Origin of the sequence: Sphingomonas sp. Xoc002, from assembly GCF_050408055.1 — a bacterium.
Classification (GTDB): Bacteria; Pseudomonadota; Alphaproteobacteria; order Sphingomonadales; family Sphingomonadaceae; genus Sphingomonas; species Sphingomonas yabuuchiae.
On sequence record NZ_CP191175.1, the window covers coordinates 820,175 to 877,845 of the forward strand.

The 57,671-nt window shown below is 65.6% G+C and carries 38 protein-coding genes (2 of these 38 running past the window's edge); 17 read left to right on the forward strand and 21 right to left on the reverse strand.

The genetic code is table 11. The annotated features are described in order from the left end of the window. The 5 genes from ACQR50_RS04020 to ACQR50_RS04040 form a co-directional block, all read right to left on the reverse strand. Window positions 1–1,048: the 5' portion of a TolC family protein gene (locus ACQR50_RS04020; RefSeq protein ID WP_428969873.1), read on the reverse strand. It extends 206 nt beyond the left edge of the window; 1,048 of the gene's 1,254 nt are visible here — the first part of the coding sequence; it begins with the start codon at window positions 1,046–1,048; its stop codon lies off the left edge, out of view. Between the two features lie 196 nt (window positions 1,049–1,244). After that, entirely contained in the window at window positions 1,245–13,214 is an 11,970-nt protein-coding gene (locus tag ACQR50_RS04025) for a BapA/Bap/LapF family large adhesin (RefSeq protein WP_428969874.1), read from the reverse strand. Window positions 13,215–13,397: 183 nt separating this feature from the next. Then, the gene (locus ACQR50_RS04030; RefSeq protein ID WP_428969875.1) at window positions 13,398–14,378 is read right to left on the reverse strand and encodes a family 43 glycosylhydrolase; all 981 of its coding nucleotides are present in this window, start codon (window positions 14,376–14,378) and stop codon (window positions 13,398–13,400) included. 49 nt (window positions 14,379–14,427) lie between these two features. Continuing rightward, a complete protein-coding gene (locus ACQR50_RS04035; protein ID WP_428969876.1) occupies window positions 14,428–15,810 on the reverse strand; it encodes a glycoside hydrolase family 27 protein in 1,383 nt (460 codons plus the stop codon). A 95-nt stretch (window positions 15,811–15,905) separates the two neighbouring features. After that, on the reverse strand, window positions 15,906–18,197 hold the full coding sequence (locus tag ACQR50_RS04040) for a TonB-dependent receptor (RefSeq protein WP_428969877.1): 2,292 nt from the start codon (window positions 18,195–18,197) through the stop codon (window positions 15,906–15,908). Between the two features lie 124 nt (window positions 18,198–18,321). Here ACQR50_RS04040 and ACQR50_RS04045 point away from each other — a divergent pair, with 124 nt between their 5' ends. Beyond that, window positions 18,322–19,875 carry a sensor histidine kinase gene (locus ACQR50_RS04045; protein ID WP_428969878.1) on the forward strand — a complete coding sequence of 518 codons (1,554 nt, stop codon included), beginning with the start codon at window positions 18,322–18,324 and terminating at the stop codon, window positions 19,873–19,875. A 1-nt stretch (window position 19,876) separates the two neighbouring features. Here ACQR50_RS04045 and ACQR50_RS04050 read toward each other — a convergent pair whose 3' ends face one another. The 3 genes from ACQR50_RS04050 to ACQR50_RS04060 are packed head-to-tail and all read right to left on the reverse strand — an operon-like array spanning window position 19,877 to window position 22,750. Next, the gene (locus ACQR50_RS04050; RefSeq protein WP_428969879.1) at window positions 19,877–20,665 is read right to left on the reverse strand and encodes a kinase; all 789 of its coding nucleotides are present in this window, start codon (window positions 20,663–20,665) and stop codon (window positions 19,877–19,879) included. After that, complete coding sequence (locus tag ACQR50_RS04055; RefSeq protein ID WP_428969880.1) at window positions 20,655–21,626, reverse strand: 2-hydroxyacid dehydrogenase; 972 nt, start codon at window positions 21,624–21,626, stop codon at window positions 20,655–20,657. The genes ACQR50_RS04050 and ACQR50_RS04055 overlap by 11 nt, the downstream gene beginning before the upstream one ends. Window positions 21,627–21,670: 44 nt before the next feature. Further along, window positions 21,671–22,750, reverse strand: a complete 1,080-nt coding sequence (locus ACQR50_RS04060; RefSeq protein WP_428969881.1) for a PLP-dependent cysteine synthase family protein — start codon at window positions 22,748–22,750, stop codon at window positions 21,671–21,673. A 115-nt stretch (window positions 22,751–22,865) separates the two neighbouring features. Here ACQR50_RS04060 and ACQR50_RS04065 point away from each other — a divergent pair, with 115 nt between their 5' ends. Both ACQR50_RS04065 and ACQR50_RS04070 read left to right on the forward strand, forming a co-directional pair. Beyond that, the gene (locus ACQR50_RS04065; RefSeq protein WP_428969882.1) at window positions 22,866–23,879 is read left to right on the forward strand and encodes an SMP-30/gluconolactonase/LRE family protein; all 1,014 of its coding nucleotides are present in this window, start codon (window positions 22,866–22,868) and stop codon (window positions 23,877–23,879) included. A gap of 180 nt (window positions 23,880–24,059) precedes the next feature. Next, window positions 24,060–24,905: a fumarylacetoacetate hydrolase family protein gene (locus tag ACQR50_RS04070; RefSeq protein ID WP_428969883.1), complete on the forward strand. Its 846-nt coding sequence runs from the start codon at window positions 24,060–24,062 to the stop codon at window positions 24,903–24,905. A 119-nt stretch (window positions 24,906–25,024) separates the two neighbouring features. Here ACQR50_RS04070 and ACQR50_RS04075 read toward each other — a convergent pair whose 3' ends face one another. From ACQR50_RS04075 to ACQR50_RS04085, 3 genes are read right to left on the reverse strand one after another with little or no spacing between them, the layout of a single operon-like run. Continuing rightward, on the reverse strand, window positions 25,025–25,291 hold the full coding sequence (locus tag ACQR50_RS04075; RefSeq protein WP_219019285.1) for a hypothetical protein: 267 nt from the start codon (window positions 25,289–25,291) through the stop codon (window positions 25,025–25,027). A 37-nt stretch (window positions 25,292–25,328) separates the two neighbouring features. After that, window positions 25,329–26,117 carry an SDR family oxidoreductase gene (locus ACQR50_RS04080; protein WP_428969884.1) on the reverse strand — a complete coding sequence of 263 codons (789 nt, stop codon included), beginning with the start codon at window positions 26,115–26,117 and terminating at the stop codon, window positions 25,329–25,331. Between the two features lie 60 nt (window positions 26,118–26,177). Beyond that, window positions 26,178–26,735, reverse strand: coding sequence for a TetR/AcrR family transcriptional regulator (locus ACQR50_RS04085; protein ID WP_428969885.1), 558 nt, complete (start codon window positions 26,733–26,735; stop codon window positions 26,178–26,180). Window positions 26,736–26,833: 98 nt separating this feature from the next. On the opposite strand from ACQR50_RS04085, the gene ACQR50_RS04090 reads away from it, so the two are divergent. The 5 genes from ACQR50_RS04090 (at window position 26,834) to ACQR50_RS04110 (ending at window position 33,055) form a co-directional block, all read left to right on the forward strand. Beyond that, window positions 26,834–27,520 carry a DUF1349 domain-containing protein gene (locus ACQR50_RS04090; RefSeq protein WP_428969886.1) on the forward strand — a complete coding sequence of 229 codons (687 nt, stop codon included), beginning with the start codon at window positions 26,834–26,836 and terminating at the stop codon, window positions 27,518–27,520. Between the two features lie 2 nt (window positions 27,521–27,522). After that, window positions 27,523–28,074, forward strand: a complete 552-nt coding sequence (locus ACQR50_RS04095; RefSeq protein ID WP_428969887.1) for a sugar O-acetyltransferase — start codon at window positions 27,523–27,525, stop codon at window positions 28,072–28,074. Then, entirely contained in the window at window positions 28,071–29,189 is a 1,119-nt protein-coding gene (locus tag ACQR50_RS04100) for an acyltransferase family protein (protein WP_428969888.1), read from the forward strand. Before ACQR50_RS04095 ends, ACQR50_RS04100 begins: the two co-directional genes overlap by 4 nt. A gap of 217 nt (window positions 29,190–29,406) precedes the next feature. Next, entirely contained in the window at window positions 29,407–31,488 is a 2,082-nt protein-coding gene (locus tag ACQR50_RS04105; protein ID WP_428969889.1) for a TonB-dependent receptor domain-containing protein, read from the forward strand. Window positions 31,489–31,834: 346 nt separating this feature from the next. Beyond that, window positions 31,835–33,055: a tyrosine-type recombinase/integrase gene (locus ACQR50_RS04110; RefSeq protein ID WP_428969890.1), complete on the forward strand. Its 1,221-nt coding sequence runs from the start codon at window positions 31,835–31,837 to the stop codon at window positions 33,053–33,055. 335 nt (window positions 33,056–33,390) lie between these two features. Here ACQR50_RS04110 and ACQR50_RS04115 read toward each other — a convergent pair whose 3' ends face one another. The 4 genes from ACQR50_RS04115 to ACQR50_RS04130 all read right to left on the reverse strand — a co-directional run bounded on the left by ACQR50_RS04115 (window position 33,391) and on the right by ACQR50_RS04130 (window position 36,899). Next, window positions 33,391–34,143, reverse strand: coding sequence for a hypothetical protein (locus ACQR50_RS04115; protein ID WP_428969891.1), 753 nt, complete (start codon window positions 34,141–34,143; stop codon window positions 33,391–33,393). Further along, window positions 34,140–34,706, reverse strand: a complete 567-nt coding sequence (locus ACQR50_RS04120) for a hypothetical protein (RefSeq protein ID WP_428969892.1) — start codon at window positions 34,704–34,706, stop codon at window positions 34,140–34,142. The genes ACQR50_RS04115 and ACQR50_RS04120 overlap by 4 nt, the downstream gene beginning before the upstream one ends. Before the next feature lie 604 nt (window positions 34,707–35,310). Beyond that, window positions 35,311–36,618 carry a hypothetical protein gene (locus ACQR50_RS04125; RefSeq protein ID WP_428969893.1) on the reverse strand — a complete coding sequence of 436 codons (1,308 nt, stop codon included), beginning with the start codon at window positions 36,616–36,618 and terminating at the stop codon, window positions 35,311–35,313. Between the two features lie 62 nt (window positions 36,619–36,680). Then, window positions 36,681–36,899 (reverse strand): helix-turn-helix transcriptional regulator, encoded by a 219-nt coding sequence (locus ACQR50_RS04130; protein WP_428969894.1) that lies wholly within the window; start codon window positions 36,897–36,899, stop codon window positions 36,681–36,683. Between the two features lie 477 nt (window positions 36,900–37,376). On the opposite strand from ACQR50_RS04130, the gene ACQR50_RS04135 reads away from it, so the two are divergent. The 3 genes from ACQR50_RS04135 to ACQR50_RS04145 all read left to right on the forward strand — a co-directional run bounded on the left by ACQR50_RS04135 (window position 37,377) and on the right by ACQR50_RS04145 (window position 39,450). Beyond that, complete coding sequence (locus ACQR50_RS04135; RefSeq protein WP_428969895.1) at window positions 37,377–38,279, forward strand: ArdC family protein; 903 nt, start codon at window positions 37,377–37,379, stop codon at window positions 38,277–38,279. Continuing rightward, on the forward strand, window positions 38,276–38,482 hold the full coding sequence (locus tag ACQR50_RS04140; RefSeq protein WP_428969896.1) for a sigma factor-like helix-turn-helix DNA-binding protein: 207 nt from the start codon (window positions 38,276–38,278) through the stop codon (window positions 38,480–38,482). Before ACQR50_RS04135 ends, ACQR50_RS04140 begins: the two co-directional genes overlap by 4 nt. Before the next feature lie 68 nt (window positions 38,483–38,550). After that, window positions 38,551–39,450, forward strand: a complete 900-nt coding sequence (locus tag ACQR50_RS04145; RefSeq protein ID WP_428969897.1) for a HEPN domain-containing protein — start codon at window positions 38,551–38,553, stop codon at window positions 39,448–39,450. A 6-nt stretch (window positions 39,451–39,456) separates the two neighbouring features. On the opposite strand, the gene ACQR50_RS04150 is transcribed toward ACQR50_RS04145, so the two are convergent. Continuing rightward, a complete protein-coding gene (locus ACQR50_RS04150; RefSeq protein ID WP_428969898.1) occupies window positions 39,457–39,672 on the reverse strand; it encodes a conjugal transfer protein TraD in 216 nt (71 codons plus the stop codon). Between the two features lie 16 nt (window positions 39,673–39,688). Further along, the gene (locus tag ACQR50_RS04155; protein ID WP_428969899.1) at window positions 39,689–40,075 is read right to left on the reverse strand and encodes a conjugal transfer protein TraD; all 387 of its coding nucleotides are present in this window, start codon (window positions 40,073–40,075) and stop codon (window positions 39,689–39,691) included. A 109-nt stretch (window positions 40,076–40,184) separates the two neighbouring features. Here ACQR50_RS04155 and traA point away from each other — a divergent pair, with 109 nt between their 5' ends. Both traA and ACQR50_RS04165 read left to right on the forward strand, forming a co-directional pair. After that, window positions 40,185–43,049: a Ti-type conjugative transfer relaxase TraA gene (gene traA / locus ACQR50_RS04160; protein ID WP_428969900.1), complete on the forward strand. Its 2,865-nt coding sequence runs from the start codon at window positions 40,185–40,187 to the stop codon at window positions 43,047–43,049. Window positions 43,050–43,058: 9 nt separating this feature from the next. After that, entirely contained in the window at window positions 43,059–43,637 is a 579-nt protein-coding gene (locus ACQR50_RS04165) for a hypothetical protein (RefSeq protein WP_428969901.1), read from the forward strand. A gap of 697 nt (window positions 43,638–44,334) precedes the next feature. On the opposite strand, the gene ACQR50_RS04170 is transcribed toward ACQR50_RS04165, so the two are convergent. Both ACQR50_RS04170 and ACQR50_RS04175 read right to left on the reverse strand, forming a co-directional pair. Next, window positions 44,335–45,522 (reverse strand): hypothetical protein, encoded by a 1,188-nt coding sequence (locus tag ACQR50_RS04170; protein ID WP_428969902.1) that lies wholly within the window; start codon window positions 45,520–45,522, stop codon window positions 44,335–44,337. Then, a complete protein-coding gene (locus ACQR50_RS04175; protein WP_428969903.1) occupies window positions 45,515–46,519 on the reverse strand; it encodes a nucleoid-associated protein in 1,005 nt (334 codons plus the stop codon). Before ACQR50_RS04175 ends, ACQR50_RS04170 begins: the two co-directional genes overlap by 8 nt. A 754-nt stretch (window positions 46,520–47,273) precedes the next feature. On the opposite strand from ACQR50_RS04175, the gene ACQR50_RS04180 reads away from it, so the two are divergent. From ACQR50_RS04180 to ACQR50_RS04190, 3 genes are all read left to right on the forward strand, one after another. After that, on the forward strand, window positions 47,274–48,497 hold the full coding sequence (locus ACQR50_RS04180) for an AAA family ATPase (protein WP_428969904.1): 1,224 nt from the start codon (window positions 47,274–47,276) through the stop codon (window positions 48,495–48,497). Beyond that, entirely contained in the window at window positions 48,494–49,129 is a 636-nt protein-coding gene (locus ACQR50_RS04185; RefSeq protein WP_428969905.1) for an HNH endonuclease, read from the forward strand. Before ACQR50_RS04180 ends, ACQR50_RS04185 begins: the two co-directional genes overlap by 4 nt. Window positions 49,130–49,577: 448 nt before the next feature. Next, a complete protein-coding gene (locus tag ACQR50_RS04190; protein ID WP_428969906.1) occupies window positions 49,578–52,061 on the forward strand; it encodes an AAA family ATPase in 2,484 nt (827 codons plus the stop codon). 277 nt (window positions 52,062–52,338) lie between these two features. Here ACQR50_RS04190 and ACQR50_RS04195 read toward each other — a convergent pair whose 3' ends face one another. Next, window positions 52,339–56,250 (reverse strand): AAA family ATPase, encoded by a 3,912-nt coding sequence (locus ACQR50_RS04195; RefSeq protein WP_428969907.1) that lies wholly within the window; start codon window positions 56,248–56,250, stop codon window positions 52,339–52,341. Between the two features lie 289 nt (window positions 56,251–56,539). Then, window positions 56,540–57,454 carry an AraC family transcriptional regulator gene (locus ACQR50_RS04200; RefSeq protein WP_428969908.1) on the reverse strand — a complete coding sequence of 305 codons (915 nt, stop codon included), beginning with the start codon at window positions 57,452–57,454 and terminating at the stop codon, window positions 56,540–56,542. Between the two features lie 176 nt (window positions 57,455–57,630). On the opposite strand from ACQR50_RS04200, the gene ACQR50_RS04205 reads away from it, so the two are divergent. Then, window positions 57,631–57,671, forward strand: the 5' portion of a protein-coding gene (locus tag ACQR50_RS04205) for a DUF2306 domain-containing protein (RefSeq protein ID WP_428969909.1). The gene runs 598 nt beyond the window's last position; the window shows 41 of its 639 coding nt (coding positions 1–41); its start codon is at window positions 57,631–57,633; the stop codon falls past the right edge of the window.

Below are 57,671 nucleotides of genomic sequence, written 5' to 3' on the forward strand. Positions count from 1 at the left end.
GCTTGCCGGTTTCGACCATATTGTCCTGTCGTTCGGCCAGCGTGCCGAGTAACTGTGACAGTCCGGCGATCTGCTGCTGCGTGGCGGCCAGCGCCTGGCCCACCTCGTTGCGAGCGGCCTGTTCGGCGGCCTGGGCGGCGCGGACGCCGTAATCGGCGCTGCGCGCGCGGGCGCGCACGGCATTGCCGCCGAACACGTCGCTGCTGACGTTCAACCCGAAATTGTAAAGGCTGCGGTCGGAAAAGGGGGAGGCGACATCGGTCGCCGCATCGCCCGCCAGTGCGATGGTGGGCAGGCGGGCGGCATGGACGCGGCGGCTCTCCGCGCTGGCCTGTTCATATTGCGCCCGCGCGCGCATGATCGCGGGGATATCGGCCCATTCGACCGTGGCGGCGCGGGTGCAGCTGGCCATCAGCCAGTCGGGCACCGCCGGGTCGACCGCGGGCGATGTTTCGCGGCCGAGCAGAAAGGCCAGGCTGGTGGTCCAGCGCCGTTGCTCCGCCTCGATCCGGGTCAGCGTGGCCTCGGCGGCGGCGACGCGCGACTGGGCTTGAAGCGCGTCGGAGCGGGTCGTGGCGCCCTTGCCGAACCGCCTGTCGACCAGCGCGCTGATCTCGCGGATGCGGCCTAGCTGTTCCATCGCGATCCCGCGCAGCGCGGCGTTGCGCTGTACCTCGACCAGCGCGAACCCGGTGTCGCGGATCAGCCCGTCGACCGCCAGCAACAGGTCCGCCCGGCCGATCCGGGTGCCCGCGCGCGCGGATTCGACCGCGCCTGCGACCTTGCCGAAGTCATAGATCATCTGCGAGGCGGAGACCTGCGGACGGGGGCGCCACGCGCTGCCCAGCCGGTTGTCGTAACCGCTGCCGACGCCCGCGCTGATCCGGGGCAGATAGCCCGCTCGGGCAACCTCGATATCCTCAGCCCGCGCCTCGATAGTCGCCGTCGCCTGATCGACCGAAGGGTGCCAGGCCAGGACCTCGTGCATCGCACTTTCCATCGTCACGACGGCGGGTTCTGCCGCTGCCGTTGCCGTGATGGCGCTCATGGCGATCATCACCCTCCCGAACCGTACCGATCGCTTCTGGTAGCGTTCTCGCCACTCTCGCTTCATCGACCGCATTTTGGACCTCTCCTGACAAAGAGGCTGACTAAACTATTTAAAGAAAAGGGGATTGGACGCCGAAGAGAAACCCCTTCGGCGTCCGAAATCAACTCCGCTTTCGGATGTATGCGCAAGATGGTCAGACCAGATGCAGGGTGGCCAGCCTTTCCTGTTCGGGATCGACCGAAACGGTCAGATAGCCCAGCGGATCATGCATCACCGGGTCCTGCGCGCTGATGTCCGAAGCGCTTGGCATCACGGACGAATCACCCGTGTCGGCAAGAGATTCGCTCGGTAACGGTTCGCCTGCCGGGCTCTGCGCGTCGAGATAGTGGGACAGCACATCCTCGACGCTGCCCTGATCCTCCATCAGCGACAGCGCGATCTTGGCATCCGCCTGGTCCAGGGAGAGCGGCACCGCGTCATGACTGACCGCCAGCGTCATCGGCACCACGTCGCTGTGCACCTGCACCGGGTCCTCCAGCGCGAAGGCGGTGAGCGTCGTCGGGAAGACGGGGGCGACGCCGTTGTTGATGTCGATCGCCACGTCCAGCCGCGCGGTCGAGACCTGGCCGTCGGGCTGCACGATCTGATAGGTGAAGCGATCGATCGGATCGGTCGCGGCATAGGTCAGGTTGGCGAAGGGCTGATAGCGATACTGCCCGACCTCGTTGACGGTCAGCGTGCCATAGGTGCCGGTCAGGGTTCGGCCCGCATCGCCGATGTCCACGAACGTGCCGCCGACCAGCATCTTGATGCCCAGGAAATCGCTGCCCAGCGTATCGTTGGCCAGCAGGTCGCCGCTGACTGGCGTGGTGCCGGACAGGGCGAACCGGTCGAGATGGGTGACCGTCTCCGCGACATAGACATTGGTGGTATAGCCCAGCCCCAGGGTGTTGGTGCTGGTGACGGTGTAGTTGTACGTGCCCGAGGGCAGGTTGTTCATCGTCACGCTGATGCCCGAGCCGATCAACCCGCCAGCCCCGATCAAGGCCGTGCCGGATGCGGTACCGACGACCGCCCCCGCCGCATTGGTGACGGTGATGGTATAGCTGGGCACGACCGACAGGCCCGGTGCGATCGCCGCCGTCAGGGTGACGTTGGCCACGCTGTTCGCATCGACCGTGAAATTGTCGGTGATCTGACCCGTTCGCGCGCCGGTCAGCGCGATGGCCGTCGGGGTGGCGAACGACGTGTCGACCGTTGCCGGGACGGTTTCCACGACATTGACGAAGGTCGCAGCGGCGGTCGCCACGTCGTTGACCGCGATCGGAGAGCCGGTGATGTCCGGGCTGCCGATCGAGATGGTCAGCGTCGCGCTTTCCCGCTCGCCGTCGCTGGCGTCGAACAGGGTATAGGTGAAGCGGTCGGTCTTGCCGAGCACGGCGGCATCGGCATTGGGGGTATAGCTGTACCGGCCATCGCTGCCCATGATCAGCGTGCCCCATTGCCCGACCACCTGCGTATTGCCGGTGACGGCGGTCGTCACCCCGTTCAGCGTGACGCTTTCGACGCGGGTCTGCGGGCTGACCACATCGACCTGACCCAAGGGGCCGGGATCGGTGATGACATTGCCGTTCGTCACCGCCGGAACGATCTGCCCGACATCGGTGAAGTCCGAGTCCACGCCGGTGACGCTGAGCCCGCCGAGCAGGCCGACGCCCGCCGTATTGTCGAAGGTGACGAAGGCCCGGTACTGGCCCGGCACCAGATCATCGGCGGTGGCGACGAGATTGCCGCCGAGCAGGCTGACCTCCAGCAGCGAGGAACTGCCGCCGCCGTTCACCGCGACCCAGCTGGTGCCGTTGAACCGTTGGAGCACCACCGAATAACTGCTGGCGACGCCCAGCGACAGGGTGGCGTCATAGGTGAAGGTCGCATCCAGCGTATGGCCCTGTTGCACCGTGAACTGGACATTGGGGATGGCCAGAACCTGGGCATTCAGATTGACCAGTCCGAGCGAGACGAGCGCCGTGTAATTGGCGTTGCCCAGGGTTTCGTTGGTCTGCACGGGCACCAGGTCGACCTGTGCGGAGGCGACATTGTCGAAGGCGCTGATGTCGAAGGGCGCGATGACCGTGACCGTGCCCGACACATTGCCCGTCCCGTCACGGAGACCGATGTTCAGCGTCTCGCCCGCGAGTTGCGGCGTGGCGAGCGTGACGGCATAGGTGCCGCCGCCCGCCACCGTGCCGGTGCCGATGACGGTGCCGCCCGCGTTGCGCACCTCCACCGTGGTACCGGCTTCGCCCGTGCCGGTGACGATCGTCCCCGTGGCGTTGATCGCGGCGGTGGGGGTCGCTGGGGGCGTGATGTCCGGTGCGGCCAGCGGTGCCTGGGGCGAGACATTGCCCGCGGCGTCCGCCTGCGTGACGGTCAGCGCCTGGCCATTGGCCTGCGGGAGGAGCAGCGTGGCGGTGTAGGCACCGTTCGCATCGACGATCGCAGTGCCGACCAGCTGTCCCTGTGCGCCGAGGATGCGCACCGTCGCGCCGGGCTCGCCAGAGCCGGTGACGATCGTGCCCGTGCCGTTGATCGCAGCCACGGGCAAGGCCGGTGGCGTGATGTCCGGCGCGATCAGCGGGCTGGGCACGGAGGCGTTGCCTGCCGCATCCGCCTGGGTCACGGTCAGCGCCTGGCCATTGGCCTGCGCCGTGGTGAGCGTGACCGTGTAGCTGCCGTTCGCCGCGACGATGGCGGTGCCGATCGGGTTGCCGCCCGTGTCGCGCACGGTGACGGTCGCGCCCGCCTCGCCCTGACCCGTGACCAGCGTGCCGACGCCGTTGATCGCAGCGGTCAGCCCAACAGGCGCGGTGATGTCGGGCGTGCTGGCCTGGGCGATGGGCGAGACATTGCCCGCCGCATCGACCTGGGTCAGCGTCACGATCTGGCCATTGGCCTGGGCGGGGTTCAGCGTTGCGGTGAAGTTGCCGTTGGCATCGACCAGCGCGGTGCCGATGACCACGCCGCCCAGCCCCCGGATGGTGACGGTCGCACCCGCCTCGCCGGTGCCGGTCAGGGTGGTGCCGTTGCCCGACACGGTGCCGATGGGCGCGAGCGGGGCGGTCAGGTCCGGTGCGATGACGGTGGCGGGCGTCGAGACATTGCCTGCCGCATCCGCCTGGCTCACCTGCAGCAACTGGGCATTGAGCTGCGCCGGGGTCAGGGTCGCCGCATAGCTGCCGTTCGACGCCACGATGGTTGTGCCCACTACCGTGCCGCCGGGATCGCGGATGGTGACGGTCGCGCCCGCCTCGCCGGTGCCGGTCACGACGCTGCCCGTCCCGTTGATGACGGCGGTCAGGCCGACGGGCGCGGTAATGTCGGGCGCGGCGGCCTGACCAAGGGGCGAGACATTGCCTGCCGCATCCGCCTGGGTCAGCGTCACGATCTGGCCATTGGCCTGGGCCGGGGTCAGCGGAGCGGTGAAATTGCCGTTCGCATCGACGATGGCGGTGCCGATGACCGCGCCTCCGACACCCCGGATGGTGACGGTCGCGCCGACCTCACCGGTGCCGGTCAGGCTGGTGCCGTCGCCCGACACCGTGCCGATGGGTGCGAGCGGAGCGGTCAGGTCCGGTGCGATGACGGTGGCGGGTGTCGAGGCGTTGCCCGCCGCGTCCGCTTGGGTCACCTGCAAGACCTGCGCATTCAACTGCGCCGGGGTCAGGATCGCGGCATAGGTGCCGTTGGCGGCGACGACCGCCGTACCCAGCACCGCACCGCCCGCGTCACGAATGGTGACGGTCGCCCCCGCCTCGCCCAAGCCGGTGACGAGATTGCCCGCGCCGTTGATCGCGGCGGTCAGGCCGATGGGCGCGGTGATGTCTGGCGCTATGGCCTGCGCGAGGGGTGAGACATTGCCCGCCGCATCCGCCTGGGTCAGCGTCACGAGCTGGCCGTTGGCCTGGACCGGGGTCAGCGGGACGGCGAAATTGCCGTTCGCATCGACCACGGCGGTGCCTAGTACCGCACCGCTCAGGCTGCGGATGGTGACGGTCGCGCCGACCTCGCCGGTGCCGGTCAGGGTGGTGCCGTCCCCGGATACGGTGCCGATCGGGGCGAGCGGGGCGGTCAGGTCCGGCGCGATGACGGTGGCGGGCGTCGAGACGTTGCCCGCCGCATCGGCTTCCGTGACCTGCAAGACCTGCGCATTGAGCTGCGCCGGGGTCAGGATCGCGGCATAGGTACCGTTGACGGCGACGACCGCCGTGCCCAGCACCGTGCCGCCCGCGTCGCGGATGGTGACGGTGCCGCCAGCCTCGCCGGTGCCGGTGACCAGGTTCCCTGCGCCGTTGATCGCGGCGGTCAGGCCGATGGGCGCGGTGATGTCGGGCGCGGTGGCCTGCGCGATCGGCGAGACATTGCCCGCCGCATCCGCCTGGGTCAGCGTCACGAACTGGCCGTTCGCCTGCGCCGGGGTCAGCGGTGCGGTGAAATTGCCGTTCGCATCGACGATGGCGGTGCCGAGAATCGCACCCCCTGCGCCCCGGATGGTGACGGTCGCGCCGACCTCGCCGGTGCCGGTCAGACTGGTGCCGTCACCCGACACGATCCCTATGGGCGCGAGCGGCGCGGTCAGGTCGGGCGCGATGACGGGGAATGCGGGCGAGCCATTGCCCGCCGCATCGTTCTGCACGACGGTCAGCGGCTGGCCGTCGACCTGCGGCGTGGCGAGTGCGACCGCATAGGCGCCGTTCGCGCCGACAATGGCGGTGCCGAGCGTCGCGCCGTTGGCATCGAGCACCCGCACCGTCGCACCGACCTCGCCGGTCCCCATGACCAGCGAGCCGGTCGGATCGATCATGGCGGTGGGCGCATCGGGGGCGGTCAAATCGGGGGCGATGACGGTCGCGGGGGGCGAGACATCGCCCTCGGCATCGGTCTGGGTCACGCGCACCGTCTCGCCGTCACGCTGCGGCGTGGTCAGCGTCGCGGTATAGGTGCCGTCCCCGGCGACCTGCGCATTGCCGATCACCGCGCCATTCGCATCACGCACGATGATCGCGGCGCCGACCTGTCCGGTGCCCGAGACGCTCGCACCGTCGACGGCGATGATCGCGGTCGGGGCGCCGGGCGTGTCGTTGGGGATCAGGTCGGGTGCGATCGCATTACCGGCGGCGGAGACATTGCCCGCCGCATCCGCCTGGGTCAGGGTCAGCAATTGTCCGTTGGTCAGCGCGGTGGTCAGCGTCACGCTGAAGCTGCCGTCCGGGTTTACCGGCACGGTGGCGAGGACCAGCCCGACCGGATCGGTGATCGTCACCGTCGCACCGATCTCGCCCGAGCCGCTGATCACCGTGCCGTCGGCCGACACGGTCGCCACCGGTGCATCCGGGGCCGTGCGGTCGAGCGCCGTGACGGTGGTCGCGAGCGATCCGTTGCCCGTGGCGTCCGCCTGGGTAACGCGCAGTATCTGGCTGTCGAGCTGGGGTGCGGACAGGATGACGGTGTAGGCGCCTTGCGGCCCGACGATCCCGGTGCCGAGCACGGCACCGCCCGAGTCGCGCACCGTGACGGTCGCGCCGACCTCTCCCTGGCCGGTGACGATGGAACCCGTCGCATCCAGCGCGGCCACGGGGGCCGCGGGCGGGGTGATGTCGGGAGCGGCGACAATGGCCGGGATAGAGACATTGCCCGCCGCATCGGTCAGCGTCGCGCTGACCGTGCCGCCATCGGCCTGGGCGGGGTTGAGCGGTACGCTGAAGTTGCCGTCCGCGCCGACCTGGCCGGTGCCGATCACCGTGCCGCTGGCGTCACGCAGGGTAACGGTCGCGCCGACCTCGCCGCTGCCGGTGGCATTGGCGCCGGTGCCGTCGAGCGCGAAGACGGGGGCGAGCGGTGCGGTCAGATCGGGCGCGGTGGCGGGGCTGGGCGGCGAGGTGTTGCCCGCCGCATCGGCTTGCGTCACCTGCAGCACCTGGCCGTTCAGCTGCGGGGTGGTCAGGGTCAGGGCATAGTCGCCGGTGGCCGCCGCCGTGCCTGTACCGATGATCGTGCCATCGGGCGCGCGCACGGTGATGGTCGCGCCCGCCTCGGCCTGGCCGCTGACGATGATGCCGGTGGCGTCGACGCTGGCGGTCAACCCGATCGGTGCGGTGGTGTCGAGCGCGGTCAGCGCCAGCGGCGGCGACACATTGCCCGCCGCATCGGCCTGGACGACCGACAGGATCTGGCCGTTCAGTTGTGCGCTCGCCAGCGGGACGGAGAAGCTGCCATCGGCGGCGACCTGTGCCGTGCCCAGCACCTGACCGGCGGCGTCACGCACCGTGACGGTCGCGCCTGCTTCACCCGTGCCCGTCACCAGCGTGCCGTCGGCCGCGACGGTGCCCAGCGGTGCGAGCGGCGCGGTCAAGTCGGGCGCGGTGGCGGGGCTGGGCGGCGAGGTGTTACCCGCCGCATCGGCTTGCGTCACCTGAAGCACCTGGCCGTTCAGCTGCGGGGTGGTCAGGGTCAGGGCATAGGCACCACCGGCACCCGCCGTTCCGGTGCCGATGATCGTGCCATCGGGCGCGCGCACGGTGATGGTCGCGCCCGCCTCCGCCTGGCCGCTGACGATGGTGCCGGTGGCGTCGACGCTCGCGGTCAGCCCGATCGGTGCGGTGGTGTCGAGCGCGGTCAGCGCCAGCGGCGGCGAGACATTGCCTGCCGCATCGGCCTGGACGACCGAAAGGATCTGACCGTTGAGCTGTGCGCTCGCCAGCGGGACCGAGAAGCTGCCGTCGGCGGCGACCGTGGCCGTACCGAGCGGCTGTCCGGCGGCGTCACGCACCGTGACGGTCGCGCCTGCTTCACCCGTGCCGGTCACCAGCGTGCCGTCCGCCGAGATGGTGCCGACGGGCGCAAGCGGTGCGGTCAGGTCCGGTGCGACGGGCGCGAGCGGCAGGGAGACATTGCCCGCCGCATCGGCTTGCGTCACCTGCAGCGTTTCACCGTCGATCTGCGCAGGGGTCAACGGCACGGCATAGCTGCCGTTCGTGCCGACCACGGCGGTGCCGATGATGGTGCCATCGGGATCGCGGACGGTGACGGTGGCGCCGACCTCGCCCACGCCGGTTACGAAACTGCCGTCGCCGCTGATCGTGGCGGTCAGCCCGGTCGGGGCGGTAATGTCGGGGGCGGTCACCGCGACGATGGGCGAGGCGTTGCCCGCCGCATCGGTCTGGACCAGCTGAAGCGGCTGGCCATTGGCCTGGGCGGGGTTCAGCGTCACCGCGAAACTGCCGTCCGGGGCCACCAGACCGCTACCCAGCAGCGTGCCGTCGGCGGCGCGGATGGTGACGGTCGCGCCCGGCTCGCCGGTGCCGGACAGGGTTGCGCCCGCATCGACGACCGATCCGGTCGGGGCCAGCGGCGGGGTGGTGTCCGGCGCGACGACGCTGGCGGGGGCGGAGACATTGCCTGCCGCGTCGGCCTGGGTCACCTGAAGCGTTTCGCCATTTGTCTGCGGCGTGGTCAGCGTCGCATTGTAGATGCCGTTGGCGGCGATCGTGGCGGTGCCCAGCACCGCGCCGTTCGCATCGCGGATCGTCACGGTCGCGCCCGCTTCGCCCGAACCGGTGACGATCGCGCCGTCACCGCTGATCGTGGCGGTCAGGCCGGTGGGGGCCGTGATGTCGGGCGCGGTCAGCGGCGTGACGGGGGACAGATTGCCGCCGCGATCCGTCTGGTCGAGCAACAGTGCCTCGCCATTGGCCTGGGGCGGCGACAGCGGGGTGGTGAAGCTGCCATCCGCGCCGACCGTCACCGTCGCGATCACCGTGCCATCGGCGGCGCGCACGCGGACGGTGGCGAAGGGCTCGCCGGTGCCGGTCACGCTGGTGCCATCGGCGGCGATGGTCGCGAGGGGGGCCGGGGGCGCGGTCAGGTCGGGCGCCGCGACGGTGGCGGGCTGCGACGGGTTGCCCGCCGGATCGGTCTGCACCGCCGACAGGGTCTGGCCGCTGGTCTGCGGCGGGGTCAGGGTGAGGGTATAGCTGCTGTCCGCCGCCACGACCGCACTGCCGAGCAGCGTGCCGTTGCCGTCGACGATCCGCACCGTCGCACCCGGCTCGCCATTGCCATAGACCGCCGTGCCGTCCGCCGAGAGCGTGGCGACCGGCGGAGCGGGGGGCGTGATGTCGGGCGCGGTGACGGTGGCGACGGGCGAGACATTGCCCGCCGCATCGGCCTGCGTGACGGTCAGTGTTTCGCCATTGGCCTGCGGCGTGGCGAGCGGCGCGCTGAAGCTGCCATCGGCGGCGACGGTGACGGTGGCGAGCACGCTGTTGTCGGGCGCGCGTACGATCAGGGTCGCGCCCGGTTCACCCGTGCCGCTGATGCTGGTGCCGTCCGCGCTGACCGTCGCGACGGGGGTGGCGGGGGCGACGAGATCGGGCGTGACCGTCGCAGTTGCGGGCGAGGCATTGCCCGCCGCGTCGGTCTGGATCGCCGAAAGCGTCTGGCCGTTGGCGACGCCGATGGGCAGGGGCAGGCTGAAGCTGCCGTCGCTGCCGACCGTCACGGTGCCGACCGGCTGGCCGCCCGCATCGACGACCTGCACCGTGGCGCCCGGCTCACCCGTGCCGGTCAGCTGCGTGCCGTCCGCGCTTACGGTGACGACCGGCGCGGCAGGCGCAGTGATGTCGGGTGCGCTGACGCTAGTGGCGGGCGAGGTGTTACCTGCGGGATCGCTCTGCGTGACGGTCAGGGTTTCGCCATTGGCCTGCGGCGTGGTGAGCGGCAGGGTGTAGTTGCCCTGCGCGTCGACCGTGGCCGTGCCGAGCGGCTGCCCGGCCGCGTCGCTGACGGTGACGGTCGCGCCGGGTTCGCCGGTGCCGGTGATGCTGGTGCCGTCGCCCGCGATGGTCGCGGTCGGGGCGGTCGGCGCGGTGATGTCGGGCGCGCTGATGGTCGTGGCGGGCGAGGTGTTACCCGCCGGATCGCTCTGCGTGACAGTCAGCGTTTCGCCATTCGCCTGCGGCGTGGTCAGCGGCAGCGTGTAGTTGCCCTGCGCATCGACCGTGGCGGTGCCGAGTGGCTGGCCAGCGGCGTCATTGACGGCAACGGTCGCGCCGGGTTCGCCGGTGCCGGAGATGCTGGCGCCGTCACCAGCGACGGTGGCGGTGGGGGCAGCGGGTACGGTGATATCCGGTGCACTGACCGATGTAGCGGGGGAGGTGTTGCCCGCCGCGTCGCTCTGCGTGACAGTCAAGGTTTCGCCATTGGCCTGCGGCGTGGTGAGCGGCAAGGTGTAGTTGCCCTGCGCGTCGACCGTGGCGGTGCCGAGTGGCTGGCCAACTGCGTCGCTGACGGTGACGGTCGCGCCGGGTTCGCCGGTGCCGGTGATGCTGGTGCCGTCGCCCGCGATGGTCGCGGTCGGGGCGGTCGGCGCGGTGATGTCGGGCGCGCTGATGGTCGTGGCGGGCGAGGTGTTACCCGCCGGATCGCTCTGCGTGACGGTCAGGGTCCCGCCATTGGCCTGCGGCGTGGTGAGCGGCAGCGTGTAGTTGCCCTGCGCATCGACCGTGGCAGTGCCAAGCGGCTGGCCAGCGGCGTCACTGACGGCAACGGTCGCGCCGGGTTCGCCGGTGCCGGAGATGCTGGCGCCGTCACCAGCGACGGTGGCGGTGGGGGCAGCGGGTACGGTGATATCCGGTGCACTGACCGATGTAGCGGGGGAGGTGTTGCCCGCCGCGTCGCTCTGCGTGACGGTCAGGGTTTCGCCATTGGCCTGCGGCGTGGTGAGCGGCAGGGTGTAGTTGCCCTGTGCATCGATCGTGACAGTGCCGAGCGGCTGGCCAGCGGCGTCACTGACGGTGACGGTCGCGCCGGGTTCACCGGTGCCGGTGATGCTGGTGCCGTCGCCCGCGATGGTCGCGGTCGGGGCGGCGGGTGCCGTGATGTCAGGCGCGGTGACCGTCGTGGCGGGCGAGATGTTCCCCGCCGGATCGCTCTGCGTGACGGTCAGCGTCTCGCCATTCGCCTGCGGCGTGCCCAGCGGCAAGGTGTAGTTGCCCTGCGCGTCGACCGTGGCGGTGCCGAGCGGCTGTCCGGCAGCGTCACTGACGGTGACGGTCGCGCCGGGTTCGCCGGTGCCGGTGATGGCGCTGCCGTCGCCCGCGACAGTCACGCTGGGGGCGGCGGGAGCGGTGGTATCGGGGGCGCTGACCGAGGCGGCGGGAGAGGTGTTGCCCGCCGGATCGCTCTGCGTGACGGTCAGCGTCCCGCCATTGGTCTGGGGCGTGCCCAGCGTTAGGGTATAGTTGCCCTGCGCATCGACCGTGGCGGTACCGAGCGGCTGGCCAGCGGGATCGCGCACGGTAACGGTTGCGCCGGGCTCACCGGTGCCGGTGATGGCGCTGCCGTCCTCGGAAATGGTCGCAGTGGGCGCGGTCGGGGCGGTGAAGTCGGGGGCGGTGAGGGTGATGGTGGGCGAGACATTGCCCAGCGTGTCGCTTTGCACGACGGTCAGGGTCTCGCCATTCCCCTGCGGCGCGGCCAGCGTCAGGCTGTAGGTGCCGTTTGCGTCGACCGTCCCCTGGCCGATCGTCTGGCCATTGGCATCGCGTACGACCACCGTCGCACCGGGCTCGCCGGTGCCGCTGACCGTCGTCCCCTGCGTATCGATCTGGGCGGTGGGCAGCGGCATGGTGCCGGTATCGACGGCGTCGATCTGCGTGGTGGGCGAGACATTGCCCGCCGTGTCCGTCTGGGTCACGACCAGCACGCCGCCGCCCGTCTGCGCGGTGGTCAGCGTCACCGTATAGCTGCCATCGGCGGCGACGATGGCGGTGCCGATCTGCTGGCCGTCCGGGCCGATGACGCGCACGGTCGCGCCGGGCTCGCCCGATCCGGTCACGGTGGTGCCGTCTGCCGACAGGGTCGCGGCGGGCGCAGCGGGCGGCGTGATGTCGGGTGCGGCAAGGGTGACGGCGGGCGAGACATTGCCCGCCGGGTCGCTCTGCGTGACGGTCAGGGTGCCGCCATTGGCCTGCGGTGTGGTCAGCGGCAGCGTATAGCCGCCCTGCGCATCGACGATCGCGGTGCCCAGCACCTGCCCGGCGGCGTTGCGCACGGTGACGGTCGCGCCCGCCTCGCCGGTGCCGGAAACGCTGGTGCCGTCACCGTTGATGCTTGCGGTGGGCACGGCGGGCGGGGTGGTGTCAGGTGCCGTCAGGGTGGCGGCGGGGGAGACGTTGCCCGCCGGATCGGCCTGGCTGACGGTCAGCGTGCCGCCATTCGCCTGGGGCGTGGTCAGGGTCAGCGTATAGGCGCCCTGCGCACCGACGACGGCGGTGCCCAGCACCTGTCCGGCGGCATTGCGCACCGTCACGGTCGCGCCGGGCTCGCCGGTGCCGCTGACCGTGCGGCCGTCGCCCGTGATCGTCGCGGTCGGGGTGGCGGGCGGCGTGATATCGGGCGCCGCCGTCGTGGCGGGGGGCGAGACATTGCCCGCCGCATCGCTCTGCACGACGGTGACGGGCTGGCCGTTGGTCTGGGGCGGGTTGACCGGGATGGTGAAGGTGCCGTCGGCGCCGACCGTGCCGGTGCCGATCACATTGCCTGCGCCGTCGGTCACGCGGACGGTCGCGCCCGCCTCGCCGGTGCCGCGGATGCTCGAGCCGTTGGCCGTGAAGCTGGCGGTGGGCGTCGCGGGCGGCTGGGTGTCGGCGGTGGGGCCGCCGGGCTGGTTGCCGCCATTGCCGCCGCCGCCAGACACCGCCGCGACCAGACCGCCGACCCCGGCCACGCCCAATATGGCGGGCAGGACGAAGGACGAGCCGCCGCCCTCGCCGGTCGCCGCCGCGCCCATCAGGTCGTCGAGATCGGTGATCGCCCGGAACCGCCCCGTACCGCTGGCGGAAGGATTGGCGAGCCACTGGCTGCCCTGATCGTCGCGCAGCACGAGGTCGCTGATCTTGCCCTGCTGCTGGTCATAGAAATGGTCGATGCGAATGGTCTGGCCATCGGTCAGGCGGATGATCAGGTCGTTGCCCTCACGCTCCATCGTCGCGACCTGCGACCGGTCGATATTGAGCCGAACGACGCTGGGCGCGCTCAATTCGATAACGTTGGCGCTGGTCGTGGTGGTGGTGCCGGTCGCCTTTGCGATGATCTCGGTCTGCATGGCCTGTTCCTCCCATTGCATGTCGTCATGCCCCGGCACAGGGTGCCGGGCAGGGGGGCGCGGTCATGGCTGTCCTTGCGCAGACACGCGGCCTCCCCTTGCGCAAATCCTAACCGCGAAGAGAAGGCAGTGATGCGAGCAGACCGTTTTCGGAATTAATTCAAATGGTTAACGATTGTTAACTTATTTTGTGCGGAGAGGGCGTGCGGGCAGGACCGGCGCGTCGTCATCGGTCATCCGCACGGGTCGGATACGGCCATCGAAGGCATAGGTGATGCGGTCGATCGCCACGACCCGCTCGCCCTGGAAGGGACCGGGGCCGGGTGCGCGGTCCCAGCGGTGATAGACGATCAGCGAGCGCCCGTCGGGCAGCGTGACGAAGCTGTGATGCCCAGGCCCCTGATGCCGCGCATCGCCGGTCAGGATCGCACCGCGATAGCGCCACGGCCCGGTGGGCGAGGGAGCGGTGGCGTAGTGGACCGAATAATCGGGGCCGTTGAACCGGCCATGGCTGTAGGACAGGTAATAGGTACCGCCGCGCTCGTGCAGGAAGGCGCCTTCGGTGAAGTTCGGCGGGGTCGCGACCTTCACCTCGCGGGCGATGGTGACCATGTCGGGTTTCAGTTCCCAGACGCGCAAGGTTCCCCCTGCGCTGCCGCCTGCATAGAGATAGGTCTTGCCCGACCTGCGATCGGTGAAGACCATCGGATCGATCGCCTCGAACCTTTTGTCGCCGGTGATCAGCGGGCGGCCGCTGTCGCGATAGGGGCCTTCGGGCCGGTCGGCGACCGCGACGCCGATGCGGCTGGGCGTCGGGTTCTGCGGCCCGACCGAGTAATAGAGGTAATAGCGTCCATTCCGTGTCGCGACGCCGGGGGCCCAGAGGAAATGCTCGGGCGCGCCGTCATCCTTGATCCAACCGATCTGGTCGCGCCGGATCAACTCGCCACGTGGCCGCCAGGTCTTCAGGTCCCGGCTGGAAAAGGCGCCGAAACGGTCGGCCGCCCAGCTTCCGCCCGGCCCTCCGGTCGGGAAGATCCAGAGTTCGTCGCCGATCATCATCGCATGGGGATCGGCCCCCTCGAACTGCGGATTGCGGGCGATCCCCGCCGCCGCGATGGTCAGTGCGAGCCCGGCGGCGGCGAAGGCGGTCAGTGTCTTCATGGTCGTCGTCCTCCATGTTCGGGTCAGCCCACACGATAGCGGGAAGGGCTCAGCGCGCCCGAAGGCGGTACAAGCCCGCGCCATGCGGCGGCAGCGTCCGCGCGAAGCGGTCTTTCGCCCGGCCGAGCGAAGTACCACTCCACAAGTCGGTCACGTCGACCTCCCCCGACAGCCCCAGATAGTGGAGCGCCAGCCCCACCTCCTTGGGCTTATCGCCGGTGTTGAACAGCGCCAGATAACGGTCCTGGGCCGCACCCTCGGGCTTGGCGGACCAGATTCGCGCGCCATCCTCGACGAAATGCGGCTGGTTGTCGGTCGAGGCCTGGTTGACCGCGATGACCGCCCGGTTGGTCAGCAGCGCCAGCGTGGGGGCGTCCAGATAGCGCAGGTCGCCGCCCATGATCAGCGGCGAGCGCGCGATCGACCATAGGGTCATCAGCGTGCGCTGTTCGTCCGGCGTGAACTTGGTGTCGCGCTTGCCCAGCGCCAGCCGACCGAGCGGCAGCATGTCGGCATCGGGCCAGGACCCCGGCCCGCGATAGGGCGTCCAGTTTTCCAGCCGGGTGAACTGCGCCTCCAGCATCGACCATTCGTCCCAGAAATCGTCCGAGATGCGCCACATCTGTGCAAAACGCCGGACATGCGGGCCGCGGACCACCGGCGTTTCGCCCGGCGACAGGCTGAGGATGATCGGGCGGCCGCTGTTCCGGATCGCCTTGTGCGCGGCCTCGATCTCGGGCGCGTGCGCGTCATAGGGGCGGCTCATATCGTCCATCTTGACGAAATCGACGCCCCAGGAAGCATAGAGCGCGAACACGCTGTCATAATAGGCCTGCGCGCCGGGCCTGGTCATGTCCACGCCGTACATGTCCGGGTTCCAGGTGCAGATGCTGGACGTGTCGGCGATGTCGGCGGCGCGGTAGCGGGTGCCGAGGATCGGCAGGTTCTTCTTCACTGCCAGCCGGGGGATGCCGCGCATCAGGTGGATGCCGAACTTCATGCCCATCGCATGGACGTCCGCCGCCAATTGGGTGAAGCCCGATCCGTCCGCGCTGGACGGAAAGCGGTTGGGCGCGGGGATCAGCCGGCCATGGCCGTCCATCGCAGGCACCGGCGCGGCGTTATAGGTATAGCTGGACGCCTCGGGCTCATACCATTGGATGTCGACGGTGAAGACGTCATAGCCGAAGGGCAGCAGCTTGGCCCGCATGATCGCGGCGGTCTCGCGCGCCTGCGCCTCGGTGATCGTGGTCGCAAAGCTGTTCCAGCTGTTCCAGCCCATGGGTGGGCGCGGCGCCAGCGGCGCAGTGGGTTCGGCGGCCGATGCACTCTGCACCCCGCCCAAGGCCAGTCCGCCGGTGATCGCCGCGCCGCCGGCCCCCATGCTGGCCAGCGCCTGTCGACGGCTGATCCCGCCCCCGGTCTTGCTCATCCATCCACTCCCATTTTCTTGTCGAACAGGTCTAGGGGGTGCCACACGGATGGCAAGGCGGCGGCGATATTATATGTCTGACAATCGAATGCGGCTCAGAAACAACCCTCGAAGCTCAGGCCCAGGATGCGCGGCGGCGACATGGTGCCGCGAACCCGCCCGTCGAAATCGGTGAAGAAGGAGGTCGGCTGCTGCCGGTCGAAGATATTGCTGGCGAGCAGATAGGCCCCGAAATGCCGCCCCTGCCAGCCCAGCTTGGCATTGACCAGCGTGATCGGGCGGATGTCGCGCACGATCTGGTCGATGGTGCTCTGGAACACCGCATCGCGATAGGTGGCGTTGAGATTGGCGAACAGCCCGCCCGCGCCGCGCCAGGTGCCGCCCCATGATGCGGTCCAGCGCGGGGCGTTGGCGAACTCGTTGCCGGTGGCCGACCATTTCGCGGTGCCGATCGGCACGGTGAAGTCGAGGAACTCGGTCCGGCTGTGCCCGATGCCCGCATAGAGATCGAGGTGGCGCGTGGGCCGCCCGCGCAGCTCCGCCTCGAAGCCATAGAGGCGCGACTTGCCCGCATTGACGACCTGTGTGTCGAACACCGCGCCGGGGGTCAGCTGCACCGACACCTGCTGGTCGCGCCAGTCGATATAATAGGCATTGGCGTTGAAACTCAGTCGGCGGTCGAACCAGTCGGAGCGCAATGCGATTTCGTAATTCCAGGTATATTCGGGCGCATAGGTGAAGCTTTGGCCGCGCTGCTGGTTGATCCCGGCGCCCCCGGCGCGATAGCCGCGCTGCGCCGTCGCGCTCAGCGAGGCATCGGAGGTCACGTCCCAGGTCAGGCCCAGCTTGGGCAGCCAGGCGTCATAGGTGATGGCGCGTGTCGGATCGACACTGGTCGCCCCCGCCGCCGTGGCCACCAGCAGCGTGTTCAGCCGGGTGACGATGGGGGCGAGGGCGAGGGCGGGCACGGGCAACCGGGCCGGATCGGGCAGCGTGCCGTTCAGCACGACCGACTGGCTCGCCCCGCGCATTTGCCGCTCATTGTCGTAGCGCAGCCCTGCGCGCAGTTTCAGGCGGGTGGTCAGCGGGAAGGTCAGGTCGGTGAAGCCCGCCAGATTGCGCGTCAGGCGCGGCTGGGTCAGCAGGTTCCTGATCGGAACCACGCCGCCATAAAGGCCCAGCACCGTGTCCACCAGCGGCTGCGACAGGCCCAGTGCCAGCAGCTGGCGATCGATGCCCAGCCGGGTCAAATTCAGATTCTGCGTCGCCTCGAACCGATAGTCGCGATTGTCCTCGCGCAGATAATAGGCGCCGATCAGGCCCTGCACCCAAGGCAGGTCGATGCCCAGCCGCACTTCCTGCTGCGCCGTTCTGGCGGGGTCGCTGGTGCGGCTCAACTGGCCGGGGGTGGGGTTGCGATCCGGGTCGGCGATGTAGAGCGCGCGCACGTCGGAATAGTTGGTGATCGAACTCAGGTCGAAGCCGCCGCCCAGCGTGTAATGTGCCTCGAGCGTGGCGATGTCGCTCAGCGCGCGGGTGTTGGTCGCCACATCCTCGGTGACGATGCGATCCCGGCGCGCATAGGGCGGATCGAACTCGGAGGAATAGGCGCCGCGCACATGGCGGTCGTGCATATAGGTCGCGATGATCCGCAGCCCCGGCACCGCGTCGGGGGTGAAGAGCAGCTTGCCGCGCAGCGTCTCCGACTGGCGGGAATCGGCGTCGCGGTGCAGCGTCGTGTTGTAGAGCAGGCCGTCCGACCGCGCGATCTCACCGGCCACGCGAAACGCGATCTGGTCGCCCAGGATCGGCCCGCCCAGTGCGGCGGCGGCGCGGCGCTGTCCGTCGGGGCCGGTGAGCATCACCCTGGCTTTGCCGTTCCATTCGTAGCTGGGGTCGGTCGTGCGGATGACCACCGCCCCGGCCAGCGCGTTGCGGCCCTGTACCGTGGATTGCGGACCGCGAAACACCTCGACCTGCGCGATGTCGTACAGGTCGAGCGGCCCGGTGTTCAGCGCCGCGCGCGGCAGGACGGCCCCGTCGAGATAGACGCTGGCCAGCGCCCCGTCGCCCGCGCCCGACACGTTGAACGCATCGATGCCGCGAATGGTGAAGCTGGTCCGGTCGGCATTGATCGCGACATTGGGCGCGCGTTGCAGCACGTCGTACATGTCGATCAGATTCTGGTCGGCGATGGTCTGTCCGGTCGTCACCGCGACGCTGGCGGGCGTGTCGCGCAACGTCCGGTCGGCTTTCTCGCCCATGACCACGATGTCGTTGCCCGCCTCGGTCGACGCCGCGTCATGGCCCTGCGACGCCATGCTTTGCGCCAGACAGGGCGCCGCCACCGAAGACAGCATCATGGCCAGCGCCGCCCGAACCCGCATGTTATACCCCCAAATCCGTTACGAGGGCGAACTAATATTGATGATTATGCGAGTCAATCTCATTAGTGTCATCGTCGTTCAGGGTTGGCCTCGGCACCGCGTCGCACAGTGGCAAATTGACGCCATGATCGTTACGCTAGGCGCGGCGGCGGAGCGGCTGCCATCCCGGATCGGGAAGGATGAGCGAGCGATGCACGGACGACATGTCGAGTTCCAGCCCAGCCACGAATTGCTGCAGGCGACGATGGACGCGTCGACCGACATGATCCAGGTGTTCGAGGCGATCCGCGACGAGGCGGGCGGCATCGTCGATTTCCGCTGGGTGCTGAACAACCACACGTCCGAACGCAAATATGGCGAGGTGCGCGGCGAAAGCCTGTTGCAGCGCAATCCCGGCGTCATCGAAGAGGGTATTTTCGACGCCTTTTGCCGCGTGACCGAAACCGGCCTGCCCGAACAGGCCGAGCACCATTATGTCCATGAGCAGTTTAACGGCTGGTTTTTCCAGACGGTCGTGAAGCTGGGCGACGGTGTCGCCACCACCACACGCGACATTACCGAATGGAAGGAATCGCAGGCCGAGGTCGTTCGACTTCGCGAGGAGGTGGTGAAGGTCAAGCTGGCCGAGACCGAGGGACAGCTGGCGGCAATCTTCGCCACCGCGCCGATCGGTCTGTCGGTGCTGTCGCTCGACGGACGCTTCCTGCGCGTCAATGACGAACTGTGCCGCATCCTGGACCGTTCTCGCGAGGCGGTGCTGGCCTTGCGGGTCCCCGATGTGACGCATCCCGACGACCTGCCGCCCAGCCTGGTGGCGATCGAGGAAGCGGTGTCCACCGGCCGTCCCGCGACCCTGGACAAGCGCTATTCGCGCCCCGACGGCTCGCTGGTCTGGGCGAGCAGTACGTTGTCGGTCCTGCCCAAGGGGGACGGCCAGCCCGACCGGCTGCTGGTCGTGACGGCCGACCTGTCCGAGCGGCGCAAGGCGGACGAGGCGCTGCGCCGGAGCGAGGCGTTGCAGCGGGTGCTGATCGCGGAGTTGCAGCATCGCACCAGCAATTTGCTGGGCGTGGTCCGCTCGATCGCAGAGAATACGGCGCGCGGCTCGGCCAGCCTTCCCGATTTCCGCGCGCGGTTCGATGACCGGCTCGACGCGCTGTCGCGGGTGCAGGGGCTGTTGTCCCGGCTGAACGAGCAGGACCGGGTGACGTTCGACGGACTGCTCCATGCCGAACTGGTCGCGATGGACGGGCGGGCCGATGCGGTGACGCTGAGAGGCCCGGCGGGCGTGAGGTTGCGGTCCTCGACCGTCAATACGCTGGCCATGGCGATTCATGAGCTGGCGACCAATGCGATGAAATATGGCGCGCTGGGGCAGGGCGGGGGACGGCTGGCAATCAGCTGGGCGCTCGAGGCGGACGGGCCGGACGGCAGGCCCTGGTTGCACATCGACTGGCGCGAAAGCGGCGTGCGGATGCCCGAAGGCGCATGGCCCACGGGCACGGGACAGGGACGCGAGCTGATCGAGCGTGCGCTCCCCTATCAGTTGGGCGCGCGGACGACGTACCGCCTGGGCGAGGACGGCGTGCATTGCACCATCGCCATTCCCGTATCGACCACGGTCGGCGCGGACGAGCGCGGTTCGGCGAACGGCGACGAGGTTGCGACGGCGGCATAGGTCAGGCCGCCAGGGTGCGATCCTCGGCCAGCGTCAGGCACAGATCGGCGCGGCCGGGCATCTCGGCCCATATGTGGCGGGTCAGCCGCTCGTAATGGCTGACGAAGCGGGCAAGCTGCTCATCGTCCATCACCCCTGCGCCGGAGCCACGCATGCGGCGCAACGCCTCCTCCTGCTGAGTGCGCCAGCGCAGGACGGTGGACCAGTCGGGCGGAATCATCAGCACCAGCGGATCGATCGGGGCGAACAGGCGCGGATAGTCGGTCGCTAGCGCGGCGTTCACATGTCGTCGCCAAATCCCCTCGGCGTCCTCCGATGCTTCCAGCGCGTTGAGCGGTGCGACCAGTGCGGCCTCATCCTGCGCTCGCGCGCCGACGCACCAGCCCTCCAAGATCAGCAACTCGCATCCCTCCGGCGCGCAGGGCCAGGTCGATTGCGGCGCGCGGTCGTCGATCGCCTTGTCGAAGCGCGGCAGGGGGGCGGCCTCGCCCCGTGCGACCGCCGCGATCGTCTCGACGCCCAGCGTGACGTCATGCGTGCCCGGCACGCCGCGTGTCGCGAACAGCGGATGCACCGCGCGCGCCAGCCTCTGCCGCTCGGCATGGGTGAGGTAGAGATCGTCGAGCGACAGGATCGCGCTGCGCTCGACCTGCTTTGCCAGCCGCGCGGCGATGGTCGACTTGCCGCTTCCCTGCGCCCCGCACAGCCCCAGGATCAGTGGCGGGTCGCCGGACCGCCGCCGCGCCAGCCGATCCGCGACCAGCGCCGCGATGGCCGTTTCAGGCGACACGATCGGCCGGTTCCTCGCCACGAGCGAAGGCGGCGAGATTGGCCGCCGCGCGCATGCCCATCGCCGTCCGCGCCTCGATGGTGGCGCTGCCCAGATGCGGCAGCAGGACGGCACGCGGATGCGCCAGCAGGCCCGGATGCACCTTGGGCTCGTGTTCGTAGACGTCCAGCCCGACGCCGCCGATCCGCCCCTGATCCAGCGCTTCGACCAGCGCACCTTCGTCGATCACCGGCCCGCGCGCGGTGTTCACGACGATCGCATTGGGCTTCATCCGGGACAGCAGGGCGGCATCGATCATGTGCCGGGTCGCGTCGCCGCCGGGGACGTGCAGCGACAGGATATCGCATTCCGCCGCCAGGGCTTCGAGCGATTCCGCCCGCGTGGCGTCGAGCGCGCCTTCCACCTCGGGCGCGGCGGCGGAGCGGCTGGCATAACGCACCCGCATCCCCAGCCCGCGCGCCTTGACCGCCGTCGCCTGCGCGATGCGGCCAAAACCGACCAGCCCCAGCGTCTTGCCCGACAGCCCCTGCCCGATCAGGTGCGACGGTCGCCAGCCGGTCCATGCGCCGCTGCGCAACTCGCGCTCGCCTTCGCCCGCCCGGCGTGCGGTCATCAGCATCAGGAGGATCGCGATCTCCGCCGTCGCCTCGGTCAACACATCGGGCGTGTTGGTCACGACCAGCCCGGCGGCGCGCGCGGCGGCCAGATCGACATGATCGACCCCGGCTCCATAATTGGCGAGGATGCGGACCCGGCGGCCCGGCGTCGCGATCAGATCGGCATCGATCCGGTCGGTGATCGTCGGCATCCAGGCGTCATATTCGGTCATCGCTCTGACCAGCGCGTCGCGGTCCAGCGGCCGGTCGTCGGCGCTGAGCGTCGTATCCCAGCTTTCGGACAGATGCCGTTCCACATCGTCCGGCAGGCGGCGGGTCACGAGCAATTTGAGCCTGTCCGTCATGATGATCGCTCCTCCTCCGCCTCGTTCGCCCCGCGCCTGCCCGATCAGGCGCTGGCGAGCAGCGCCGCCATTTGCGCGGCATGGGGCCGCCAGTCGATGCCGCGCGCGTCCAGCCACGCATCGTCATAATAGGTGCAGCCATATCGCTCGCCCCCGTCGCAGAGCAAAGTGACGATCGAGCCGCGCTCCCCCGCCGCCGCCATTTCGGCGATCAGCGTGGCGCAGGCGATCAGGTTGGTGCCGGTCGACCCGCCGACCCGCCGTCCCAGCCGCGCCGACAGCGCCCGCATCGCGCCGATGCTGGCGGCATCCTCGACCGCGATCATCCGGTCTATGACCGAAGGGATGAAGCTGGGCTCGACGCGCGGACGCCCGATCCCCTCGATACAGCTGCCGCAACCTTCGGGCAGCGACAGCGCCCGGCGGTCGGCGAAGTGCCGGTGGAAGACCGAATGGACCGGGTCCGCGACGCAGAGCCGGGTGCCGTGCCGCTGATAGGCGATGTACCGCCCGATCGTCGCCGAGGTGCCGCCGGTTCCCGCGCCGCAGACGATCCAGTCGGGGACGGGATGTTCCTCCGCCGACATCTGCGCAAAGATGCTCTCGGCAATGTTGTTGTTGCCGCGCCAGTCGGTCGCCCGCTCGGCATAGGTGAACTGGTCGAGATAATGACCGCCCGTCTCCGCAGCCAGCCGATGCGAGACGTCATAGACCGTGCGCGGATCGTCGACCGTGTGAATCTCGCCGCCGTGAAAGCGGATCGCATCCAGCTTGGGCGCGGCGGTCGAGGCGGGCACCACCGCGATGAAACGAAGGCCCAGCATCTTGGCGAAATAGGCTTCGCTCACCGCCGTCGATCCCGACGATGCTTCGATCACGCAGGTGTCCGGCCCGATCCAGCCATTGCACAGCGCATAGAGGAACAGCGAGCGCGCCAGCCGATGCTTCAGGCTGCCGGTCGGATGGCTGCTCTCGTCCTTCAGATACAGCGTAATCCCCGGATAGCGCGGCAGGTCGACCCGGATCAGGTGCGTATCCGCCGAACGGTTATAGTCCGCCTCGATCCGCCTGATGGCTTCCATGCGCCACGCGCACAGATCGGCCTTGCTCCGCTCGACAGTCATGCTTGCCCCATTCGTCCCCATCGCGCGGCTCTTAGTCGCGAATGGCCGGTCAGGGAAAGATAGCGTGTCCGCACCGCGGCTTGCGGGCGCGGATGGCTTGGCCCATGCTGGCCCCATGATCGCCTCTCGCCGTTCCGTCCTTGCCGCCGGTCTCGCTCTGGTCGCGGCCCCCACCCTTGCCGACGCGGCGGAGACGACGCCGCGCCTGCGCCGCCTGTCGCCGGGGCTCGACCGGATGATCGCGCCGGGCACCGAGCCGGAGGTGATCGCCACCGGCATACGCTGGGCCGAAGGGCCGGTCTGGGTGCCGGGCGGCGGCTATCTGCTGTTCGCCGATCCGCCCGCCAATATCGTCCGCCGCTGGCAGCGGGGGCGGGGCGTGTCGGTGGTGCTGAACCCCTCGGGCGCGGCGGGAACCGATCCGGTGCTGGTCCGCGAACCCGGCGCCAACGGGCTGGCGCTGGATGCCAGAGGCGCGCTGCTGATCGCCAATAGCGGCGGGCGGACCATCGACCGGGTGGACCTGAAGACCGGTCGCCGCACCGTGCTGGCCGATCGTTATGCGGGCAAGCGGTTCAGCAGCCCCAACGACCTGCACGTCGCGAAGGACGGTGCGATCTGGTTCACCGACCCGCCTTACGGTTTGAAAGATGGGGATACATCGCCGCTGAAGGAACAGGCGGTCAACGGCGTCTATCGGCGGCGGCCCAATGGCAGTGTCGACCTGATCGACGGCACGCTGACCCGCCCCAACGGCATCGCGCTGTCACCCGACGAACGACGGCTTTATGTGTCGGTGTCGGACGAGGCGGCACCCGCGATCATGGTCTATGACGTCGATACGCGCGGGCAGGTCGGCAATCGCCGGATGCTGCTCGATGCGCGTGCGATGCTGGCGGCCGGAGGGGCGGGCCTGCCCGACGGGATGAAGGTCGCGCGCGACGGCACGCTGGTCTGCTCCGTCCCCGGCGGCATGATGCTGATGACCCCCGAGGCCGAGCCGCTGGGCCTGATCGAGCAGGGGGCGCCCATCGCCAATTGCGCGTTCGGCGAGGCGGGCCGCGCGCTGTTCATGGCCGCGAACGATCGCATCCTGCGCATCGCCCTCCGCCCCGGCTGGCAGGGCTGATCGTCGGATCGGCCATGGGTCGTGATGTCGGGACGCGACACTGATAGCGCTAAAAGGAACGAGCCGGTAGAGAAGGGGGCATGGCGCGGTCCGCTTGGCCCGCTCGCGCCCGACCGGGTGCTGTGCAAGATTCATGGCCGTCACGGTGCGTGGCGGCGTCACGCATAAGGAGACGGATCGATGAAGTTGTTGCGTTATGGCGAAATGAACCGTGAGCGGGCCGGGCTGGTGGACGATCAGGGACGCATCCGGGCGCTGCCCGAGGCGCTTGGCGATCTGGCGGGCGACCGGCTGACGCCGCAGGGTCTGGCGGAGATCGCCGCGCTCGATCCCGACACACTGCCCGTCGTCGAGGGCAATCCGCGCCTGGGCTCGTGCGTCGCACGTCCCGGCAAGTTCATCTGCATCGGCCTGAACTATCGCGCGCACGCCGCCGAGAGCAATCTGCCCATCCCGGCCGAGCCCGTCGTGTTCGGCAAGTGGAGCAGCGCCGTCGTCGGCCCGAACGACGACGTCGAAATCCCGCGCGGATCGGAAAAGACCGACTGGGAAGTCGAACTGGGCGTCGTGATCGGCACGCGCGGCCGTTACCTGACCGAAGCCGAGGCGCTGTCGCATGTCGCGGGCTATTGCGTCGTGCATGACGTGTCGGAGCGTGCGTTCCAGATGGAGCGCGGCGGCACCTGGGACAAGGGCAAGGGCTGCGACACGTTCGGTCCGACCGGCCCATGGCTGGTCACGGCGGACGAAGTGGGCGATCCGCAGAATCTGCGTCTGTGGCTGGAGGTCGACGGCAAGCGCTATCAGGACAGCAGCACCGCCGACATGATCTTCACCGTGGCCGAACTCGTATCCTATGTCAGCCAGTTCTGCACGCTGGAGCCGGGCGACATCATCTCGACCGGCACGCCCGAGGGCGTCGGTCTGGGCCAGAAGCCGCCGGTCTATCTGCGCGCGGGCCAGACGGTGAAGCTGGGTGTCGAGAAGCTGGGCGAACAGACGCAGCGCATGGTCGCGGCGGGCTGAACCCGAATCACCCCTCCCCTTCAGGGGAGGGGCAGGGGGTGGGGCGCTTCCGCAAGCGCTGTGCTGGTCGAAAGGCCCCACCCCAACCCCTCCCCTGAAGGGGAGGGGCTAATGGCCGATCATTCCTCGGCGTCGATCTCGCTGTCGACGCTGTCCATGAAGTCGCGTGCGGCTTCGCGGTCTTCCTCGTCGTCAAAGGCTTCGTCGATGTCGGGCGCGACGCCGATCATATAGGCCAGGCACCACAGCGCGAAGCGGCGGCCGCTGTCGCGCTCCAGCCCGAACTGCACGCGCAGCCGGTCGATCCCGGCGCCGAGCTGTTCGGGGGTGAGGTCGGCAATCTCTTCGGTGCCGAAGAAGCGGACGAGCAACTGGTCGAAATCCATGGCCGTCCATAGCCGACCAGCCGCCCGTTCCCAAGCCTCAGTTGCCCGACTGGATCCGGTCGCCTGCCGCCCGCTGCTCGGCGGCGCGCTTCGTCAGATTCTTCAGCGTCTCGTCGAACTTGCCCTCGCGTTCGGCCATGCGGAACGGGCGCACCTCGTCGACCAGGATTTCCGACGGTGTCGGCGATTGCGCGAACTGCGCCGCGACCGCATCGGCAAAATCCTGGAGCGGCACATAGCCCGGACGATGCGCCTGGCCCGGCGTCAGGTCGGTCTGCACGCCCGGCGGGGCCAGCTCGATCACCTCGACCTTGCCCTCCAGCTGGGTGCGCAGCGACACGGTATAGGAATGGATCGCCGCCTTGGTCGCCGAATAGGTCGGTGCGGCGACCAGCGGCACGAAGGCCAGACCCGAGGTCACGTTGACGATCGCGGCGTCGGGCTGCTGGGTCAGATGGTCGATCAGCGCATTGGTCAGCCGGATTGGACCCAGGATGTTGGTGGTCAGCGTCGCCTCGGCATCGGCCAGGTCGCGGTGGCCGGTCAGATCCTCGAACTTCATGATGCCTGCGTTGTTGAACAGCACGTTCAGCGCGGGGAAGTCGGCGACGATCTGCCTGGCGAAGGCGTCGATCGCCGCCGCATCCTCGACATCCAGCGTGACGACATGGATGCGCTCGCGCCCTTCGGCCGCCTTTTCCAGCGCCTCGCGGCGGCGCCCGGCGATGATGACGGTGTCGCCGCGATCATGGAAACGATGGGCCAGCGCCTCGCCGATACCGCTGCCGCCGCCCGTCATCAGGATCGTGTTGCCGCTGGTCTTCATCGATGCGTCTCCGGGTCGGGTGGAATGATCCTCCGCACAATGTTCGCCACCGGCTTTCGTTCACGCTGCGTCGCCGGTGATCCGATGCACGATGTCGCTGATCGCATTTCGGTCCAGGGGGGCGGGGTCGATCGAGTTGTGGATGCCGATCCCTTCGACCAGCGCGTCGAGCGCACGGGCGGTCAGCGGATCGAAGAACCGCTCCAGCGCGGCGCGGCTGTTGTTCATCCACCCCTGCATGACGGTCGAGACCGAGGGATGGCGCGCGGCAAAGGCATAGAGTTCGTAACTGAGCAGCAGCGTGCGCGGTTCGGCCCAGACCGACCCTGCGATGATGTCGATGATCGCCTCGCGCGCATCGTCGCGGCTCCGGGCCTGGGCCATGCGCGTGGCGAAGGCGTGCGACGATTCCTCGGCCAGTTGCGTGAAGGCATCGGTCAGCAACGCCTCCAGCGAGGTGAAATAATAGGTGACCGAGCCGAGCGGCACCCCCGCCGCCGCCGCGATCCGGCGATGGGTGGTGGCGGGCACGCCGTGTTCCGCGATCACCTCCAGCGCGGCGGCGATGATGCGTTGCCGACGCTCCGGGTCGTTTCGTCGCGCGGATCGGTCGGCCATGCAAAAACTCCGTTGCATCGAATATGTACAAATGTACACATACTGTCGAGATAGCTAGCAAACGGCTCTGCCGTAGCGCGAAACGGGAAAGAAGAACCATGGACGAACCGCAATTGTCCCGCCGCACGATCCTGGGCAGCGTGGTCGCGTTGACCGTGCCGCAGACGGCAAGGGCGGCGGGGACTCCGGTCGGGACGGCCGTGCTGGGGCGAAAGGACGGCGTCTGGCTGAATGCGCCCCAGGTCTGGCGGGCCGAGGCAAATGGCGATCTGGTGATGACCACCGATCGCGGAACCGATTTCTGGCGCGAGACCCATTATGGCTTCAACCGCGACAGCGGCCATTTCCTGGGCTTCCCGACCGGTGACGCCTTCACCGCGCAGCTGCGTATCCGCGGGCGCTATGACAAGCTGTACGATCAGGCGGGGATCATGGTCCGCGTCGACGATCGGCGCTGGGTGAAGGCGGGAATCGAGCTGTCCGACGGCCGTGCGATGCTGAGCAGCGTGCTGACCGACAGCCGGTCGGACTGGGCAACCGGCCCCTATGAGGGCGATGCGTCCGATTTCTGGATGCGCGCGACGGTCGCCAAGGGCGTGCTGCGCCTGCAGGTGTCGGCGGACGGAAAACACTGGCCGCTGGTTCGGCTGGCGCCGTTCCCGGTCGCGCCAGGCTATCGGGTCGGGCCGATGGCCTGCACGCCCGAGCGGGAAGGGCTGGAGGTGCGCTTCTCCGACCTGCGCATCACCGCGCCGCTCGGCAAAGACCTGCACGATCTGAGTTGAGCATGACCAGTCAGAAACAAAGGATGCTGGCGGGCGAATTGTACATCGCCGACGATCCCGAGCTGGCGGCGGATGCCGCCCGCGCGGCGGCGTGGATGGTCCGCTACAACGGTTCGCTTGGCCAGGATGCCGCCGATCGGCATGCGCTGCTGACCGAAGGGCTGGGGCGGGTGGGAGCGGGGGCGGTGATCCGGCCGCCCTTTCACTGCGATTATGGCTATAACATCATGCTGGGCGAGCGGGTCTTCCTGAACTTTGCCTGCGTGATCCTGGACGTGGCGCGGGTCGAGATCGGCGCAGGCACCCAGATCGGGCCGGGCGTCCAGATCCTGACCGCCGATCACCCGCGCGATCCGGCGCTTCGGGCGCAGGGGTGGGAGTGCGGACGGCCGATCCGCATCGGCGCCAATGTCTGGGTCGGCGGTGGCGCGCTGATCCTGCCGGGGGTGACGATCGGCGACGATGCCATCATCGGCGCGGGCAGCGTGGTGACGCGCGACGTGGCGCCGGGGCAGACGGTGGTCGGCAATCCGGCGCGCGGCCTTGCCCGATGACGACGCCCGACACCACCCGGCGGGGCAAGCCGCATTTCGAGGTGCTGGACGGCCTGCGGGGTACGGCGGCGCTTCTGGTGGTGGCGTTCCATATCCAGGGCATCACCGTGTTGTTCGAGGCGGACCGGCTGTTGCTGCCCCATGCCTATCTGGCGGTGGATTTCTTTTTCGCGCTGTCGGGTTTCGTCGTCGGCTATGCCTATGACGACCGTTGGGGCGAAATGCGTGTCAGGGGCTTTCTGGCAAGGCGTCTCGTCCGGCTGCATCCGCTGGTCGTGCTGGGCGCGATATTGGGATTGGCGAGTTACCTGCTCGATCCCTTTGCCGGGGATCGGCAGGATGCGTCGCCATGGCTGGTGGGACTGGCCTTTGTCGCGGCGCTGCTCGCCTTGCCATCCGCGCCGCTGCCCAATCGGCTGGGGGACAGCCATCCGCTGAACGCGCCCGCCTGGACGCTCTTGCAGGAATATATCGCCAATCTGGCCTATGCCTTGATCCTGCGCCGCCTGGGGTTGCGGGCGTTGGTCGCGTTGGCAGGACTGGCGGCGATTGCGTCGGCCGCGACCGCACTGACGCTGGGGTCTTATGACACGGGCTGGGGGCTGCACAATTTCTGGGGCGCGCCGGTGCGTCTGGCCTATCCGTTCCTGGCCGGGCTGATCCTCTACCGTCTGGGCGACCATTTGCCGCGCCTGCGGCTGGGGTTCCTGCCGCTCAGCCTGATCCTGTTGCTGCTGTTCGCCGCGCCCGTCCTGCCCGAAGTCGGCGGGGTGAAGTGGAATGGCGTATATCAGGCAGTCTGCGTGCTGATCCTGTTCCCGCTGATCCTGATCGCCGGGCGGCATTCGGCGGGCCGCGCCACCACATTGCGCTTATGCAAGGCGGCGGGGCGATTGTCCTATCCGCTGTACATCACCCATTATCCGTTCGTGTATGTCTATATGAACTGGGTGGCGACCCGTCCCGAAACGGGCAGCAAGACGGCGCTGGTCGCGGTTTCGCTCTATCTGTTCACGCTGGTCTTCGCGGCGGCGGCTTGGCGCTTCTGGGACGTGCCGATCCGCGCCCGCCGGGACGCATGGCGTAATCCGCCTTTCGGCACGCAGGATCGCTGAAGGCGGATCGCCGCGACCCCGCTTGGTATGGCGGGACACGTCCGACCGTGTCGTCGGCGTCATTACGTTTCCACACCATTACATTTCTTGTCTGCCTCCCGTCCGGGTTGACCATGGACACCCCGATATCGCAGTCGACCGCGAATGCTAATCACTCGCAAGAGTAACAGGGGGCGTAATGGTAGTACGAATGGGGGCAGTGGTCTCGGGATTGGCCATGGCATGGGCCGTGGCGATCGCTCCGGCGGGTGCGCAGACGCAGGCGGGGACCAGCGACACGGGCGATGCGACGGCAGGCCATGAAGTGGTCGTGACCGCGGCCGGTTACGAGCAGCGCATCATCGAGGCCCCGGCGAGCATCACCGTGCTCGACCGCGCGAACCTGGAGGAAAAGCGGTTCGGCAGTCTGGCGGAGGCGTTGCAGGACGTGCAGGGCATCGATGTCGGCGGCGAGGCGGGCAAGACCGGCGGGTTGAACATCTCCATCCGTGGCATGCCCAGCGACTATACCCTGATCCTGCTCGACGGGCGTCGCCAGAATGCACCGGGCGGGGTCACGCCCAACGGCTTCGGCGAAACCGCCACCAGCTTCCTGCCGCCCTTCTCGGCGATCGACCGGATCGAGGTCGTGCGCGGGCCGATGTCGACGCTCTACGGGTCGGATGCGATGGGCGGGGTCATCAACATCATTACCCGCAAGGTCGGCAGCCACTGGGTCGGCACCGCCACCGCCGAAAGCACGGTGCAGGGCGATGACCGGTTCGGCAACATCCAGTCGGTGAACGGCTTTGCGCAGGGGCCGGTGATCCGCAACCTGCTCGGCCTGACGTTGCGGGGCAGCGTGTTCCACCGCGAAGGTTCGGACATTCCGATCCCCGGCAATCCGGCGCTGACGCTCGGCCGCAATCCGGTGCGCGCCGACATCTATAATTATGGCGGACGCCTGTCGCTGACGCCGCATGCCGATCACGATCTGTGGATCGAATATGACCGCAACACGCAAAGCTATGACAATAGCGAAGGGCGGCTCGGCACGCTGGGGTCGGGCGGCTATGCGCCGGAGCAGCGGTTCAACCGTTCCAACTATGTCGTCGCGCATAGCTGGCGGACCGGGCTGGGCACGCTCGACACGACCCTGACCCGCAACGAGACCGAGACGATCGGTCGCCTAATCCCCCGAGGCACGCCGGGCAAGGTGCCGGGCAACCCGCGCGAGTTGCAGGCACGCAACGACATCATCGACTCCCGGTTCGCAGGCAAGCAGGGGCCGGTCGCCTTCACCCTGGGTGGCCAATATTGGCGCGCGCGCATGGTCGAGGGGGTCGCACCCGAGCCCTTCGCCTTCACCCAATGGGCCGGGTTCGCCGAAGCGACCGTGACCCTGACCGAGGGTTTCAACCTGACCGGCGGCGTGCGCTATGACGATCACTCGACCTTCGGCAACAAATGGTCGCCGCGCGCCTATGCGGTGTGGAACATCAACGACGCGCTGACCGTGAAGGGCGGCGTCAGTCGCGGTTTCAAGACGCCGCGCGTCGAACAGATCGCCGAGGGGATCATCGGTTTCGGCAATCAGGGACGCACGCCGCTGCTCGGCACGCCGAACCTCGTTCCCGAAACCAGCACCAGCTATGAAGCCGGCGTCTATTATGACGACAAGGGGCTGTTCAGCGGCAACGTCACGCTGTTCAACAACGACTTCACCGACAAGATCGCCGCCGGGCCGGGCATTCCCAACTGCCGGTTTGCCGGCAATCCGAACCGGCCGAACTGCCTCGACGTCGGACCGTTCCCGGCGGTCGACCTGTTCAGCCAGTCGGTGAACATCGATAAGGCGCGGGCACGCGGCATCGAGGCGGCGGGCAAGATCGCGTTCAGCCGCGCCGTCTCGCTGACCGCCAACTACACCTATACCGAGACCGAGCAGTTGAGCGGCGCGGACCAGGGGCGACCGCTGATCGGTATTCCCAAGCACATGCTGAACGGCAATCTGCGATGGAAGGTGACCGACAAGGCGAACCTGTGGACCCGCGCCGAAATCCGGTCGCGCCGGTATCGCGGCAATAACGACCAGCAGCGCGCGCTCGGCGATTTCCGCGGTTACGAGCTGTTCCACATCGGCGGCGCGTATCAGGTGACGGACGCATTCCGTCTGTCGGCGGCGATCTACAACATCTTCGACACCGATTATGCCGTGTACGAATCCTATCGCAGCGGCGCGAACACCATCTTCACGCCCGCCTATGCGATCAATCAGGAAGGTCGCCGGTTGTGGCTGTCGGCCAATGTCGATTTCTGACGGGCGGCGATCGACGTTCGTTGCGCCCCATTCTTTCCTCTCCCCTTGACAGGGGGGAGGGAAATAAGGGCGTATCCGAAGGTCGGTACGACCCACGTCGTCAACCGATCGGCTTTCCGGAATTTCATGATTTCCACCGACTTCATCGAACTTCGCGACATATCGCCGAAGTGGTGACCCCTACGGATAGAGAACGGCCTTAGCAGAGCGTGCCATTTAGTCTCAACATATTGAGATATAACCGGGTGCTGTGCTTTGATTGTTCATGGCTGTTCCACTGTTATCCCTAAAATTGCAAACAATATGGGGGAGGGCAGGGGGTACAGGATTTGTAGGGAATCCTGACATGCGTTTGACTGTATTGAAGGTGAAAACCCTTGGGCCTGGGCGGCACTTTGATGCACACGGGTTATGTCTTGTCGTGCGGCCTACGGGATCGCGATCCTGGGTGCTGCGGATGCAGTTCAAAGGTCACCGCCGGGATTTCGGCCTGGGGCCTGTTCACGATGTCTCGCTAGCTGAGGCGCGCTGCCGCGCAGCGGAACTGCGCAAGATGGTAAGGGCTGGCCTCGACCCCGTGAAGGAAAGGGGGCTGCGGCGCGCCAACGTCCCCACCTTCGAGATCGTAGCGCGGCGGTGCTATGAAGCCCTGAGCGGCGGCTGGAAAGATCGGCGGCATGCCTCCTGGCTGTCCAGCCTTGAGAACCATGTGTTTCCAGAAATCGGCACAAAGCGGATCGACGCGATCGGCACCAAGGAAGTGCTGCTGGTGCTCGAGCCGATCTGGCTGACGATCCCGGACACAGCGCGTCGTATCCTGCAGCGGATTGGGGCCGTTCTCGATTTCGCGCACATCAAGGGGTACATCCCGGCCGAAGTGTCGCTGCGTTCGGTAACGCGAGGCCTGCCGAGGCAACAGCAGCAGGTAACCCACCGGGCAGCAATGCCATACGCGGATGTCCCCGCCTTCTGGTCGCAGTTGGTGGCTGAGGCGAACAGCGTTGGCCGCGATGCGCTGAAGCTCACGATCCTCACGGCAGTTCGTTCGAACGAGGCGCGGCTCGCGACATGGCGTGAATTCGATCTCGACAGGGGGATATGGTCGATCCCGGCGTCTCGCATGAAAATGAAGCTACCGCATCTCGTGCCGCTGTCTGAACCGGCGGTAGCTCTTCTTCGCCGCCTGCAGAAAGAGCATGAAGCGCTCGCGACCGGCTCGATCGATGATCAGTATCTTTTCAGTGCCAGAGGCAAGGCACCGATCAGCGACGTTACGATGCTGAAGGCAATCCGCGACGCCAAGATCGACACCATCACGGTTCACGGTTTCAGGAGCAGCTTTGCCGATTGGGCTGCCGAATGCACCAATGTCCCGAAGGAAGTGACCGAGAAGGCGTTGGCGCACCGAATCCCCAATGCAGTAGAAGCCGCTTATCGGCGAACAGACTTCTTCGAGAAGCGCCGGGACCTAATGGCGAAGTGGGCGCAGCACGTATGCTCAGGGAAGGGGGCGACCGCGAAGAAGGTGATAGGACGGCCTCGAAAAGTCACTATGCCCGGCGGTTGAAAGGGGCGGGCCGGAGTTGCCGTCCTAGTCGCTGGCGCGGCAGCCATCGACCAGACCCGGTCGCTTATGTCAGCCACCGCGAGCGTCTCCTCCTGTCAGAAGCTGCCGTTGGGCTGCTCATAAGCCGATTGTCGGCAAGGCGCCTCAGCAGCAGCCGTCCGGCCGACCAGTGACCAGTGGGCGATTCCAAAGGCCGTCATTCGGTCGTTAGTCGCCGCCCGTACCAACCTGGGCTGGCTCCATTCCGAGGTGCAACAGATCGGCGATTGCATGGAGCAGCATGGTCGGGTGGCGGCGGCTAAGACCAGCGGCGCTAACGTCGTGGCCCTTCGCGCCTAGACCAGCTTGAGGATCACGTTCGTTACCAAGTCTGTGATCATCTCGTCGGCTGAGTGCTGGGTGATAGCTACGCGGGACGGGTGGGCCGCCATGTTCCGTCGGTTGAGCTTCTCTCGAAGGATCTGGGCAGTATTCTTGTCGAGCAGGTTGCCAGTGCGCGCCGCCTCGATGAACTCCGACTCTTTTAATTCGTCGGCATCCTCGTGCTTAGCGAGTGTAAGAGGCTTCTTCTGGTACTTGGCGGCGATGCCACCGTTCATAGATGCGAGGCGACCCGCGTCTGCGAAAACCCACCGCACAAAATGGTCGTACGTAAGGTTCCACGCCATGATGACAGCGGCCCGATACGCACGTACCCGGTAGCAGTTCAGCGCCTCGGTCAGGAACTCCCGCTCTGCAAGGTCGGGCAGCGAGGACGGAAGATCAGTAAGCGCCTTGGCCACCGCCACCGCCGTTGGTTCGCCGCCGAGTTGAGTGTCTAGCGCCCTCCGCACCACCCCAGCCAATCTGTAGCCCCCCTTTTCCTTCACAAGCTGTGGCGGCTTCTTTGCTGCCAGGCGGGGGAGGTAAATGCTCATGTCGGGTGGATCGACCCCCACGTCCTTAAAACATTGTCGCATGTGCGCGCCGTCGAAGCTGGCTCGCTGCTGGCGCGCTTCAACAAACCACGCCAGCGCTAGCAGTTGGTCGACCGAGGTTTTGCGATAAAAGCCAGGTGCTGACCCGGCGAAGTCAGCGATGCTTGTCAACCGGCAGGGCCCAATTTCTCTACGCGGGCGATGCCCAAATGATTGATCTCATATTCGCCGCGACCAACGCTCTTTACAAGCTGCTGCGCTTTTAGTGATCGCAATATGCCCGGAAAATCATCGATGCCGGACGGCCATTTCATAGCGCGATAGCACGTGTAGACATGATTTGCAGTCACGACCTGATCGGGACGGTGTTCTTTGAACCACGCCAGCGCCACCAGATTTCGCTCGGTGTCGTTTTTAGGCATATGGTTGTTAGCATAGCCGTCGAAAGATGGAGCGCTGGTCAGGTCTAGATCGAGCACTTTCATAGAGGGGGGTTTGCGGATGCGAGGTTCGCGCGACTGTTTTGTTGTCCGAGGCTCTATTGATGCCTCCTGCTCAAAATCGTCTACTTCCAACTCCGGAGCCTCTGAGGCGTCTACCATTCCATTGGGCAAGGCAGAGGCAGCTCGGGTAGGTAGTCGCTGCTGGATGATCGTTGTAGCCGGCTTAAGCGCGTTCTGAATAGCTGCCGTTATCTCGCTCAAATCACCTTCCGGTATCTCCGCGTCGAGCATGATAAATCGTATGCGGGATGTGCCGCCCTTTGATGCTGGCTGCTTTGCCAATGTAGGTCCCCTCTGATTCCATCTGATCGTAAGAGCGCTTTGCTTTTGTGACAACAGAGTGGGTGCACCCCTTTGGGACAAAAAGGGGCTTGCGTAATGAAACTGTGCTTACGTAAAGTTTGTACTCGGCCAGCCAATGCTAGCCTGCATGTTCCAACTGGAGTTCTGCGAATACGGTTGGGGAGTTCCGACTCCTGTGCAGTACGCTGCGGCGATAATAGTAGCCCATGGTGGTGCGGTTGGCGTCGGGAGGACCGACGTACTTCCTGACCGGAACACCGCCATAACCCTAGGAGTCAGTCGCTGAAGTTTGCACGTCCTTGGCCTCAAATTTCAAGCTGCCAGTCTGCTGCCAGCCCGATTCCTGTCCTTCTGAATTCCCGATCAACTAACGTTGAACGTCATCTCCTGACAAAAGCCGCCGTTCGACATGTCGCGTGCGAACGGCGGGAATGTCCCAGAGGCCGACATTGTATTGATGCTCGAACGATCAACGCGGTTGGTTTTGGAGATCGCTAGGATCCTCTCATGGCAAGGCACGAAGTGGGGGCGGTCATTCATCCGCCGTGCCGTCAAAGCGCGGCGTGTAGATTTCGCTAGGGGTTCGCCAGGTAAGGAGTGCCTCGATAGGGTCCTGCCCTTTCAATAAGGCGCGGCCGCTTTCTAGCCGTTGTCTTGCAGTCTGTGCATCGCTTTCCGGAAGGTCGGCAAGCTGCGTTTCCACAGCATCGAAAAAGCGTCGAATGCTCATTGCTCTGGTCCAGTGCTCGATGACCTTGTCGAGCTGAGCAGCGCTGTCGACCTTGGACTGTTCGATCCGCTTCTTGTCCTCAGCCCGATCGCGGGCTTCCTTTTCAGCCAGCCATTTCTGGTGGGCGATCTCGGCGCGAAGGCGAGCCTCCTCAATACGGGTCACCAGTTGGGCGGCCATTTCCTCGATGGCGCGGACGAGGGCGGGTATCTTGGCTGTGAGGCTTGCCGAGCCGGTTTCCTGCCACTGGTTGGTCCAGAAGACGCTGTGGTAGGGCGAATAGGCGATGAGCCGCAGGCGGCCTGACGGCATGTCTTTCGTGGTGGTGAAACTATAGCGGGTTTCCCCTCGTCTGGGCGGGACATAGTCGCGCTCAGGAATATACCCGCCATCGATGTATCGCACGGCGACATTCTCGGACATCTCGACGATCGCAAGGCCAATGGCCACTGACCCGATATAAACGACGGTTGGACGCTGAGGGGACCACAGGCGTCGTTCGCTCCAACGATCCTTCGGCTGGCCGACAGCTTCGCGGTCGTCAACCGACAGGCCCCATAATTCGTCGTCTGGCGGGGCCATGACCACTCGGTGACCTTTGGCTTCAAAGGCATTGAAGAGCTCATTGGCAAAGGCGAGCGCCTTTTCGAGGCCCGATGCCGAGGCATTCACGTGGACGAGCAGGCGCTTGTGCGGTTTGAGATGGGAATACTTGTCGACTGGCCGACCGCTTTCGAGATGATGCCGCGCTCCGCTGATCATGCGGTGGATAGTCCCTGCTGGTATCCGTACCCGGCGCGTCGTTGTCGGCGGGGCCGGCATGCGGGGAGGGGACGTGGCCTGAGCCGTTGGCCACTGCATATCGCGAGACCAGGTAAGTTGATCACCGGGCTGGGCCTCTGGCAGAGGCGGGGGCGGTTGAGCCTTGCCAACCGCCAGTTTAGCCCAGTAGCCCTGCGGCGGCCTCGGCACGTTGAGCATGCCACAGACACGAGCGAGATAGCTGCCGGATACGCCGAAGCGCTTGGCGGCATGCATCATCGGCTCGGTCCAGACGATGTCATAGAGTTCGTCGCGGCCGCAGCCATCACGAGCGGTCATCGGGGCCATGCTCCCTGCAGATCACAGGCAAGATAACATGGCTGGGATGACGGCTGAGTGGCGTCAGATGATCATCGCGCAGGATGATCATCAACATGGTAGAACATCGGGTTGCGCAGCCATTCGTCGATCGCCGAGGCACGCCATCCCACGCAGCGGGTGCTGAGCTGGATGTTCTTTGGAAAGGTGCCGTTGGCCATCTTGCGGTAGAGGGTGGATCGGCAAAGCCCGGTTTGGTCGAGCACGGCCTTCAGACGCAGGATGCGGTCGGGGTTGGGGTTGGTGGACATGGCGTTGCCTCGCGGCTCTTGGGATGGGAGCCGCCAAGGTCCTGCTTTTGCCTGATCAGTAAGAGTGTCTGACTGAGGTCACGGCGGCACTGTCGAGGGACATTCAGACAGCAGAGTGCTGCCGTCTCCTGCGATGCCGCAGGACCGGGCTCTACGCCGCTGGCGCGGCGCCGAGCCGTTCCGTCTCGGCCCGTGCGGGTTGCGATCCCTGACGGGTGACGGTGCGCATGGCGCACCGTCAGCGGACAGCGCGGGGTAACCCCCACGCTGGCGTGACGCGCCGGGCGCGTCTGGCGAGGGTGGGCGTCACGGCCTGTAGTCCCGCCGCGGCGTGCTGCAACCGGCTGCGCCGGTCCTCCTCTTCGTTTCGGCCCTACGGGTGCAGCCCGCCTCATTTCGGCGGGACTGTTGGTCCGCTCCTGCCGCCCACCCTCGCCATTCCGGCCGGGCTGCGGTGGTTTTGAAGGAGTGAGGACCATGTCCAGGACCATCGATCAACGTCAAACCCTCTATGCCGAGGTGACGGCCCGTGTAATTGCCGAACTGGAGGAAGGGCGGCTGCCCTGGGTGCAGCCTTGGGATAGCGCGGCTTGTGCCTGCACCATGCCAGCAAACGGGATGACCGGGCGGCGTTATTCCGGGATCAACGTCCTGATCCTGTGGGCCAGGGTCATCGAGGACGGTTACAGTTCACAACGCTGGCTGACCTACCGCCAGGCGCAAGCGGCGGGCGGCAATGTTCGCAAGGGCGAGCGTGGCACCACCGTCTGTTATGCCGACCGCTTCACGCCGAAAAGCAAGGATGACAGCGCACACGAGGACGAGCAGGAGGCGCGCACCATTGCTTTCCTCAAGCGCTTCACGGTCTTCAACATCGACCAATGCGAAGGCCTGCCCGAGACGTTGACGCAAGCAGCAGAGGTCCGGCCCGAGATTGAGATCCTGCCCGAGGTCGCGGCGCTTATCGACGCCAGCGGCGCGGATGTGCGGATCGGCGGTGACCAGGCCTATTATCACCCGGCTGCCGACTATGTTGCAGTGCCGCCGGTCGCGGCCTTTCATGAGCCGATCAACTGGTATCGCACCGCACTGCACGAGCTCGGCCATTGGACGGGTCACCAGACGCGATTGAATCGTGACCAGACGGGCGCATTCGGCAGCGCCAGTTATGCGCGCGAAGAGCTTGTCGCTGAGATGGCTAGCGCCTTTGCCTGTGCGTCGCTGTCGATCCAACCGACAGTGCGGCATGCCGACTATGTCAGCTCATGGCTCGAGGTGCTGCGGCACGACAACAAGGCCATCTTCCGGGCCGCGAGCGCGGCCAGCAAGGCAGCGGACTATCTGCTCGGCTTCGCAGCGGATGAGGGGCAGCCGTCATGACGCGAGACCTGCAATTCCAGGCGCGCTGGCGCGCCTGGAACGCATTGCCGCCGGGTGACCGTGCGATCTTCGCCAGCGTGCGGATCGACGGGCTGAATTATGACGAAGCGGCATCTCGCCATGGCTGCACCGCGCAGGACGTTGAACGGGTCATCGTCCGCATCCTCGTCGCGCTGGTGGATGCGGACGATGCCCCGCCATGAAGCGAGCGTCGGCCTCTCATGAGTACAAAGGATGTACGCATCCGTAACGGTTCGCTAGGAATAGGATCATGCGCGACGACGTTGCTCATCTGCCCGACAAGAAGCGCCGCGATCTAGACCGGATCGTCGAAGTGCTGTTCGCCGAGTTCGAGCAGGCGACCTCGCTGTCGACGCAGAAGTGGCGCCGGCAGGGTCGCATCCTCAAGGTCATCCTCTACGGATCATACGCGCGCGGCGACTGGGTCGATGATCCGATCGGCGGCTACCAGTCCGACTATGACATCCTCGTCGTCGTCAGCGACGAACGGCTGACCGAGCCGGGCGAGTTCTGGGCCAAGGCTGACGACCAGTTCGTCCGCGAGGTGACGATCTCCAAGCGCATCAGCGCGCCGGTCAGCTTCATCGTCCACAGCCTTGCCGATGTGAACAATCAGCTGACGCAAGGCCGCCCGTTCTTCATCGACGCGATCGACCAGGGCATCGTCCTATATGAGGTTGAGGACTTTCCGTTCGTCACGCCGAAACCGCTGGATCCGAAAGCTGCGTTAGTTGAAGCGCGAAAGCATTATGCAGAGTGGTATCCGAGCGCAGTTGGCTTTCTTGAACAGGCCAAATTTGCCGCTGCCAATGGCCGCGCAAAAATCGCTGCATTCGAATTTCATCAGTCGACCGAACGCTTCTACCACTGCCTGCTGCTGACCCTGACGCTGTACAGCCCCAAGTCGCACAAGCTGAACTTCCTGCGCAGTCAGGCCGAGCCGCTCGTGCATGAGCTCATCGCCGTCTGGCCGCGCGACACCAAGTTCGCGCAGCGCTGTTTCGAGCTGCTGCGCCAGGCCTATGTCAACGCGCGCTACTCAGCCCATTACAAGGTGACTCCGGCCGAACTCGAATGGCTGGCCGAACGCGTCGAGCTACTCCAGCAGATCGTCAAAGAGACCTGTGAAAAGCGGCTCGCGCAGGCCTGACGTTCGTCAGCCAGCGCTCGCATCTTCGGAGAAGGCGCGGCGTCCGCGCCGTGTCCAGATCAGACGGTAGCGATCGCTGTCTTCGCCGCGCAGCCTGCCCGCCACATCGATGAGTGCACCATAGATCAGCGCGCGGTCGTCGTCGGTCAGATCGATGAGCCCTGCCTTGGCGACAAGGCCGCCTAGTTCGATCAGCTGACGGGTGCGCTCGCGCCGCTTCACTTGCCACTCGCGCGTCTCATGCCGCGCCCGACGCAGCTGGAGTCGGGCGCGGAGAACCGCTGTCCGTCGCAGGGCTGCTGTCGTTACGGCGAGCGCCTTGGCGTGCGCCGGATTTCGCGCGAAAGAACGCCGCCCCACGCGTGTGCTGCGCCTCCTTTGTACGCTCGTCTGTCGCCTCCATCGCCAGCAGCAACGCGCCGGCCAGTTGCTCCATCGGCAGCGCGTCGGCACCGGTCGCGATGACCAGCTCGCCCAGCTGCTCACGCCTGCGGGCCTTCAGCTGTCTGGCCTTGTCCTCGAGCGCTTTCAGCTCGGCGTCATAGTCCCGGGGTTTGCGCATGGGATCATCCCTCCGTTGTGGGGCGAGGATGATCCAGTTATCGGGACGTTCGATCAGCTGCAATACGCCGGGATATCTTGGGATGAACGCGTCCCGAGACAGATGAAATCTTCGAAGGGCGCGCTTATACGTCGTGCCGACGTCGCTTGTTTGGTGTAAATGGTTCGCCGCCATGGCGATCTACCATTTCTGCGCCAAGATCATCTCCCGCGCCAACGGTTCGTCGGCGCTGGCGGCAGCCGCCTATCGCTCCGCCTCGCGGCTGCACGATCAGCGGCTCGATCGTCACCACAACTTCTCGAACAAAGCGGGCGTCGTCCATTCCGAAGTGCTGCTGCCCGATGGTGCGCCCGAGGCGTGGCGCGACCGGGCGACGCTGTGGAATGCGGTCGAGGCCGTCGAGGTCAGGAAAGACGCGCAGCTCGCCCGCGAAGTCGAGTTCGCCATTCCGCGTGAGCTCGACCAGGCGGAAGGCATTCGGCTGGCACGTGACTTCGTTAGCCACGAGTTCGTCGCGCGCGGCATGGTCGCTGACCTCAACGTGCATTGGGATATCGGTGCAGACGGCGAGGCCAAGCCCCATGCCCATGTCATGCTGGCGCTGCGTGAGGTGAATGAGGAGGGCTTTGCCAAGAAGAACCGCGACTGGAATCGCACCGATCTGCTCGAGACCTGGCGCGAACGCTGGGCAGGCCATGTGAATGCCAGGCTGGCCGAACTCGACATCGACGCACACGTCGATCACCGCAGCCTGGAAGCGCAGGGCATCGACCTCGAGCCCCAGCACAAGATCGGCCCCGCCGCCTCGCGCATGGTGGAGCAGGGGCACAGTAGTGAGAGGCTCGATGAGCACCATGCCATTGCCCGCGCCAACGGTAAGAAGATCCTCGCCAATCCGGGCATCGCCCTGGATGCCATCACCCGCACCCAGGCGACCTTCACCACCCGCGACCTGGCAATGCTCATCCATCGCCATAGCGAGGGGGAGGAACAGTTCGACCAGGTGATGGCGGCGGTCCGAGCCTCCCCCGAACTTGTCAAGCTCGGCAAGGACGGACGCGGCCAGGAGCGCTTCACCAGCCGCGACATGCTCGACACCGAGGCGCGGCTGGAACGCGCCACGGTCAAGCTCGAGGCGAGCCGTCGCCATGGGCTGAATGACCAGCATCGCAAGCTGGCGCTGGTTCGTGCCGAGATGCGCGGGCTGACCCTGTCGCCTGAGCAGCGCAGTGCCTTTGATCATGTCACCAGCGGCAAGGGGCTGGGTGTCGTCGTCGGCTATGCCGGGACCGGCAAGTCGGCGATGCTGGGCGTCGCACGCGAAGCATGGGAGAGTGCCGGCTATCAGGTCCAGGGCCTCGCGTTGTCGGGTATCGCGGCCGAGAACCTCGAAACCGGCTCGGGTATCGCCTCGCGCACCATCGCCAGTCTCGAGCATCAATGGGGGCAAGGGCGCGAGCTGCTCAACGACAAGTCGATCCTCGTCATCGACGAGGCCGGGATGATCGGCACGCGCCAGCTTGAGCGGGTGATCGCAGAGGCCGAGAAGCACGGCGCCAAGGTCGTGCTGGTCGGCGACCCCGAACAGCTCCAGGCGATCGAAGCCGGCGCTGCTTTCCGCAGCGTGGCCGAGCGCCATGGCAGTATCGAGATCACCGACATTCGCCGCCAGCGCGAAGACTGGCAGCGCACGGCGACGCGCCAGCTCGCTACTGAGCGGACTGGCGAGGCACTTGCGGCGTATCAGCAGCATGATGCGATCCATGTCGCCGAGACGCGTGAAGCCGCACGGGTCGATCTGATCGACCGCTGGGATCGACAGCGCCAAGCAGCGCCTGACGCTAGTCGCATCATTCTCAGCCACACCAATGACGAAGTGGCGCTGCTCAACCAGGCTGCACGCGGCCGACTGCGTGCGCGGCATGAACTTGGCGAAGACGTCGCCCTGCAAGTCGAGAAAGGCGAGCGGCATTTCGCTGCCGGCGACCGGGTGATGTTCGGGCGCAACGAACGCAGCCTGGGCGTCAAGAACGGCTCGCTGGGGCGGATCGAGAGCGTCACCGCAACCCGCATGGCGGTGATGCTCGACACCGGAACCGCTGTCGCCTTCGACCTCAAGGACTATGCCGCTGTCGATCACGGCTATGCTGCGACCATCCACAAGGCGCAGGGCATGACCGTCGACCGGGTGCATGTGCTGGCGACGCCGGGGCTCGACCGGCATGCCGCCTATGTCGCGCTGTCGCGGCATCGTGACGGCGTCGATCTCCACTATGGCCGGGACAACTTTGCCGATCATGACAGGCTGGCCGCCACGCTGTCGCGCGAGCGGGGCAAGGACATGGCGTCCGATTACCCGGCCGCGGACAAATCGGCCGAGGTTGCTGCGGCAAAGCCACGCGACCCGTTCGCCGGTCTCAGGCTCACCCGAATCGCACGCGACGAGGTCGAGCGATCTCCGCTTGATCACGCGGTCGAAAAGGTGGGCCGAGCGGTTGCCGACATCATGCGAAGCCGTCGCCAGGGCTTCGAGCCGCTTCCCCACCAGCAGGCCGCTCTCGATACGGCGGTCTCTGCCCTGAAGGCAGTTCGTCCCGACGGTGTTCGCGACATTCGCGCTGTCTTCAATGGCGATCATGGACTCATCGAAGAGGCCGCCAAGGGAAGAACGACGCAGGTCGTCCGCGCCATGATGATGGAAGCAGAGATGCGCGATCAGCGGGCTGCTCGCGCATTGGCGCTGGAGGAGAAAATGCGCAGCGACCGCGCTCTTCGTGCTGACCGGTTCGTCGAGGACTGGACGAGACACGCAAGACGCGCGGCGGCATTCGACCGGAACGGCGAGCGCTGGCGCGGCGATGAGGTTCGCGAGACGATGACCGGCATGGCCAAGAGCTTGGAACGCGACCCCCAGCTCGAGTCGCTGCTACGAAACCGCGTGAAGGAACTCGGAGTCCGTTCGTCCGGTGGGGCTTCGTTGTCCCAAGATCTCCAGAACTGGCTCGGCCTCTCGCGGGGCCGCGGGCTTGGGCGGTAGGCTGCGGTCATGACCCAGCCCACTGACGTATCCGCCGGCGAGACCACGCTCGCCTTCGAAGATCTCCGCGCCGAGATCAGTCTGCTGCGCCGCGCCGTGGAAGGCCTCACCGCTGCTCGCGAACGGATGCCGGACTACACTCCGACGCTTGGATCGATGATGGCGCAGCTGAAAACGACGCAGGAAGCCCTGCAGCGGATCGAGCGCAGTCCCGCCGTTGCGCTGACGCCTGTCGCACTCACCAAAGAGATCGTGCAGGCGGCCGCAAGTGCCAGGGCCGAAGATGCCCGCAAGCTCGACGAAGCACGCGACACCATCGCCCGATCGATCGGGCGGATCGATGGCATCGTCGAGCGCGGCCAGTCGGCGGAAGGCCAGTCTCGTCTGCTCCGCCGGAGCTGCGCTGCAACGGCCATGGCGACAATACTGCTCTGGTCGATACTACCCGGAGCGATTGCTCGGTCGCTTCCCGTTAGCTGGCATGTGCCTGAGTGGATGGCAGCCAGGATCGTTGGACCGGAATACGTCAATACAGGCAAAGACGGCAAAATGGTGACCAGCCCTGAAACGCAGCTTAAAGGCCCGTAACAAGCCAAATCCTGAAGTTCGCCAGATTGACGGTAATCCTGATGGCCAGTGCTCCATCAGGCATTTCGACGAAAAATTTGGTGGAGAGCAGAACGACCGCTTTCGGGCACAAAGGTCGTGCAAATCACCGTTCGTTCAGCGTAGACCGTTCGTAATTGTGCGCCTTTTGCAGCTACGCTGCACGCGCGGCCCCCACTCGCCCTACAGTCGCGGTTCCATCCCGGTGATGGCCGTGGGACCGATCGTCATACCGACTTGATGATGCCCCCGGCGTAGCGCTTATCGAAGCAGTCGAACGTAGCGGGCTGGCCGAACGGCCGGTCCGTCACCTCTACACACCTCATCTTGCCGACCTCAAACACTCGCGGTTCGACATTCTCCCTCGTCTCGGCCGGGTTGCCGATCTGCAGCCCACCGACACACACCTTGTTGCCCGAGGAGGTAAAGGACTGCTGGTTGGAAGGTGCGAGCCATCACATCGTCGTCATAGCGGAGCGACAGAAGACGCCTGGCATCTATCGCCTCCGCGACGATTTGCTCGAAATCGAAGCGGCGCGGAGCGGCAGGCGCCGGCGCAGCTTTCGCGGCGAACGGGTTCCGCAGTTGCTTCGGTGGCTTTCCGCCCCAAGTCGGTCGTCGCACCTCGTTTCTCCCTCGCAGTTCAGTCCCATCTAAGGCTAGCAGACCGTCAGCGCTGCTAACGCCAGAAGGCGAGACAGGCGGTCGAGCCGCGCGCCGTGAGCATCAGAAAGGCTATGGTTGCGAGCAGCGCCCCAAGCGCCGCAGCGCCCGCGACACCACCAAGCGCCACGCGATGCCACCATATGCGTCCCGTCAGGTCCTCGAACTGGTCGGCGAATTGCCCGCTCACCAGTTCGTAGTCGTCGACCAGCCGCTGCTGCTGGCGGCCGATCTCCGTCTTAAGCACGCTCAACGTGTGCCACTGGTTCACAATCGCAATCGCAAGCAGGGCTATGAAGACCCAGGCGCCAAGCAGAACGGCAAGGTTGGTCCAGAATGCGACGTCGCAATCGTGCGATCTCTTCAGCTGCGAGGCGACCACAATAGTTGCCACCGGGATACCCAGCAGCTGGCCCTGAATATCCACGATCGTCTTATGAATCTTGCCGACGAAATCGATCCGTGCGGTCTCCACGTCATCTCGGATTTTGGAGTAGGAAAAACTCGATACGAACAGGCGGTAGCCCTTTTCAACCTCGTCGGAGACCAGGTCGAGATTTCGAAGCAGATGCCCAAACCGCACGGCCGCACGCTGTCCCCCGACCAGCTGCACCACCGCGGTGGCAAGGATCTGCGACTTCTCGCCGCCATGCAGAGGCTCATCGAAGATTCGCTTGAGCCGTGCAGCCTGCACTTGCACATTGGGCCCAAGATCGGACACCTTGAAGGCGACAGGAAGCGTGGTCTTCTCGGCCTCGATGAACACGAGCTCGCGCTGCACCTCGTCCACGTAAGACGCGGCCCCTCGCAGGATAGAGACGACGTCCAGCACGGCCCGGTAGCGGGTGAGCGGCTCCGGCACGACCGGGTCGCCCGCGGCATAGCCTCGGTCGATCACGAAATAGCGGGGCGGCTCCTCGAAAACCGCCTTCGGCGTCTGAAATAAAGCGTCGAAGCTTGCAATCAGCAGCCCCAGCGAATGTCGCGGCGGCCCGATAGTGACTCGCACGTCGGAGCCGAGCACCGGCGGTACGTCATCCACGAGCCCGACCTGGGTGACGTCGTAGAGATCCGCGTCCGCTTCGATAATGAGTAGCGTGTCTAGGATTCCCTGGTTCGCGATCGTGAGCACGCCTTCGCCGGGCCCGTTGAACCGCGTGTGGCGGTAGATTTCGACAAGGTCGGCGAAGGAAACGTCAGGCACCGGTCAGCCCCTCGGACTTGAGTTGGGCGACGAGCTCCGCCGGCACGTCCAGCAGCGTCAGCGAATTGACCTTCGGGTCAAACCGGACGACGCCCCCGTTTAGCGCCTCACGCTCGAATTCCACGGACCACTGCTTTGTCTTGGCCTTGAAGCGCACCAGCGCCCGTAGCGCCTGCAGGTTGGGCACAAAACGGTCGTTCAGTCGCCGCTCGCCGTCTGACAGATGATCGACTAACGCCTGAGGTTCCTTCGGCATCAGTTCGTTGGCGAGTGCCTCGAACTCGAGTTCCTCGCGGCTCCGACCCGCCCGCTCGCAGATTGCCTTCGCACGCGCGAGGAACTCTGTTCCCTCCGCGTCCCCCATCTTCCTGTCGACGACGAAGTCCTTCAGCGCCGACACTAGATCGGCCGTGTCCTTCCGATCCTGGACAGCGGAGTCGCAGCCTAGGAACTCCTTGAAGTAGTCGGATACGTCGCCCTTCCCCTTGAGGAAGCTGATGTATCGCTCCTCGCCAGCGGCCCAGCCGGTCAGGTTGATGCGCCCGGCGAACCGGAACCCGTCAAGGTCGAGATGCTGCACGTCCTCCATGTCGAGGTTGGCGGTGAGCGTGGCGCTCAACTTGTCAGTGATGATGGCAACCAGCAGGTAGTCCCGGGCCTCGCGCTTGAACTGGGCGAAGAACACATGCCCGCCGGCCGACGCGCTCTTCGTCGCGGCCTGCCGGCGAAGGGTCTCCATCATGCGCGAGGTCAGCGCCAGAAAATCGGGCTGGTCGGAAGCGACGTAGTCGCGGATCTGGCCCTGCGTAGGGTATCCCTCCGCCTCGGTAAACTTGCCGTGCGACTTCGACGCCTTCCGGTTGTAGAGGTCGTAAAGGCCTTCGACCACGCGCTGGGCCGTCGGGCTGACCGGGAGCTCCTTCTTGGCTAGCTTCGTGGTATATGCGCCTGCGCGCCTTTCCAAATCGTGGATGGCAAGGGCAACAATCTCGTTCAAGCTTGCTCTCCACTACGCCCTACCGGATCGGGCCAGCGGGCTACCTCTTCGTCGCACACAGGTGCGAATTGCAGGAACAGCGTATCAACACGGCTTGCCGGATTACAACCGGCTACGGACGTTCCTGGCACATTAGTCCATGAACAAATGGCCGAAGATGGGCCGACGAGAAGTGGCCCGCGAATGACATCCTGTGCGTTCTGCCTTCTGCATGTGTCGACCAGAGTCGGTCGTTCAGATCAGGCACCTTAAATGTCCGGTTCTGACAGGAAGCTGAAGGCTCGCCTGATTGCCGCAGCCTCTGCAATTCATAACCCTCACGTTCGCGCGTAAAGCGACCGCCATGCAGCCTGCCCGGACACATCTCTCAGTGACTCGGACGAAATACCTAGTATCTACTGGCGATTAGATGCGGGCGGTATGGGCCAGATACGCAGCACCATTGCAATGGGGACGGGGAATGCGGGGATTCAGATTGCTTCGGGCGGTTGGCACGTTTGAAATGCGGAACAGTCGGGCAGCGTCCCAGAGCATGCTCACATCACCCGAACAACTCGATGTCGAATTCGCACCGTCAGACGATGGTGCGACGGGATCTTGGGTATCAGTGGTCATTGGCCGGAACGGAGTCGGAAAAAGCCGTATCTTGGCCGGCATTGCAGAGGTATTTGAACGGCTTGGCAATGGTGGGAGCCCTCGTCGCGATAGTATAGCAGTTTCCCGCATCGAGTACTTAATAGACGACAAGCATTGCGTGATCGAGATCGACGACCGCCGTGGGGTTCGTTCGACCATAAACGGCGTGCACTGGTCGAACTCAGAGATTCCGCTGCCCGAAAAGATCATAGCTCTCACAACTACGCCTTTCGACAAATTTCGACTATCGCGCTCTATTCGTCGCGTGTCCGACGGCAAGGATACCGACGAGGCCGATCGCTATGCGTATTTGGGGCTTCGCGATCGAACGGGCCGCGCCTCGACAACGGCCGCAATCTTTCGCGCTTTGGAGGGATTGTTCGAAGCGTCCAGATCGAGTGACGAACGGCGCCATGGCATCGCTGATGTCTTCGCTTTTCTCGGTTATTTGCCGCGGATCGAAGTCCGATACGACTTTGCCTTGGGCCGCGGGCGCAGACTACTCGAGCAACTCGTGACGGGTGAGCAGATCGAGAAGATACTCTATGAGGCGCCTCCGCTACGGCAGCGTCGGCCGATTGACCGACTGCGCTACAATCCGGTTGCCCTGGAAGAGGTGCGAGAGGTGGGACAAGAGGTTCTCGCGCGATTGACCGACGGGAGGGGAATCAATCTGCTGGCCGATTTCGATGGCCGTACTAGGGACGACGATTTGTTCCGACGGATTCAGCTTCTGCGGCGTCTCGACCTCGTGCACATGGCTTCTGTCGAGGTCCAACGGAGCCAGGACAACGCTGTATTGGATTTGCGCTTGGCAAGTTCTGGCGAGCTCGGCATCGTTACGGGATTTCTCGGTGTAGCGTCGGTTATAAGCCGTAACAGCCTGGTGTTTGTCGACGAACCTGAAATCAGCTTACATCCCGAGTGGCAGGCGCGATACGTTGAGCTATTGACGAGCACATTTGCTAGGTTCGGTGGCTGTCACTTCGTTCTGGCGACGCACTCACCAATAATTCTTTCCGACATTAACCCCGCCGCTGCCAATGTTGTGTCTCTCGACCCAGAGCGACGTAAGGCCGAGAGTGCGAGTGGCTTTGCTGGGAAGTCGTACGACTTCCTGCTGGCGACGGCGTTCGATGAACCGGGAAATAACAATCTTTATATCAAAGAGGAGATCATCAAGGCTCTCCGGTTGGCGGCAGATGGCCAGATCAAGTCCACCGAATTTGTCGACACTCTGGCAGCGCTTTCCGAATTTCTCCCGCGGCTTGATACCGAAAGCCCAGTCGCCCGCTTGATCGCAGAATTACATGAGGCCGCGTCGCTTGAGGAAATGTCGTGATCGCAGCACCAATCGCCTATTGCGAAGCAGATAATCAGCTGGTCGCTGCATTCGACGCGCTTGCTCGCGGGGATAAGGCGCCGGGGTATTGGGCAGATGATATTCTGGCCGGGCTGAAGACGCGCGTGAAAGCGTACTATATCACAGCGCAGAGTTCTCGGTGTTGCTATTGTGATCGCCACCAAGGTACCGAAAACCATCGTTCTTGGGATGTCGAACACATCGCAGATCGTAGCAAATATCCTTGGTTTATGTTTACGCCAAAGAACCTCGCCGCCGCTTGCCCTGACTGTAATGTAGCGAAATCTGACAAAGAAGCTTTAGTCACCGCTGGCCGCAAGACCTACCCTGCTGACTCAGCAGGGTTCAGGCTCGTGCATCCGCACTTTGACAGTTTCGCCGATCATATCCTGCGGTTGGACCTAGTTTATATTCCAAAAACTAAAAAGGGAAAGTATACGATCATCGCATGCGATCTTCTGCGGTTTGCCGAGAAGTATATCGCTTGGGAGAATAGTGCCGCCGATACACGGTTCGAAGCTGAGGTAAATGCAGCTTTCCAACACAGCGGTGCGGCTGGCTTAGCTGCAGTTGCGGAGGCGATTGCCAAATTGCCTAAGTCGACTGATTAGCTGTTGATGGATGGATGACGGTATAATGCGAGTAGGCTGCAGATCCTTCCGTGACCAATCTAAAGTTCGAAGGGTGCTTAGGAATATGATTGCTCACGAGTTGTTTCGTGAAGGCCGCTACTGGGGCACAAAGCGGTCGTTTGAGTTCGAGATGAACCAGTGTCTGCTTACCGGAAACAGTAAAGGTGCCTGAATAGCCGATTGTGGGTCTTACAGTCGGAAGCTGCCAGAAGCGAAGCAGTTGACACGATGATTGCGGTCATGCGTGCCACGCAAGGCGTTGATGGCAAACGGAATGGGGACGAGGCGTTGCGGGGCGACTTTGGCGTGCTACCATGTAACCTGATCAATCATGGTTGGAGCCACCGGTCGGTCCGCAGCAGGCTGCCGACACGTTGCGGAGGGCCGGCGCGCCCGCGCATGGGCTACGAGGCTCAAGGGGGATGGGATGAGGCTTTCGACCGTTTACGCGCGCTTCTACAAGTCGTTCAACTTCGACCGCATCCGCGCGGCGAAGCCCGGCGCAGTGCCGCGAGGCGAGTGGGAAAATTTCCGCGGCCAGTGGTTTCCTTATATCGAAGTGAGGATCGACGAGCATCTGACGACTGTCGTCGGTGCGAACGAATCGGGGAAGAGCCATCTCCTTAGCGCTATCGAGAAGGCGGTATCCGGCGAGGGCTTCACCCGGCGGGACCTCTGCCGCTATTGTGAGTTCTTCGGCGTCACGGCGGAGCAGGCGTGCTGGCCGCACCTCGGCGTGACGTGGTCTGATGTGACGTCGGACGAGTGGGATGCGATCCGGGGCACTCTCGGCGCCAGTGGACCGGTCGCTACCGAGTTCATGATGTTCAGGGAGGGGCCAGACGCGCTGACCGTCTGGACGCCTCTCAGGGAAGGTGGGTGGGAACCGCACATCCTCGACGGTCCGACGGCGGACCGGTTCACGGCTCTCCTGCCCAGCACCTACCGGATCTATTCCGACGTCGCGCTCCCAGACAGCGTGCCGTTCAGCTGGATCGTTTCGGGCAACCCAGCCGACAAGCGCCGCATGCGCGACTCGCTGCTCGACAAAGTGTCGTCCCTGGCAGCAATGGTCGGTCACGATGCATCCACAGTCGTAAGCAACGCGCCGAGCATCTTCGGGGTGTTACGGCCTTTGATCGATGAACTCGCCCAGCCCGCCCGAACGAAGGAAGACAATCGCGCGCTGGATCTCGCGCGCAGTCTGCTCGTCAATCTAGCGAGGATCGATCCGCCGGCGATCGCCGAGCTCGCCGACGCCATCGCGGATGGAGAGGACGGGTACGCGAACGCCTTGGTTGAGCGCATCAACCACCAGATCGAGCAGGCTCTGAATTTCCGGCGCTGGTGGGTGCAGGACCGCGATTTCTCGCTGCGCGTCGACACGCGAGAGCACGATCTGTTCTTTACCATCCGAGATCGCACGGGAAGCGAGTACACATTCGCCGAGCGCAGCAGCGGGCTCAAATATTTCCTCTCCTACCTCATCCAGTCCCAGGCGCACCGGCCGGGGACACGCGAGCGCATCCTGCTCATGGATGAGCCTGACACCTACCTGTCGGCGGAGGCACAGCAGGACCTCATGCGTATCCTGCGCGACCTCGCCGAGGATCAGCCCGAGCGTCCCGCGGTGCAGGTAGTCTACGTGACCCATTCGCCTTTCCTAATTGACAAAAACCATGCGGAGCGGATCCGGGTCCTCGAGAAGGGGCGGGGGCGGGACGGAACCCTAGTCGTCGATAACGCTGCGCAGAACCACTACGAGCCCCTCCGTTCTGCGTTCGGCGCGTTCGTCGGTGAGACCGCTTTCGTCGGCTCGGCGAATCTCCTCGTTGAGGGGATCACCGAGCAGGTGCTGCTCGCCGGTGCCGCCCGCTCGATCCGCAAAGCCGGCCGTCCGGAGAACGAGTCCCTAGACCTCAATGGCATGGTCATCGTGCCGTGCGGGTCGGCGAGCCATGTCCCATACATGGTCCACCTCGTGCGCGGCCGCGACGCTGAGAAGCCGCCGGTTGTCGTCCTGCTCGACTCCGACACCGCTGGCGACGACGCCGTGAAGCTGCTCAAGAAAAAGCCGCTGAGCGGCCTGTTGGCGGGGGATCTCGTCCTGCAGCTTGGCAAGGTAGGTCAGGACGTTGGGGAGATAGCTGAAATCGAGGACCTGTTACCGCCGGGCCTCGCCGCGGCGGCGGCTAACCTATGCCTTAGGGAACTCTCCATGTATCGTGCGGCAAGTTCCGCATCGGTGATCGACGTTGAGCTAAACGGGCGGCCGGGCGGCACTGGCATGTTCGACCTCATCGAAACCGTGCTCGGCGGCAAGAACGTCAGGATCGAGAAGCTGCCATTCGCCCGAGCGGTGGTCAGGCTGTGCGAGGAACCATGTGAGGAGCTGGCTGCGGACGTCCAACTCTACCTCGAACGAATGGGCAGGCTGTTCGCCGAACTTAACAGGCTGCGCCGAAAGGCCGAGGCGGAAGCGGGACGCGATCGACTCAGCCATCTCGTTGATCGCGAGCAACAGCTTTTTGTTCGCGATCATAAAAGGACTGCCACCAGGGAGGAAGTCGCCAATCTGTTAGAGAAGATCGAGAACCTGCTGGACAGTTCGACCGAAGCGGAGGCGATCCGACGGTCGACCCAACGGATTCGACGGGAGAACCGGTTGGAGGACGACCCGTTGGAGCTCATCGCCGACATGCCGGCGCTGAGAGTGTCGCTCTCTGCGCTGAAGGACTCGCTCAGGGTCGAACGTCAGGCCGACGCAAAGGCCGCGATGCCTGTGACGGCGGCTACATCGACGTCGAGCCCAAGTGTCGCGCAAGATGTTGCGTACGAAAGCGAGAGAGGAGGAAAGTCGATCGAGAGCACGGGAGATGAGGTAGAAGGTGATGGTCAACCTGCTGCTTGAAACACAGCCATTTGGACGGTCGGCAGGCTGATTGAGACTTGAATATGACTCCGGTGCATCTGCCACATTTCCTCCGTTGCTCAAAGCGGGGGATGTGACGGATCGCTGCGACTTTCCCCGGTGAACGAACGTCTGGTTTTGGGAAGCGACGACCGTCGCGTGGATGACCTAGACTGGGTCGGCGGTTCTCTGCGGATTCGTATCAAGACAACCCATTGAGGTGCTGGTCGCCGGGCCGCCGTGCCGCCGTACCGCCTGCTACGGACGTTCGCAGCCCTTACTCGTACAGCACGCCTAACACGCGGCGCGCTGACGCCATAACAGGCGTGCTTGCCGCGTCGTCGATTGTCTCGGTCGCGACTACGATCGAGGAACCCAATCCGCCAATGGTTTCGAACTGACGAAGGTGAGCAAGATCACCGCCAAGGCGGGCACCTACCCGTTTTAACACGCTGGTTCCGTCGTTGAGCGTAACTGCAACGAGCTTACCTTCCCACGCGTTCAAATCGCTAGAGCTTAGCTCGCCGCCGCCTAGAATTACCTGGCCCGGTAATACCAGTGGGATCGCGCTGTCTTCGCGGACACGATAGGCGACCTCGATCCGCGTCAACTCGGGCGCGGCATCGACCGGCGTCGCTTCGCCGCCGCCTACCGGCGGGGGCATGTCGGTGAAGATCGCGCCGACGATCCGGTACAGGCGCACCTTGCTCTCGTCATAAGTCATCGTCGGGCGCGGGGTTCGCGGATCGGGCGTCTGCGCCGCGAGCGAGATGCCGAGAGAACCGGGCGCCTTGACCAGTCGGCGCGCCAACACGTTTCCCTGGTGCCGGGCAATCACCAGGTTGCGGTCGCGACCGGGATAGGGTTCGGCCTCGACGATGGCGATCGCGCCGGACGGAATCGAGAAGCCTAGCGTTTCGCCGCGGACGTAGAACAACGCCTTGCCGTCGAACCAGTCGCCATCGAGTTGCTCGCTGGCGGTATCCTGCGAACCACCCGCTGGCATTGCGCCGGCGAAGGCGGCGATGTCGGGGCAGAGCGGTACTGAGAAGCCCGGTCGGACCATGACCGGCAGTAGCACTACGTTGGTGTCAGCTGGGTCGGTCGCCGCGAGTGGTTCGCGCCAGCGGTGGAGGCGGAATTGCTCGTGAACTTTCTCGACGCCGGTGCGCAGGCGGGTGAACGCTGGTTCGACATCCTTCACGTCCATGTAGGTGATCGATGCGCGATCCTGATGATGCGCCTTGTTGAGGATCCGGCGGGCAGCCGCGCCATCAGCAAGTCCGGCGTCGTCGACAAAGCGCTTAAGGACGGGGTTCGTGAACAGCTCGCTGCTGCCGGCGGCGATCAGCGCGCGCAGCCGGTCGAGCAGCGGGAACAGCGTCAGCGCCTGGGTCGAGGTCGCGTGCGCCGGCTCCGCCAGATCGTCGAACAGGTCGCCCAGGCGTCCCTCAATGAACACGCGCAGGTCGGAGGCATAATTCTGCGCGTCGGTCGCCGAATCGACATTGGCGACGAACGCCTGCCGACGCCGATCGACTTCCTCAATGGTCGGCGACAGGCTCAGCGTGGGATGCACGAAATTCACCGCATGGACTGACAGGTGCTGAACGCGATCGTCGGCGCGGTTCTCGGCGACGACCGACCGGGCGAACCGGCGATCATGGGTGGTGACGAATAGCTGCGCGCCGGCCGCGGCGACGGCGGCCAACCCGTGCGCGAGCCGCTGGCGGTTATCGTGATCGAGCAGTTCCTGCGGATCGTCCAGCACGAGCAACTCCAGTCCGCCGCGGGTGGCGAGAACGTGCTCGCGGAAGGCAAAAAAGAAGCCGAGCAGCGCACCACGCAGCGCCGACGCGTTGGAGATGTGCTGCGCCGGTGCGGTCACGCCGTCCCGACCGACCTTGAGGTCGAGCACACCGCGCGCATTCATACCGGTGCCCGCCAAGTCGGGCGCAAAGGTCGTGGCATTGCGATAGATCGCACGGCGCCAGTGCTCGGACCGGTTGTGCAGCTTGCGACGGAGCGTATCGACTTGCTTCTGCGCGAGCCCACCGAGGGGGACGAGCACGTTAAGCGCAGCAGAGGCACGCCCACAGGCCGCGATCCGCTCCTTCTTCGCGGCATGAGCCACGCGCGCAGCTTCCAGTCGCCGCACCTGCTCGATCGCGGAGTTGAGCGGGGCGACACCCTCGACGATCCGCAGCAGCAACGTCAGCCGCCGTCCGATCGCGCGCGGCGCATCGGTGTCGCCATCATCACCGCGCCGGACCGCCTGCAGAAATGCCTTTAGCGGCTCGCTGGCCGTTTCGCGCCACTCCGCGAACGCCAGCGCGCGGTAAACGCGCTCGATCATCTGCTGAAGGCCAGCGACCGACCTCCCCAGGGCGACAGGCATCAAACGATCTGCGGGCTCGGTGAATCCGGGCAAAGCGGCGAGCCGTTCGTCGATTAGCTTCTCGGCATCGGGTCGGAGCGCGCCCAGCGCGCCCTGAAACGGGTCGCTGGCGAACAGCTCATCGGCGAGCCCCCTTCGAAGCAGCGCGGCGGGGCCGGCGGGCAGGTCGCTGCGTGCTTCCCTCGCGATCGCCGGCGGCAGCGCCTGCAGCAAATGTCCGACCCAATGCCCCGCCCAATCGGCGATCGTCCTAGCGATCACCTGACGGTCACGGGCCGCCTCGGTGAGGTGATCGACGACGGGCTCCCCAGTGACCGGATCGCATGCGCCATGCAATTGGCCGACGCAGACCGGACAGGTGCCGTCATCGACATGCGCGTGATCGTGCATCCACGCTGAAACCTTGGCGTAAAGCTGAGCACGGCGGGCGCGGTCGGGATTGGTGGCCAACTGAGCGAGTGTGGCGGCCTCCACTTCTACCTGCGTCAGCAACGCAACGACGTTGGCCATTTCGGCGGCATCCACCTTCAGGGCGGACAGGCGAGCAATCGACGGCAGTTCACCCGCCGTCCGTAACCGCTCTATCGCCGGAGCGATGCTGGCCTCGAGGTCGTCGCGCGCTTGCTTGTTCTGGGGATCGAATGCTCCGCCGAGCACGCCCTGGGCCTCGCTCAACGCCGTTGCCTTCATGTCAGCGAAATGGGCGGAGAGCTCGGTGATACTTTCCGCGGCCTTCTCTCCGTCGACAGCAGGCACGTCACCTTCGAACGAGATCGCCGGTGTCTCGACGATGATACCGGCGAGGTCGTCGGCCGCCTGCTGATATCGACCGGCGATCTCGACCCGCTGCTTCTCGATCTCGGGCGTCGCGGTCTTGGTGATCCGCGTCGACATCTTCTCAGCGTGCCGGGCAAGATCCACTAGGTCGGCTAGCCCCGTCAGCCGTGCGACCGCCTCGCCGAGCTGTGACGCTGAGCCGACCGAGAGGAACGGGAGTAAGGCCGGCATCGTGGTCGCGATCCGCCAGGCGACGGGGTCGATACCAACTACGTCGAGGTCTGGCGCAGCCTCGTTGAGTTTTCCGCGCGGAGACCGGCTTTGGCTGCGGCGCAGCGGCGGCAGCATCGCGCCGTCCGCGTCAGCAAACGTCAGCTCCACCCAGCTGTCGGCGGGGATCGCCTCGCCATCAGGCGGCAGCTCGGCGGACTTCAGCGGCAAGGGCGTGATCGCCGACATCGGATGGGTAGTGGTCGTGCCGTCGTCGCGTGCGATCTCGCACGCGAAATCCAACGGCCCTTTCTCAGGCGGACGCTGCGACCGGATGAGGTGCCCGGTCAGGCACCAGATGATTGCATTGACGATGGAGGTCTTGCCCGAGCCGTTCACACCTTCCAACAGGATGACCGGCTTGCCCGGCTCGAACACGAAGGACGCAGGCGGTGCGCTCGGCCGGCCATAGGCGTGGAGGCCGGCGAAGCGGTGCGCCTCGACCTTGGCCAGCCGCAGCAGCTTGTTAGTGCGCACCATGCCGTTCTCGGCTTCCGCCTCGGTAGTCGGGGGCGGCGCGCCGATCACGTCGATGATTGCATCGGTGTCGGCCGCCGACAGGTTGCCGGCCCACTTCCCGCGGTTAATGCGATACCAGTCGAGAACCGCGCGCGCGTCGTCGGATGCCAATGCCAGCTGCTCGCCGCCGCCGAGCGCCAACGCGCGCCCGCCGACCAGGTCGGCAAGCAAGGCGTCGGTGGTTAGCAGATGAATGTCGCGCGGTGCGCAGGTACCGTCGGCCATGATGTCCCCTTAACGCGGAGCATCCTCGCCTCTAAATCAGCGCCCGTCCAGCAGATCAGTCGAGACCGGCTCGCAGGTGCTTCTACCTGAAGGTAGACCTTCGCTTGAAGCGAGCGAAATGGCAGCGAAGTCCCAGTCCTAGCGGCCCAGCGCGGTACTTGGTGGCCCGGAGAAGCCCCAAACCGTGATGTGAACAGACGACTGCTTTTGAGAAACGAGGATTCTGCTGTGGGCGTCCGGAGATGGGTCTTGTCGTGAGGCGTAGCCGCCATCTGTCCTTGCGACGCAGTCAGGTGATGGCTTTGACGAACTGACGTGGCGATTGGCCCAGAACGCGTTTGAAGGCCGCGCCAAAGGCGCTCTCCGACTCGTAACCCACCATTGGTGCCACCACCGCAAGCGTCGTTTGCCCCTGCGCCAGCCGGTCGGCGGCTAGCATCATGCGCCATCTGGTGAGATATTCCAGCGGGGTCTCGCCGAGCGTTTCCCTGAAGTGTGCCGCGAAGCTCGACCGCGACATGCCGGCAGTTTTGGCGAGGTCTGCGAGCCTCCAGGGTTTCGCCGGATCGGCATGCATCGCGGAGAGTGCAGCGCGTATGCGCAAGTCACCCAGCGCTGCCAGCCAGCCCCGCGCTTGTGCCGCTTGGTCAGCCAAGTGCAGGCGAAGTGCCTCGATCAACAATGTCTGGGCGAGATGCCCAGCAATCAACGAGCTGCCGAGTTGGGGTTCTCGCAATTCCTGCATGAGCCGTCCGATCAGAACTCCGAGCGCAGCACGGCTTGCCTCCGATCGGATGTGGACGGCCGCTGGCAGCACGTCGAGTAGCAACGCGGTTTGTCGGCCCTCAAAATCGAAGAAACCACCGATGCCAAAACAATCACCACCTCCATTGATGGTGCCCGTCGTTCCCACGGGAAAGCTGGGGAAGAACTGGAAGGCATCGATGGGCTCTGCCGTAGTGGACGTATATAGCCTGAATGCTGAGCGGCCAGGCAGGAGCATAACGTCACCCGGACCAAGCCTTACCGGGGCGCCGCCCGCGTCGAGCAGCATCCAGCAGGTGCCGGACTCGATCGCATAGGCCTTGATCCCCGCACTAGCCGGGAACTGCAATTGCCAGCTTCCGCCTGCGTTGAGACCACGGAATCCAAAGCTTGCAGGCTTGAGTAGCCTCAGAACGTCCGACAAGGGATCCATTGCCATATCTGGACGATGGCGACGATTTGGCGGACTTTGCAAGCTGTTTCGTCTGAGATCATACGCTTACCTGTGCCCTCACCAGCGCGCTGGGCGCGTACCGCACGGGATCACCATCATGACCGAAAACGTCGCTCCATGCCCGCCTGCCAAACGGGCCCCTTTTGCGAAGGGATCGGTTTATGCCCTTGCTCGCTTTCAATAAACCTTCCGGCAAGGGCGG

What these genes read in the sequence shown, in the direction of transcription:
- ACQR50_RS04025 (WP_428969874.1), bottom strand. Translation starts at nt 13,214, where the DNA reads ATGCAGACCGAGATCATCGCAAAGGCGACCGGCACCACCACCACGACC.
- ACQR50_RS04030 (WP_428969875.1), bottom strand. Translation starts at nt 14,378, where the DNA reads ATGAAGACACTGACCGCCTTCGCCGCCGCCGGGCTCGCACTGACCATC.
- ACQR50_RS04035 (WP_428969876.1), bottom strand. Translation starts at nt 15,810, where the DNA reads ATGAGCAAGACCGGGGGCGGGATCAGCCGTCGACAGGCGCTGGCCAGC.
- ACQR50_RS04040 (WP_428969877.1), bottom strand. Translation starts at nt 18,197, where the DNA reads ATGCGGGTTCGGGCGGCGCTGGCCATGATGCTGTCTTCGGTGGCGGCG.
- ACQR50_RS04045 (WP_428969878.1), top strand. Translation starts at nt 18,322, where the DNA reads ATGATCGTTACGCTAGGCGCGGCGGCGGAGCGGCTGCCATCCCGGATC.
- ACQR50_RS04055 (WP_428969880.1), bottom strand. Translation starts at nt 21,626, where the DNA reads ATGACGGACAGGCTCAAATTGCTCGTGACCCGCCGCCTGCCGGACGAT.
- ACQR50_RS04060 (WP_428969881.1), bottom strand. Translation starts at nt 22,750, where the DNA reads ATGACTGTCGAGCGGAGCAAGGCCGATCTGTGCGCGTGGCGCATGGAA.
- ACQR50_RS04065 (WP_428969882.1), top strand. Translation starts at nt 22,866, where the DNA reads ATGATCGCCTCTCGCCGTTCCGTCCTTGCCGCCGGTCTCGCTCTGGTC.
- ACQR50_RS04070 (WP_428969883.1), top strand. Translation starts at nt 24,060, where the DNA reads ATGAAGTTGTTGCGTTATGGCGAAATGAACCGTGAGCGGGCCGGGCTG.
- ACQR50_RS04075 (WP_219019285.1), bottom strand. Translation starts at nt 25,291, where the DNA reads ATGGATTTCGACCAGTTGCTCGTCCGCTTCTTCGGCACCGAAGAGATT.
- ACQR50_RS04080 (WP_428969884.1), bottom strand. Translation starts at nt 26,117, where the DNA reads ATGAAGACCAGCGGCAACACGATCCTGATGACGGGCGGCGGCAGCGGT.
- ACQR50_RS04085 (WP_428969885.1), bottom strand. Translation starts at nt 26,735, where the DNA reads ATGGCCGACCGATCCGCGCGACGAAACGACCCGGAGCGTCGGCAACGC.
- ACQR50_RS04090 (WP_428969886.1), top strand. Translation starts at nt 26,834, where the DNA reads ATGGACGAACCGCAATTGTCCCGCCGCACGATCCTGGGCAGCGTGGTC.
- ACQR50_RS04095 (WP_428969887.1), top strand. Translation starts at nt 27,523, where the DNA reads ATGACCAGTCAGAAACAAAGGATGCTGGCGGGCGAATTGTACATCGCC.
- ACQR50_RS04100 (WP_428969888.1), top strand. Translation starts at nt 28,071, where the DNA reads ATGACGACGCCCGACACCACCCGGCGGGGCAAGCCGCATTTCGAGGTG.
- ACQR50_RS04105 (WP_428969889.1), top strand. Translation starts at nt 29,407, where the DNA reads ATGGCATGGGCCGTGGCGATCGCTCCGGCGGGTGCGCAGACGCAGGCG.
- ACQR50_RS04110 (WP_428969890.1), top strand. Translation starts at nt 31,835, where the DNA reads ATGCGTTTGACTGTATTGAAGGTGAAAACCCTTGGGCCTGGGCGGCAC.
- ACQR50_RS04120 (WP_428969892.1), bottom strand. Translation starts at nt 34,706, where the DNA reads ATGCTCGACGCGGAGATACCGGAAGGTGATTTGAGCGAGATAACGGCA.
- ACQR50_RS04125 (WP_428969893.1), bottom strand. Translation starts at nt 36,618, where the DNA reads ATGGCCCCGATGACCGCTCGTGATGGCTGCGGCCGCGACGAACTCTAT.
- ACQR50_RS04130 (WP_428969894.1), bottom strand. Translation starts at nt 36,899, where the DNA reads ATGTCCACCAACCCCAACCCCGACCGCATCCTGCGTCTGAAGGCCGTG.
- ACQR50_RS04135 (WP_428969895.1), top strand. Translation starts at nt 37,377, where the DNA reads ATGTCCAGGACCATCGATCAACGTCAAACCCTCTATGCCGAGGTGACG.
- ACQR50_RS04140 (WP_428969896.1), top strand. Translation starts at nt 38,276, where the DNA reads ATGACGCGAGACCTGCAATTCCAGGCGCGCTGGCGCGCCTGGAACGCA.
- ACQR50_RS04145 (WP_428969897.1), top strand. Translation starts at nt 38,551, where the DNA reads ATGCGCGACGACGTTGCTCATCTGCCCGACAAGAAGCGCCGCGATCTA.
- traA (WP_428969900.1), top strand. Translation starts at nt 40,185, where the DNA reads ATGGCGATCTACCATTTCTGCGCCAAGATCATCTCCCGCGCCAACGGT.
- ACQR50_RS04165 (WP_428969901.1), top strand. Translation starts at nt 43,059, where the DNA reads ATGACCCAGCCCACTGACGTATCCGCCGGCGAGACCACGCTCGCCTTC.
- ACQR50_RS04190 (WP_428969906.1), top strand. Translation starts at nt 49,578, where the DNA reads ATGAGGCTTTCGACCGTTTACGCGCGCTTCTACAAGTCGTTCAACTTC.
- ACQR50_RS04195 (WP_428969907.1), bottom strand. Translation starts at nt 56,250, where the DNA reads ATGGCCGACGGTACCTGCGCACCGCGCGACATTCATCTGCTAACCACC.
- ACQR50_RS04200 (WP_428969908.1), bottom strand. Translation starts at nt 57,454, where the DNA reads ATGGCAATGGATCCCTTGTCGGACGTTCTGAGGCTACTCAAGCCTGCA.